We start from the raw sequence: 57,251 nt of genomic DNA on the forward strand, positions 1-57,251 counted from the left end.
AGGAGAATTAAAACCTCCTTTTGCTCCGCAGCTCGAAGATTCTTGTTGTTTTTTAATATACATGTTGTTGATTATCAATGTATTGTACCGACAAGGCTTAAGCTGGTGAGAAAAACGTCCTGTTTCTGTGAATAACTTGTGAACAAGTCGTCCGCTGATCTTAAGTGGATCTGGGAGAAAGTGTGCGGGGAGATGCAAGAAATCGCCTCCCGGGAAGCGGTGGAACGCTGGTTTTTGCCGCTTCGGATCCTGACCGTCTCCGAGGAGGCGATCGCCTTGGAGGCGCCCGATTCGATCTATCGGTATTGGATCGAGGAGAACTATCTTCCCCAGCTCACGAGCGTCTTGGCTAGGGTCCTCGGGAGGCAGGTTCGCGTCACCTTCCCGGCGACTCCACCCGGTGTCACGGCAGCCGATCGGGAAACCTCCAAAAAACGGGAGGAGCCCGAGCCGCGCCTCAACGGCTCGCCCGAGGGACTCGCCACCAATGGCCTAAATCCTCGGTACACCTTCGAAAACTTCATCGTCGGAGCCAACAGCGAATTTGCCTATGCGGCCGCCCGCGCTGTTGCCAACGCTCCCGCCCGGGCCTACAACCCTGTATTTTTTTACGGTAAGGTCGGGCTCGGAAAGACCCATCTCATGCAGGCGATCGGGAATGCGATCTGTCGTCTCCAGCGATCTCTTCACGTGCAATACGTGACCTGCGAGCAGTTCACCAATGAGTTCATCGACGCCATTCAAAAAGGCTCCCTGCTCCGCTTCCGCAGAAAATACCGAGAGGTCGACGTTCTTCTTCTCGACGACGTCCAATTCCTGGCGGGAAAGGAACGCTCGCAGGAAGAATTCTTTCATACCTTCAACTGCCTTTTCGACGGAAGCAAGCAGATCGTCTTGACCAGCGATACGGTTCCGAGCGCGATGCAGACGCTCGAAAAACGTCTTACCTCTCGATTCGAATGGGGCCTCACGGCCGAAATTCTTCCTCCTCAGCTCGAGACCCGGCTCGCAATTCTACGCCACAAGATGCGGAGCTTATCGATTGTGATTCCCGATGAAATCCTTTCCACCATTGCGGAACGGATCCAAAACAACGTCCGCCAGCTCGAGGGCGCCCTGAACCGCGTGGCCGCTTTTGCCGCCCTCCGTCCCGAGAAGCTAACCGCCGGACAAGTCCAGCATCTGCTCAAGGATCTTTTCCGGAACGATTCTGTCCACGGAATCACCATCGAAGCGATTCAAAAGGAGGTCGCCCAGGCTTTCGACATTCGCCTCGCCGACATGACGAGCAAACGCCGCTTGGCCCATATCGCGCTGCCGCGCATGGTCGCCATGTACCTTAGTCGTAAGCTAACAACTTACTCCCTCGCAGAAATCGGCGAATGCTTCGGCGGCCGGGACCACGGCACCGTTCTTCACGCCCAGCGTGTAATCGCCGAAAAGCTTCAGTCCGATCCGCGATTCGAGGCGACTGTCCGCGAGTTGATTGAAAAACTGGAAAACCCGGGCTAAGGAAAGGGTGGGGAACAGTGAACAACCCGCCGAATTTTTCGTCAACCGATAGAACCGCGCCGCTTTCGTACCGAGCCCGGCCGGTTATTCACAAAGCAATTCACATCGTAAGTTGTTTTTCACCAACATACTGCATTCATTCTTCACAATTTCGCTGCCTTTAAGAAGAAGACGGTGAGTGTTTATCGTTTCCTCCATTAACCTCCTATCCCAGGCTTGCCCATGCAGTGCGAAATTATTCGGACCTCCTTCCTAGAAGCTCTTAACCTAGCGCAAAGTGTCTCCGGCAGCCGAACTACGGTCCCGATCTTGAACAATGTTCTTCTGGAGGCCGATCCGGCGGGCCACCTTTCGCTCTTTGCCAGCGATCTGCAGACGACCCTCCAGCTCCGTATCGATGCCGAGGTTAGGGAATCCGGCCGGACGACGCTGCCGGCGCGCCGTCTTTTCGCCATCGCCAAGGAAGCGTCCTCCAAGGAGTTGACATTGAGCTCCAACGAGAAGGAGGAGAGCACCATCATCGCCGGCCGCTCCTCGTTCCGGCTTTTCGGGTTGCCGGCCGCCGATTATCCGCCGCCACCGGCGTTGAGCGATTCTTCTTCCTTTGCGATCTCCCAGGATTCGTTCGTTCGGCTGCTCCGTCGAACGGCGTATGCCATGTCGAACGACGAGACGCGTTACGTCCTCAACGGGGCGCTCTTCGCTTGGAAAGGGGAGAGCCTCACCGTTGTGGCAACGGATGGAAAGCGGCTGGCTCTCATGGAAGCCCCGGTTTCCGGGAAGGCGGAGGAGGAAACCCAGGGGATCGTTCCCGCACGGGCGGTTTCCGAGCTGTTGCGGATTCTCGCGTGCGGTGAGAAGATCCAACTAACCGTTTGGCTTGAGTCGAATCGACTCCTTCTGCAATCCGGAAACCTCGTATTTTCTTCGAAGCTCGTTGACGGAAAATATCCTAACTATCGCGCGGCCATTCCTGAAGCCGCTCGGGAACGGATGCATCTGTCTCGTGAAGCGCTTTTGTCCGCACTGAGGCGCGTTTCCATTGTCGCAGGCGAAAGGCTCGTACCGGTGAGGCTACACTTCCAAAAGGATGAGGTTGAACTCTGCTGCAGTTCGGCGGAAGTCGGGGAAGCCAAAGAGACGATTCCGATCCGCTATGCGGGTAGGGAAATTCGAGCGGCGTTCAACGTGACCTATCTGATGGATCCTCTGCGGGAGAGCACGGCCGACGAAGTCGTACTTCAGGTCGGGGAAACGTCCGGACCGTGCCTGATCCAGGACGAGGAATGCTTCCTGTACGTGGTCATGCCGATGCGCAATGCCTGAAAGAGTCGGATTCATTGCCTTGTGCGAAGAACCGATCGACCGAGACGCGGTCGAGGAGATCGTTATGCACTGGATCGCCCGATTCGAAAAGGTCGAGCAGGCTCTTCCCGGGGGTGGAAGCGGGGGAGCGGCAACGATCGAAATCCGCGAGGCTTCGGATATTTTCTGGGAAGAGTATCCCCAGTTCCGAATCGTTGAAGGTGACGCTTTTGCCTGGGTGTATCTTTCGCTGCGCCGCAGAAGCATCGAGACCACGGGATTTTCGACCCCGAGCATTCCTTTAGCTCTGGAGGTCCTTCTCGAGCTCCCCCATGTTTCCGAAATCATCGACGAGAGGAACGAGGCCCGCCTAACCCAACTGGAGGAGGAAGGCGTTCTATGATGGACGTTCTCCGCTCGCACAGTGCTGCGTCCGGAGCCGATGTCCCGGGAGAACGAGAGGGCGGGAGGATCGGGCAAGTTCCTCGGGCCGCATTGCGGCGATCCCCCGGACCCGTTTTCTGGGGGCTTTTCGTTGTCTTGCTTCTCTTCGATCAGGCTTCGAAGTGGTGGATCCTTGCGCACGCAGCCGACCTTCCCGTCTCCCTCATTCCCGGGCTGCTGAATCTTGTCTCGGTCCGGAATACCGGGATCGTCTTCGGCCTCTTCTCGGGATATAACTGGTTATGGATCGTGGTGGGTGCCGCCTTCCTGTTCGCCGGCCTCCTGGTCGGACGCCGTCTCGACTGGGGACGTCCGGAGATCGGCTCGATCGCCGCTCTTCTGGCCGCGGGTGCGGCCGGAAATATCGGCGATCGGGTGTTCCACGGATTTGTCGTAGACTTCATAGACGTTCACATCGGCTCGTGGCACTGGCCGAGCTTCAATGTCGCCGACAGTTGCCTTTGTCTTGCTTCTCTTTGGATGATTCTCCGAATCGGTGCGAATTCCGAAGGTAGGGCTTGATCCCTCCACGCCTCGGAGAGAAGGGGCGGAATAGCTCGCCCTTCCTTCAGCCGGCGTTGGGGACGCGGAGGCATCCATGCGGATACTGGTTGTCGAGGACGAGGAGAAGATCGCGGCATTCGTGCGAAAGGGTCTGCAAGAGCAAGGATTTGTCGTCGACACGCTCTCTCGAGGCGATGAAGCCCTCCTTGCCTTAACGGCCATTTCTCACAAATTTCGTAGCCGAGGCGCCGCAAACGGGCTTGAGTGCGAGGCGGGCGCAGGTTTTCCCACCGGAGCTGTATGAAGACATACTGCGAGGATGGGAAACCAAGCCCAACGAAGCAGACGAGCCCGTTTTGCAAGCCGTAGGAGAAAGCTTGTGAGAAATGGCCGTTAATCAGTCATCCTTACGATGCGGCGATCCTCGACATTTTTTTGCCGGGTCGCGATGGTCTCAGCGTGCTTCGAGCCATCCGGCGGCGTGGCGTCCATCTCCCCGTGCCCTTGTTGACGGCAAGAGGGGAACTCTACGAACGGGGCGAAGGGCTCGAGAGCGGAGCCGATGATTACCTTCCCAAGCCGTTCGCAATGGAAAAGCTTGTCGCGCGGTTGCGCGCCCTAGTCCGCAGGGCGGCCGGAATCGGGCTTTCGCTCTACCAGGTGGGCGACCTTAGCTTGAACTTGGTAACTCGAGTGGCCATGAGGGGAGGGCGGAGGATCGACTTGACACGCAGGGAGTTTTCCCTCTTGGAGCTGCTGATGCGCTCTCCCAGCAAGGTCTTCACAAGAACCGAGATCTGCGAGCATGTGTGGAACTTCCATTTCGACCCGGGCACCAATCTCGTCGATGTCTACATCCAGAAGCTGCGAAAGAAGATCGACGAGGGAGAGAGCCGGAAGCTTATTCAAACGGTTCGAGGAATCGGGTACAAGATCGAGGAGTCTCGGTGAGAAGGATTCCCCTCCGTTGGAAGCTTGCTCTTCTGTCCGGGGTCACGGTAGGACTCGCGCTTGCGCTTGCGGGGGCGGTCGGCGGGGAGGCTCTCTACCGGAGGCTGGTTCAGGAGGCTGACTTCCAAATAGATTCGGACGCCCAAGAAATACTTTCGGCCCTGCGGAGAGACGAATCGAGAGCACCCGGCAAACTTCCCGAAGGCTTGGAGAGCGAGGAGAGCAGCATCTGGGAGGTTGCAAGCCCCGGGGGGGCGTCCTGTATCGGGCCGCCTTCTTCGGATCTCGAATGCCGGAGCGAATAAGCAAAGAGGGATTCCTTGACTATTCCCTGGGAAGGAAAACATTCCGCGTCCTGGTTAAAAGCCGGGGCGGCTATCGGCTGGTTCTCGCCCGGGACACCCGAAAGCTAAGAGAGATTCTCTGGCGGGCGCAGGAAGCCTTCCTGCTGGCCTTCCCGCTCGCATTGGCGGTTGCGAGCGTGGGTGGGTGGCTTGTTTCCGGATACGCCCTGCGGCCGGTTCGGGCTATCGCAGCGGCTGCCGAGAAAATCAGTCCCCATGCCCTCCATGGTCGGGTCGAAGTTCCTTCCGATGACCCGGATTTGGCGCGCCTGGCGCAAATCCTCAACGAGATGTGGGAAAGAATCGAGAAAGCATTTGTCCAAGAGCAACGACTGACCGCCGATGCTTCTCATGAGCTTCGGACCCCGCTCACGATCCTCCGAAACCAGTTGGAGGCGGCCCTCGCCGAGGCCGGAGGCCGGCAATCCTCGGAGGAGGAAGTCTTTCTCTGCCTCTTGGAGCAAGTCAAGCGGTTGAGCACAATCACCGACAATCTTCTTTTCCTTTCTCAGGCGGAATGCGGCCAGATTCGTATTCGGAGGGAACGGATCGCCTGGAGCGTGATGGTGGCGGAAGTAGCGGAGGATGCTCGGCTTCTGGCGGGGCCCGCGGGCCTTTCGGTCGCGGCGTCGGTCGCTCCGGGCTTATGTGTTTATGGAGACGGCGATCTGCTGATGCGCATGCTGTGGAACCTCACGGATAATGCGGTGAAATATAATGCGGACGGAGGTTTTGCCTGGATAACCCTTTCCGAGGACGGTCCTTGGATCGTCTTGAGCATCGCCAATACCGGGCCGACCATCGAGGCCGGGGATCAGGCGGAAATCTTTCGCCGCTTCTACCGCACCCAAGCCGCTAGGGAAGGCCGTGCCAGGGGTAGCGGGCTCGGCTTGAGCCTCTGTCGGGAGATCGTCGCAGCCCACCAGGGAGAGATTCGGTATGACAGTCCGAGCGAGGGCTGGAACCGCTTTACGGTCTGGCTCCCGAAGGGTGGAAGCGAAGAGTTCGCTTCTCCATCCATCCGGCAAGCCGTCGCATGCTCTTCCGCCGCCGCTCGGCCAGGAGCATAGCGGCTCGGCCAAGCGGGTGGAAGACGGCTCCTCCTGCCGGGCGGCAGGCGGGTGGAGCCGAATACGGCCGCAGGCTTCGGGCGTGCTCTCCGACGGCATCCGAGCTCATTGGCGGAGGCCCGGGTGCAAACTTTGTGGATCGGGAGCGGGGATCCGCAGAGCGATCTCTCGGCAGAGCTCGTCCTCCGCCCTCTTAAGAGTAATATCGAGGAGGAACCCGGCAGCCATAAGCGATGCGATCGCGATATCGACGGAGAAGATTGCGGGAAGAAGCGTCGAGTCCTGCCGGTTTCCCTTCACCTCGATGAGGGAGCGTCCGGTCCTGCCGGATATGATCCTCAGGCGCAGCCCGACCCGCCAAGCGGAGTAGAAGAAAGGCGTAGATCGCCATCGAGTCTTGGACTTCTCCATAGACCAGGGCGTCGACACCCAGCCAGTCGGCCACCCGCTCTGCTTTCTCACGGAACATGTCTGCGGCGGTCCGCCAGCCCATCTGCTGCAGGATGGTATCCGTGAGGCCGGGGCTCTGCACGTAGAAGTCGCGTTGAGCCAGATACGTTGCCATTCCCCGCCGGAGACGGTTCGCGGTCGTCCACCGCCACTCTTGGCGCTCTATTTGCGAACGCGGCACCGTCGGCAGTCCGTCGAGCAGAAAGCGCCCTCCCGTGGCCTTGTCGACGAAAGGGAGGACAGCCAGTTGGAATGGGCGTTCGCTCGCAAGGTCGGGCGAGGCGACGGTCTGGAATCGGGAAGGATCCAAATCGATAAGATAATCGAGAGAATTCTTTTTCCCATGGGTTGTTCCCTCCCGTTCGGGAAGGAAGAAGCGTTGCGGCCCATGTTTGGGGGAAGGTCTTGTAAGTCGTTGCGAGACAGTACCCGTCATTTCCAATTGGCACTACAGGGGCTATTTTTGCCCTTTGCGGTCGGCTACGGCTCGCGGGCAGAGATGCGTAAGGCGGAGAGGATTTGCCGGGCCTGATGATTCCCGGCGGTGACCCCGCGACGTTTTTCGCTTCCGAAGGAGAAATCCACCAGATGGATGGTTCGGAGGGCAACCCAAGCTTGCTCGCTGGAGAAGGGTAGATTGGCCGCCTTGAGCTTCTTCTCCAGGAGCCGGTCGAGCAGGAAGGCCAAGGCGGCGACGAAGACGTGCGCCCGCACCCGTTTGGGATTGTGGTGGTAGATCGGACGAAGCTCCAGGACGTCCTTGAGCTTCCGGAAGGCTCTTTCCACCTCGGAGAGCTCCTTGTAGGCCCGGACCGCCTCGAGCGGGGAGAGATCCTTTTCCTCGGTGAGGATCACGTACTTCCCCTCCAGAAGCTTTTCGGTCTCCACCGGCTCTTCGGACACTTGGAGCTTGCCTGCCCGCAGACTCCAGCGGAAGTAGCGGTGGCTGCGATGGAGAGAGAGGATTCGGGCGACGGAGCTGCCGATCTCTTCCCGATTCCGAAGCTCTCCTTTTTCGATACGCTTGGCGAGTTTGCCCAACTCTTCCCGGGTCTTCGTGACATCCCTCTCCCGCATGGCCTGCTCGTAGGCCAGCCGCTCGGCGCTTTCGACCACGAAGATCCGCTGCCCGGGAAGCGCTCCCTCGACTTCGCAGACCCGATCCTTTTCCTCCGGAGAGCAGGGCTGCCAGGAACCGCTCTGGGCCTTGCGGACATACTCCAAGACCTCCGGGCTCCTTCGTCGGCGTAAGCCGAACAAAAACCCATGCCCCTGGCTCCACAGGAAGCCCAAGTTGGCCGTGCTCACCATCCCCCGGTCCCCGACGAAGACGATCCGACGCAACCCGAAGCGTTTCTCCAAATCGGCGACGATCGGCAGAACTGTTTCGAATCGTGCCGATTGCCCCGGAAGACATGGTGGGCAATCGGCCAGCCATTGGCCATGACGACCCCCAAGAGGATCTGCCGGTTTCCCTCCCGCTGATCCCGGCTGTAGCCGTATTGAGCCAAACCCTCGGGGCCTTCCCCCTTCGAAATAGGAGGAAGTCAAATCATAGAAGACCATCTCGGGCTTAAGAGAAAAGAGATCCCGCAGCCGGGCAAAGAGCCCTTCCTCGATCCGCTCCTTCTGCCCTATGAGCTCGTCAAGGGTCCGGTACCACGGCCAAAGGAAGCGGGGGTCGACCCGAACTCGGCCATTCTGCTTCCAGACCGGCCGGATCCGCTCTCCTCTCCCGTCGGGAACGTAGTCGGTCTCCAGCCACTGGGCCAAGGCGTGTTCGCTCCCCCGGGGACAAGAGCCGGTTGACCACAAGGACGAACGCCCGTTCCGCAAGGGACAGTCCTTTGCCTTTTCCCCTCTTCTCCTCCAAGAGCTCTTCCATACCCAGCTCCTTCCAGAGATGTCTGGCGACAAGCGTTGGACCCCAAACTGTGGATTCCTGAGGCTCAAGCGCTCTCCGAGAAGCCGGCGCGCTCCGCCCGAGCAACTCCGCGAGCCGATCCAAGTGGGGTGCCAAGAGATCCTTGCGGCCAAGAGTCGCGACAATCCGCTGCTTGACCTTTCCCTTTTCCCGGTAGCTTTCCACCAAGCGGACATACTCCGCCTCGCTCCCGTCCTTCCGACGCAACCGCAGGGTGCGCAGAAACATGAAATAGCATTACCGGTCGTCACCGTGAATCGCAAGCACAAAAGGCCACTTTCATGCGGCCAAGTTGTTCACAGTGTGGCACTACATTTTTGCAAAATTTCCTTCCCCAACCCTGGAGCCGTCGTCAAAAAGGCCGCTTTTCACCAAACATGGGGCGGGGGAAGGCTCGGCGCGGAGGCGGGCTTTCCTGACCGTAAAGAAACAGTGGAGACGAAGGGCCTCATCCCCCCCGTTCCGGAGGAAGAGCCATGGCGGTAGCGACGGGGAGCGCCTTCGGAATCGGACCGGAGGCAGCGCGTGCGGCTCGGGGGGCCCGCGGCACGCGGATGACGAGCTCGCGGCAGGCTTCGTCTTCTCCCCGTCGCAGTGTCACGTCACGCAAATGGACCAGATTGCTGATAGAGGCGAGCGCAAGATCGATCGGGTTGGTTGCGATCCGAAGGCCGATGATGTTCCGGGTGGACGTGCCCGCGAAGATCTCCCGGCCGGTGATCGCCGAGAGGATCCGGATCGTAAGCTTCACTCTCCAGCCTGCTGCCAGGAAGAGATAATAGCTCCGATAGACCGAGAGACTTCCGTAAACTAGGGTATCCGCATCCAGGATGCGGCCCAGAACCGATGGTTCGGCAGCCTCTAGGAGGCGGTCCGAGGAGATTTTATGCGCCGCAAGAAGCGAATCGACCAGCGCTATGGGGATGAGGTCGAACTCCCGCGCCGCGAGATAGCCATGGATCATCCGGCGCAACCGCTGGGAGTGCGTCCATCTCCATACGGCCAGCGCTTCTCCTTTTCGCCCCGGCCACGGGATCTCATCGAGAACATAATTCCCGCTTCCTTCGTCGAGGAACGGGAGAACGGCGATGCGGCTGGGAGCCGGATCGGAAAAGCTTGGGCTGATCCGGACACGGCAGGAGCCCGGATCGGTATCCATGACATAGTCATACCAGCGCTTGCGGCTGTGGGAATCGGCCGCTTTCTCGGTAAGGAAAAGACGTTGATCGTCCGTGTTTTCCGCAGCTACAGGAAGAATCACGAGCAACAAAAACCCTAGCGCAACGGAGAAGGGGAAGCCGAGCGGCTCCGCGTAGAGGGAGGTCGCCCGCCTTCGCCGCATGGTCGATGGAAGGTTTTGCTCCACCCGCCTAGTCGCCCTCAGGCTCTCCCGCAGGGATGGGCTGCAGTGGATGAACCTTTCGAAGGGCCTCACGCAGGCTGCCGGCAAACCGGTGGAGCTCTTCGGGAGTTCCGATGGTTACTCGGAGCCAGCCGGGCAGTCCCCAGCTATGGAGGCTGCGCACGAGTACGCCTCTCCGGACTAATGCCTTCCAGACTTCTTCCGCCCGGGGCGGCCGGATCATCACGAAGTTGGCGCAGGAGGGCACCCAGCAGAGACCGAGCTGTCGGAAAAGCCGTTCCAGGTATAGCCGGCCGTCCCGGACGGTCTTCTTCGATTTCCGCTGATGTCTCTTGTCCTTCAAGGCGGCCATGGCGGCGGCCTGAGCGATGCCGCTCGTATTGGTGGGAAGGGAAGCTTTTTGGCGCGCGCGGGCGATTTCCTCCGAGGCTAGAGCGTACCCGATCCGCAAACTTGCCAGGCCGTGCAGCTTGGAAAAGGTGCGCAGGACCGTAACGGGGATCCCCTGCTGAATGATCTCTCGGAGGGGCGGAGGATCGTCGATGAAGTCGGCATATGCCTCGTCGAGCGCCAAGAGCACATGGGGCGGAAGGCCTTTTGCGAAGGCGACCAGAGCGCCGTTGTCGACGCGGGTTCCCGTCGGATTGTTCGGATTGGCGAGAAGCACGAGCCGGGTTCGGGGCGTGATCGCTTCACGGAGCATCTCCAGGTCCGCGGTGAAGTTCCGGTCGGGAACGACGCGCGCGCGGCATCCGAAGCGCTGCGCCAGGATCTCGTATAAGGGGAACGAGTGCCGCGGCAGGACGACCTCCTCGTGCCGATTCCGAAGAGAGACGTGAAAGAGCAGCTCGAGAAGCTCGGTCGAGCCGTTCCCGAAGACAATCTGTTCCGGGCGGACCCCAAGCTCCGACGCCACGAAGTCCCGCAGCCCTTCCCCGGCAATCTCGGGATAGCGGTGGGATTCGGCCGCCGCCTTTCGGATCGCTTTCCGGGCGAGCGGGGAGGGTCCGAGAGCGTTCTCGTTAGCATCGAGCCGGATAAGAGGGAGGCGGCGCGGCAGTAGATCCTGGATCGGACAGAGCTCCCGGTATGACGAAAGGTGGAGTTTGAGAATCCGAGGATTCGGTGAAAGTCGGCCGGGCAGCCTCTTCGGGCGCGGCGTCTTCGGCGAGTCAGAAGAGAGAGCCATGACGATCGATCTCCCATTGGGTGATCTCGACATTGAATTCTTCCCATTCGGCGAATTTGCATTGAAGGAACTCCTCCCGGAGCGCGGCGCCCAATGCGCTTTCCACAAGCGCGTCGGAGGCGAATTCGAGCAGCGCCTCGCCCAGCGAACGGGGGAGCAGCGCCTCCTGCGGCAGCCAGTTCTCCCGGCGTTCCGGCCACGCATGGACGCTTTCCCGCTCCGGGATCCCGGGATCGAGGCGTTGCCGAACGCCTTCGAGACCGGCTTCGAGGGCGAGCGCTGCCGCCAGGTAGGGATTGCAAGAGGCGTCCGGAATCCGGATTTCGCATCGGCCGCCGCCAAGGGGGATGCGGAAGGCGTGCGTACGATTGTTTCGGCCGACGGAGTTGAAAACAGGGGCCCAGGAATAGAACTTCATCGCCCCTTTCTTGATCAAGCGCTTATAGCTGTTGACCGTCGGCGCAAACGCCGCGCAGAGCGCACGGGCATGGCGAACCAGGCCGCCGAGGAAGGAGCTTCCGAGAGGGGAGAGGCCCAGCTCCCGCGGGTCTTCGCCCGGCTGCGGCAGGAAAAGATTGGCTCCGGTGCGGGAATCGGCCAGCGATAGGTGAAAGTGGGCGGCGTTCCCCGGCTGGTCGGCGAACGGCTTCGGCATGAAGACGGCGGCCAGGCCTTCCTGGGCTGCAGTTCGTGCGGCGAGGCAGCGGAAAAAAACGAAGCGATCCGCCATGTCGAGGGCGTCGCAATGATCAAAGACGAATTCGAATTGGGACCGGCCGTCCTCATGCTGGACGGAGAAGACCTCCCAGCCGAGCCTCTCGAGCGCCTCCAAGATGGTGTCGACGAGCTTGGATCCATCGAAGAGCCTCCCGGCATCATAGCTACCCTTGACCAACGTCTCACGCGGATTGGGGAGGGCGAAGCCGGAAGCGGTTCGTCGAAGAAAATAGAGTTCACATTCGATCGCCAGCCGGAGCTGGAAGCCTTGTTCTCGCGCTTTCTCTAAAGATCGCTTCAAGGCCGCCCGCGTGCAGGCCGGGAAGGGAGCGTCCGCGAAGGTGAGGTGGGAAGGGATCCAAGCCAGCTCCGGGTTCCAGGGCAAAGGAAAGGCATGCTCCCAGTCGGGAGCCACAGCTACCTCGCCGTCTTCCGGGTGAGAGCCCAAGCCATCGAGGGCGTGCCCTGAAAAAAGCTCCCGCCGCCAAGGGCTTCGTTCTTGCCTTTGCGGTTTCCCGAGGCGGGGAGCCGAACGGGCTTTCCTGGAGCGAAAATCGAGGATATTCTAAGGAGGTCGGCGCTGTCGCACTCGATGCATGCAAAAGAACTCCAGGATCGGATCCGCCGCCTGAAAAGGGAGAGGAACGCCGTTATCCTGGCGCACAACTACCAGATCCGGGAAGTACAGGAAGTCGCCGACTTCGTGGGCGATTCCCTCGGGCTGGCGTACCAAGCCCGCGGCACCGCGGCGGACTGGATTGTCTTTTGCGGCGTCCACTTCATGGCCGAGACCGCAAAGATTCTCAATCCGGAGAAGAAGGTTCTGCTCCCCGATTTGGAGGCCGGCTGCTCCCTTGCTGATTCCTGCAGCGCCGAGGAATTAGCCGACGCGCGCCGGGGCTCGGACCGGCTTTTCGTGGTGACCTACGTGAACTCGACGGCAGAGGTGAAAGCGCTGAGCGACGTGGTCTGCACCTCAGGAAATGCGGTGACCATTGTCAACCAGATTCCTCCCGAGTACGAAATCCTCTTCGTTCCGGATCAAAACCTAGGGGAATGGGTCATGCAGCGGACCGGACGGAAGATGCGCCTATGGCAGGGGCATTGTTACGTTCACGTGGAATTTACCCATGCGAGCCTGGCGCAGATGCGGCGCCTGCATCCGGGAGCGCCGATCGTCGCCCATCCAGAATGTGATGCCGCCGTCCGGATGCTTGCCGATGAGATTTGCTCCACCGAAAAGATGGTGGAGTTCTGCCGGAAGAGTCCGGCCAAGAGGTTCATCATCGCCACCGAGTCCGGAATGATCCATCGCTTATCTCGCGAAATTCCGGACAAAGTGTTTCTGCCCGCCCCCACGGAGCGCTGCGCCTGCGCCAACTGTCTTTTCATGAAGAAGATTACGCTGGAAAAGGTCTACCGAAGCCTGCAATCTGGCGAGCCGGAAATCGTCGTGCCTCGGGAGATTGCGGAGCGCGCTCGGGTCCCGATCGAGCGGATGCTCGATTGGAGTGCGAAATAACGGACCGAGAAGGGCTGTTCCGTTGGGTTTGATCTCAGAGGTGGGACGAACGCTTTCGGCATGAAGCCGCCTCCCGAGGGCCGCCGTGGCCGGGAGGTCGGCGCCGAAGCCAGCCCGAGCCGTAAGTATGGGATGAGATGTAACCAGAGAAGATAGGCTCGTCCCGGGAGCGGGCTCTCCCTCGCGTCCCGGGCGGCCTCTTGGAGACTATCGCTTCGCGCCATGAAAATTGCGATCATTGGTTCCGGGTATGTCGGCCTTACGACAGGGGCGTGTTTCGCTGAAGTCGGCCATGAGGTTCTTTGTGTCGACAATGATCAGGGGAAGGTGAAGAGCCTGCGCGAAGGCCTCGTCCCCTTCTATGAGCCGGGGTTGGAAGCCATGATCGCACGGAATGTGGCGGCCGGCCGGCTTCGGTTCGGGGAGTCGATCGCCGAAGCAGTCGAAAGCAGCTTGGCGCTCTTTATTGCCGTGCCGACCCCCCCTCGGGAGGACGGGAGCGTCGATCTGCATTATGTCGAGAAAGTGGCGCGGGAGATCGCGGGGGTCCTGCACGAGTATCGGGTCGTCGTCGACAAGAGCACGGTTCCTGTGAGAACCGGAGAGAAGGTGGCGCAGACCATCGAGCGCTACAGCAAGCAAAAGGCGGACTTCGACGTCGTGAGCAACCCGGAGTTCCTCCGGGAAGGGTCGGCGATCAGCGATCTGATGAATCCCGACAGGATTGTGATCGGCGCCTCCTCCGAGCGAGCGATCGCGATCATGAAGGAGATTTACCAGCCCTTTCGGACGCCGGTGCTGATCACCGATGTGAACTCCGCCGAGCTCATCAAGCATGCCTCCAACAGCTTCCTAGCGGTGAAAATCTCCTACATCAACATGATCTCGCAGATTTGCGAGGCTTCGAAGGCCGACGTGCTTCTCGTGGCGGAAGGAATGGGTTTGGACCGGCGGATCGGCCGCTCCTTTCTGCAGGCGGGGTTAGGTTGGGGCGGGTCCTGCTTTCCCAAGGACGTCTCCGCATTCATTCGGATCGCAGAGGAGCTCGGCTGCGACTTCCGGCTCCTCAAGGAGGCCGCTTCGATCAACCGGCAACAGAGGGAGCGCTTCTTGAAGAAGATTCGAGAAGAGATCTGGCTCCTTCGGGATAAGACGATCGGCCTTCTGGGCCTCGCATTCAAGAACAATACCGATGACACGCGCCAAAGTGTGGCCATGGCATTGGCGGAGAACTTTATTCAAGAAGGAGCGGTCGTTCGCGCCTATGATCCCAAGGCGATGGCGAAGGCGAAGCAGGCTCTCCCCGAGCTGCATCTCTGCTCGAGGGGAGAGGAGGTGGCTCAGGGAGCGGATTGTGTCGTCGTGGCCACGGAGTGGGAGGAGTTTCGCGAGCTTGATTGGCTTTCCATGAAAAAGCGGATGGTGACCCCGCTGGTTTTCGATGGACGCAACCTTTTGGATCGAGAAAAGATGGCAGCCTGGGGCTTTACCTATCGCGGTATCGGTCGCTGAGAAGGTCGGTGAACGGAGTGAACACGGTTGTCGTCGGAGCGCAGTGGGGAGACGAAGGGAAAGGAAAGGTCATCGATTTCCTTACCGAGGATGCAAACGTGGTCGTCCGCTGCCAAGGGGGAGACAACGCCGGCCACACGGTCGAGGTCGACGGCGAGAGATTCGTCGTCCATCTGATTCCTTCCGGGATCCTCCGGCCGGAAAAGCAGTGCGTTTTGGGCAACGGAATGGTTATCGACCCGACTTCGCTCGTACGCGAAATCAAAGGCTTGACTGCCAGGGGGATCGCCCCCAAGGGCCGGCTCTTCATTTCGGAGGCGGCCCACTTGGTGCTTCCTTATCACCGGCAGATGGATGAGCAGCTGGAAAGTCTGCGCGGGAAGGGAAAGCTGGGAACGACCGGACGTGGGGTCGGTCCCGCGTACGTGGATAAGGCGAACCGCACCGGGCTTCGCGTTCACGACCTGTTGGAACCGAAGGAGCTTCGCCATAAGCTCGAGGAGAGAATCGAAGAGAAGAATCGCCTGCTTTCCTTTCTCGGCGGAAAGCCGGTCGATTCCGAAGAGGTGGTTCGCAGCTGCTGCGAGGCCGCAGAGTTCCTGCGGGAGATGATCGTGAACACGGCCATTTGGCTCTCCGAGGCGATCCGTGAAGGCAAAGACATGCTCTTCGAGAGCGCTCAAGGCACCTTTTTGGATATCGATTTCGGAACCTATCCCTACGTCACGTCCTCGAATACGACCGCGGGGGGAGCCGTGACCGGAACGGGAGTGCCTCCGCATCGGATCGATCGGGTTATCGGCTGCCTCAAGGCGTATACGACGCGGGTCGGCGCGGGGCCGATGCCGGTCGAATCGGCTGAGCTCTCGGATCTGCTGCATCGGAACGGACGGGAATTCGGCGCTACGACAGGACGCGCCCGGAGATGCGGTTGGTTCGACGGAGTGATGAGCCGCTACGCCTGCTTGATCAATGGCTTTGACGAGCTTGCCATCACGAATCTGGACGGGTTGGACACGCTCGCCACAATCCCGGTCTGCGTCGCCTACGAGTGGCGGGGCCGGCGCCTGTCCCACCCACCGACCGCTGCCGAGCACTGGCAGGAGTGCGTGCCGATTTACAAGGAGTATCCGGGATGGCTCCGACCGACATCCGGCGTCCGTCGCTTCGGCGACTTGCCGGACCTCGCCAAAAGATATCTGGACGCGCTCTCCGAGTTGACCGGATCTCCGGTCGGGCTGATCTCGGTGGGCGCAGGAAGGGAGCAGACATTCCTCGTCGAATAGGAAGCCGAGGTAGGGCGCGCCGTTGAAACCGCCGACCCATGTGGCCATCATCATGGACGGAAACGGCCGATGGGCCCGTGCGCGGAGCCTGCCCCGGGTCGAAGGGCATCGAGCCGGATTCGAGGCGGCCCGTGAAGTGGTACGCACGGCGGCCGAAGTCGGGGTCGCCTTCCTGACTCTCTACGCGTTTTCCGTGGAGAACTGGAAGCGGCCGCCCAAGGAAGTCTCGGCTCTGATGGCTCTTCTTGAGAACTTCCTCGCAGAGGCGGAGCCCGAACTGATCGCCAACGACGTGCGCCTAAAGGCGATCGGCCGTCTCGTCGACCTGCCCGCCGGGTTGCGGAAGAAGATCGAAGCGGTGAGCCTCCGGACCGCTCGGGGCCGCAAGCTGACTCTTTCGCTCGCCCTCAGCTATAGCGGCCGGATCGAGATCGTGACGGCCGCCCGACAGATGGCGGACGAGGTGCTGCGGGGAGTCCTGCGGCCGGCGGAGATCGACGAGGCCTCCTTTCGCCGGCACCTCTACACGGGCGAGGATCCCGATCCCGATCTGCTGATCCGCACCAGCGGAGAGATGAGGCTCAGCAACTTTCTCTTATGGCAGGTCTCCTATTCCGAGATCTATTTCACCGATGTCCTTTGGCCGGATTTTCGCCGGGACGCATTCCTGCGGGCTCTGGAAGAATACGGTCGAAGGCGGCGGCGGTTCGGCCGTTTGGAGAGGGAGGAACTGGAATGAATAAGAGGCCCGGATGGCTCGCAAGAAGCGGCTCATCGGCGGTACTCTGGAGTGTCGTGCTCGGCGTGGTCCTGCTCGGATGGCGCACGGGAGAGATCCTCATCGTGGCGATCTTCTCGACGGTCGCTCAGTGGGAATTTTACTCCATGCAGGAGCAGAAGGGCGCGACCGTCTTCAAATATCTAGGCATCGGGTTCGGCCTTTTGTTTTTTGTGCTTCTCTGGTATTTCCGGGTCGCCCATCCGGGCGCCGCCAACCTCTTCCCGGCCTGGGAAGAGTCGCTCTTCGTCCTGGCGGTCGTCGTGCTGCTCCTTCGTGTTGTTTGGGGCTCCCGGGGGAATCTTTTGCCTTTGGAAACCGCGGGCCTCACCCTCCTCGGGGTGGTCTACGTGCCCTTTCTTTTCAGCTTCTTGTGCAGGATTGCCTTGGAGCCGAATAACTACTCTGAACCACGCCTGGCCGCGCTCTTCGTGGTGCTGGTCACAAAGCTCGGAGACACAGGCGCCTTCATTGCCGGTTCCCTCCTGGGCAGGCACCGGCTGCTGCCCCGGATCAGCCCGAAGAAAACCTGGGAGGGGTTGGCGGGCGGCCTCGCCGCCGCGCTTTTGGCCAGCTTGGTCATCGTCTTCCTTTGCGGGCGGGGCCTGATGCGCTTTCGGCTCCTCGATACGATATTGTTGGGATTGGGTCTCGGCTTCCTCGGTGTTTGGGGGGATCTGGCGAAGAGCGCGGCCAAACGTGACGCGCACGTGAAGGATTCCGGCCATTGGATTCCTGGGATCGGAGGGGCGCTCGACCTTGTCGACAGCCTGCTCTTTACAGCGCCTGCGTTCTACTTTTACGGGTTGGCCCGATTCGGCGGAACCGGCGCGGCATGGATGCCCGTTCCCCGGTAGGCCATCGGAAGACGGGCGGCGTGAACAACGGACCGACGACATGCTTCCTCCTGCTCTGCGAGACGCACTACCTCTTCTGGGAATCGTCGGTGCGCTCGCGCTTTTCTTTCTCCTTCTCCCGTTCGGCTGGAGCCGCCTTTTTGGAACCCTGCTTCTTCTCCTGTTCGGATTCATGCTCTTCTTCTTTCGGGATCCCGACCGGCAGGGAACCCTGGATCCGGACGCGATACTGGCTCCGGCCGACGGGAAAGTGGTGGTGGTGGACGTCGTCCCGCAAAGCCCATTTTCCACCCGTCCCATGCGCCGAATCGCGATCTTTCTCTCGATCTTCGATGTGCATGTGAACCGGGCCCCGGTGGCGGGAAAAGTGGTAAAGATCGCATATGAACGGGGAAGCTTTTTGGATGCGCGTCGCACGGAAGCGGCGGAACGGAATGAGCGGCAGGATTGGTGGATCGCCACTCCGCGCGGAACGGTCGGAGTACGGCAGATCGCGGGCTTGGTCGCCCGGCGGATCGTCCGCTGGGCCGGAGAGGGAGATTCGGTCCGCAGAGGGGAGAGGATCGGAATGATCCGGTTCGGCTCCCGGACCGAACTCTACCTGCCCGAGGAGTGCCGCGTTCTCGTCGAGCGGGGTGGTGTCGTTCATGCGGGGGAGACCGTGGTGGGCCGGTGGCCGTGAAAGCACACGAAAACGAGGGCAAGGTCTACCTGCTGCCGAGCCTGATGACCGCGGGGAACCTGCTCTGCGGCTTTCTTGCCATCCTCAAGATCCTGGAAGCGAGTATCCTGCGCGACAGCGAGCTGTCCGGATGGATCCATGCGTACAAGACGAGCCTGGACTTTATCCTGGCCGCCTTCGTCTTCGATCTGCTCGACGGACGGGTCGCCCGCCTCGGCGGCAAAGAGAGCGCTTTCGGGCGTGAGTTCGACTCGCTGGCCGATCTGATTTCCTTCGGGGTCGCCCCCGCACTCCTGGTCTTTGAGATCGTCCTTTACCAGTTCCCCCATCGGCTCGGATGGATCGTAGCGGCCACCTACCTTGTCTGCGGCGCCCTTCGCCTGGCCCGTTTCAACGTGTATGCCGCGAGATCCGAGGAGAACAAGGAGGTCTTCACCGGCTTTCCGATTCCCGCTGCGGCAGGGTTGGTCTCTTCCCTCACTCTCTTTTTGCTTTCCCTCTACGAAACCGATCGGGATCTCAAGCAGGGATGGGGCCGGTATGTGCTGGCGGTCCTTCTCCTGCTCCTTTCCTTCATGATGTTCAGCAAGCTGCGCTACCCTAGCTTTAAAGGGGTGGGCCTGCGGACCCAGCGTTCGCTACCGAAATTCCTGTTGGTGTTCGCCACCGTCGCCCTGACGGTGATTTACTATAAGTGGATGCTGGCCGTGGACTTCTTGGCTTACTTCCTCTTCGGCATCATTCGGCCGCTTCTTTCCCCGCACTGGCGGCAAGCTTTGGAGCGGGAGACCGAGGAAGAAGGGGAGGTGGCTTCGGAGTGAACGAGCATTGTTTTGGGCAGAGCTGGATTCGAACCAGCGAAGGTGTTACCCAGCAGATTTACAGTCTGCCCCGTTTGGCCGCTTCGGTATCTGCCCGTCCTGCCGAGGGAGAAAGGAATGCGGCGAATTTCCTTCCTTTCACCCGGAGCGCATCAAAAAAGCACAACGGTTGGAGCTTCGCAAGGAGGAACAAGAGGCGCAGCCAACTGCGTCCTCGGCCCGCCGGCGCGAGCTTTTCTTCTTCGGCAGCCTCCCCCGAACCGCATCCCGGCGGCCTGCGACGCACGCCCGTGCCTCGTTTATGGGTTTTTTTTTGGCGGCCAGGCGGCTCCCTTTTGGGCCGGCTCGGCGGTTGACAAGGATGCCAAAAGACTTAGCTTTGATTTCTGTGCTGGGAAGGGCCTTCTCTTGAGCTGCCGCGATTGCGACTTTTGTTCGGCGGGGAAAGGTTTCTGGGCCGACGTTCCGGATGAGCAGTGGAACGATTGGCGGTGGCAGCTTCGCCACCGACTCACTTCGCTCGAGGAGATCGACGGACGCCTCAAGCTGACAGACAGCGAAAGGCGGGGCATCCTGCTCGCCTCTTCGCGGAAGCTGGCCTTGGCCATCACCCCCTATTTCTTTACGCTGCTAGCTCCGGAAGATCCCGACTGTCCCGTCCGGCGCCAGGTCATTCCGCGGGCCGAAGAGCTTCTCCGCGCCCCCTACGAGATGAGCGACCCCTGCGGTGAGGACAAGGACATGGTCGCTCCGGGGCTCGTCCATCGCTATCCCGATCGGGTTCTCTTTCTGGTGACCGATCGGTGCGCCAGCTACTGCCGCTATTGCACTCGATCGCGGATTGTGAGCGGGGTAGGCGAGCAGCATCTGTCGGTCGACATCGAACAGGCGCTGGCCTACCTTTGGGAGCATCGGGAGGTGAGGGACGTCCTGCTCTCTGGGGGGGATCCGCTCCTGCTCTCCGACGTGCGGCTCCGAGAGCTGCTCGGCCGCCTGCGGGAGATTCCTCACATCGAGATCGTGCGAATCGGTACCCGGGTCCCGATATTTCTCCCGCAACGCGTGACTCCGGACCTTTGCGGTCTGCTGCGGGAGTTTCACCCGCTTTGGATCAACATCCACGCCAATCACGCGGCCGAGTTGACCGCGGAGGTTCGCGATGCGCTCGGGCGCTTGGCCGATGCGGGGATTCCGCTCGGCAACCAGTCGGTTCTCTTACGCGGCGTCAATGATTCGGCCGATGCCGTGCGCGATCTGGTTCATAAGCTGGTTCGCGCGCGGGTCCGTCCCTACTACCTCTATCAGTGCGATCTGATCGAGGGGACCGATCACCTCCGGGTCCCGATCGAAGAGGGGATCCGGATCATGCGGCGCCTTCGGGGATATACCACCGGCTTCGCCGTTCCTCAGTACGTCGTGGACGGGCCGGGCGGCGGGGGAAAGATCCCCCTCAATCCTGAATACCTGATCGGGGAGGAGGGAGGGCAGATCCTCCTTCGGAATTTCCTCGGAAAAGAGTATCGTTATCCTTCTTGCCGCCCGTTGCAGCGCAACCCCGGCAACACTCCTCATCCGGCTTCCTGAAGCGCCCGCCTCTCGGTCTGCATAGGAAGCAAGAAGATTCGTGCCTGTGGACCCGACGCCGATCCGGCATCCCCTTCCTCCGGGGATTTCCGGACGACTCCAGCTCCAGCGGCAGGGAATGCATCGATGCCTACATGGGCACCCCTGGATCTATCGAAGCGAGCTGGCGCAAATCGAAGGCGACCCCGCCGACGGCGACTGCGTGGAGGTAAGGGACGCCCGGGGCGAAAGGATCGGCTGCGGCATCTGGAGCAGCCGCTCGCAGATCTCGGTTCGACTCTACTCGCGGCGGGAAGAACCCCTGGACGGACCTCTCCTCGCCCGGCGGCTCGACGCCGCCCTCGCTTACCGGAATTCCCTCGGCCTCTGGAGACCGGAGAGCACGGAGGCGTTGCGACTCGTCTGGTCGGAATCGGACGGGCTTCCCGGGCTGGTGGTCGATCGCTACCAGGATTGGCTGGTCGCTCAGTTTCTCACCGCCGGCATGGAGAGGAGGGCGGCCGAAGTCGTCTCCCTGCTCCGGGAAAGGACAGGACTCTCTCGGATCATCCTGCGCAATGATGCGCTTGTGCGGCTTCAGGAAAACCTTCCTCTCGAGAAGAAGGTCCTCTCGGGCGTCTATGGGGATCCTCTCTGGATTCGGCAAAACGGAGTTTGGCTGCCGGCACGGCTGCTGGATGGGCAAAAGACAGGGCTCTATCTGGATCAGAAGGAGAACTATCTCGAAGTCGCCGCGTGGGCTGCGGGGCGGCGGGTGCTCGACCTTTTCTGCTATCAGGGGACCTTCTCCCTTTTCTGCGCGGCGGCCGGCGCCGCCTCCTGCACGGCGGTCGATCAGTCGGGTGCGGCCCTCGAGGCCGGCCGGGCTGCGGCGGAAAAGGCGGGTGCGGCGATCGATTGGGTGCAGGAGAATGTCTTCGACTGGCTGCGAAGAGCGCAAGAGGAGAAGCGGCAGTACGATCTGATCGTCCTCGATCCCCCGTCGTTTACGAAGACCAAGGCCCAACGCCCCTCCGCCGTCCGGGGCTATCACGAGCTCCACCTGCGGGCGCTGCGGTTGCTCTCCCCAGGCGGAATCCTGGCCAGTTTCTGCTGCTCTCACCACTTCGGCCTCAGCGAGTGGAAGGAGCTGATCGGGCGAGCTTCTTGGGAGGCCAATGCGCCGCTTCGGCTTCGGAAGATCCTCAGCCAGTCCTCGGACCATCCGATCCTGCCCACGGTCCCCGAGACCGAATACCTCAAGGGGTGCCTGCTGGAGAGGGAGTAGGCCACGGTTCGTTCTCCAAACGGAAGGCGGCGGTGGGCCCGGAAGCGGCGGAGGGGCCGATCCGAAGCTCGAAATCACCCGCTTCCCACCGGAGTTCCCCATCCGGCCCGATGAACGCGAGCGTTTCGGAAGGGAGGGAGAACCGGATCCGGCGTTCTTCGCCCGGTTCAAGAGAGACGCGCTGAAAGGCTTTGAGCTCGGCGACGGGGCGGGTCCGGCTCGCCACCCGGTCCCGGAGGTAAAGCTGGACGGTTTCCGCTCCGGCCCGTAGGCCGGCGTTGGCCACGATCACGCTCGCTTCCAGCGATTGCCCGCGCCTGACGACCGGGGGGGCCACCCGGATCTCCCGGTAAGCGAAGCGGGTATAGGCGAGCCCGTAGCCGAACGGGAAGAGCGGGCTTTCCGGCAGGTCGATGTATCCCGAAACATCCCGACCGCTTCCCGGAGGCCGGCCCGTGTTCGTGCGGCCGTAGTAGATCGGGATTTGGCCGACGGAACGGGGAACAGTCACAGGAAGACGGCCCACCGGACCGGAAATCCCGAAGAGGATATCGGCGAGGGCGTTTCCCGATTCCACGCCGAGGAACCAGGCGGCCAGCACCGCCGGAAGATGCTCGGCGATCCACGGCAGGGCCAGCGGCCGCCCGCTGCAGAGGATTGCCACCACCGGCCGGCCGGTCTCGACAAGCGCGCGGACGAGCTCTTCCTGCGGCCGCGGCAGCCCGAGATCGGCTCGCGAGGCGGCTTCCCCGCTCATTCGCGCCGGCTCGCCGACCACCGCTACGACGATCTCCGCCGACTTCGCGAGGGAGACGGCCTCCGCGAAACCGGCGGTTGACGGGTCGTCGACGGCGCAGCCGGGGGCGAAGAGAACGCGCGTGCCCGCGGGGGCGCGGCTCCGGATGCCTTCTAGGACCGTGACGACATCCTCTTCGCGCCCGGCACCCGGCCAGGGGCCCAAGGGGTTCTTTCGGTCGTCGGCGAGGGGACCGACGACGGCGATCGACCGGAGCCGGGGAGGAAGCGGGAGGAGCTCGTCTTGATTCCGGAGAAGGATGATTGCCTCCCGAGCCGCCCGCAGGGCGAGGCCGCGGGAGGCGGCCGGGAGCGGGCCGGTTCGCGAAGCCGCCTGGGGCTCCGGCGGGCTGCTCCAAAGGCCGAGCTGGGCCTTGAGCTCCAGGACGCGCAGGGCCGCCTGGTCGAGGAGCGATACCGGCACTTTGCCCGCCCGGATCAGCCCGGGCAGCTTCTCGGCAAAGAGGCCGCTCGCCATGTCGACATCCACCCCCGCCTCCAGCGCGAGCCGGGCCGCCTCCTCCACGTCCGCGGCGACCCCGTGGACCGGCAGCTCGCCGACGGCGTTCCAGTCGCTCACGACCACGCCCCGGAAGCCGAGCTTTCGCCGCAGGAGAGTTTGGAGAAGGAATGGGTTGGCCGCCGCCGGCAGCCCGTTGATGCTGGGAAACGCCGCCATAACCGAAGCCGCCCCGGCGCGGACCGCGGCGGCGAACGGCGGAAGATAGACCTCCAGGAGCTTGCCGAGGGAGAGGTCGACGGCGGCATAATCCCGCCCTCCCTCGCCTGCGCCGTAGCCGACGAAGTGCTTCGCGCAGGCGGCCACCCGTTCTCTCGAGGCCAGATCCTCTCCTTGGAATCCGCGGACCCAAGCCGAGGCGAGCTCCGAGGCCAGGAACGGATCTTCCCCCGGTCCTTCGGCGATTCGACCCCAACGGGGGTCCCGGCAGACGTCGACCATGGGCGCGAAGGTCCAATGGATGCCGGCGGCCCGCCCCTCCCGGGCAGAGAGTCGGGCGACCTCCTCCACTAGGGGGGGATTCCAGGTGGCGGCGAGCGCCAAGGGGATGGGGAAGACTGTATGGAAGCCATGCAGGATATCGAAGGCGAAAAGCAGGGGGATGCCGAGGCGGGATTCTTCCCGGGCCAGCCGCTGAGCCTCCGCCATCCCCGCCGGATGGCGCCAGTTGAGAAAACTACCTACCCTTCCTTCCCGGACCCGGCGCTTCTCTTCGGAGGAGAGCCGGCCGGCCGCTCGGCTCGGCGCCATCTGCACAAGCTGGCCCACCTTCTCTTCGATCGTCATGCGGGAAAGAAGCTCCCGCGGATCGGGGGGCGAGGGTCGGGCATTCATGGCGAAGCAAGCAAGGCAGGAGAGGATAGGCGGGACAAATAGGCCTCGGCTTGACCATTTTCTTCTTGCCGGCGCTTTCTTTCCAACCATCTCTTTCTTATCCTCTCCATGGTAGAGCAGCCCGTTGGAGACTTGCCCCCGTCCGATGGCACTCCTTTCCCGAAAGACGTTAAAGATCCATCTGGTTTTCGGGACCGCGGCGCTGCTTCTCTTTCTCTTCATCGTGCGGGAGACCCGCTATCGTCCGCCGCTGCGCTTCGAGAATGTCATCGAGGAGGCCCGGAGAAAGGCCTCCGAACCCTACGCCGCGCCGACCGTGCCCGCTTTTTTGGCAAAATTGACCTATGACCAGTACCGACGGATCCGCTGGCGCGACGAAGATCTTCTGTGGCGCGACGCGGCTCTTCCGTTCCAGATCGGCTTTTTTCATCCGGGCTACCTCTTCAACCAGCCGATCCGCTGCTTCCAGGTCGATCGGAAGGGTGTGCAGCCGATCCCCTATCTGCCGCGCTTCTTTGATTTCGGAGGAGCGATTCCTATCCAGAAACTGCCCCCCAATCTGGGATACGCCGGCTTTCGCATCTACTATCCCCTGGAGAGGCGGGATCGGCTGGCCGAAGTCGCTTCTTTTCTGGGGGCGAGCTACTTCCGGGTGGTCGGAAAAAACATGACCTTCGGCCTTTCGGCACGAGGGCTGGCGATCGACACGACGGCCGAGCGCCCCGAGGAATTTCCTTCCTTTACTCGCTTCTGGTTCCGCGAGCCTTCGTCGAGCGCCCGCACCCTGCTCTTCTACGCTCTGCTGGACGGACCCTCGGTCGCCGGAGCCTACCGATTCGAGCTCGAGCCGGGGGCCGAAACCCTCCTTCGGGTCCGGGCGGTGATCTTCCTCCGGCGCGAGCGGCAAGAGATCGGGCTGGCTCCCTTGACGAGCATGTTCTGGTACGGAGAGAATACCGATATCCCTGCCGGCAACCGGCACCCCGAGGTTCACGATTCCGACGGGCTGCTCCTTCGGCTCGGGGAGGAGGATTGGTTCTGGTGCCCGCTCGAGGCGGGCAAGGAACGGCGGGTGAGCGACTTTCCGGCCGGCGACCTCCGGGGGTTCGGACTTCTCCAGCGGGACCGGGATTTCTCCCATTACGACGACTTCGACATGATGTATGAACGCAGGCCGAGTTGCTGGGTGGAGCCCGTAGGGAGCTGGGCGGCGGGAACGATTCGTCTCGTCGAGCTGGCGACCGTCGACGCGAACCTGGACAACGTCGTCGCCTACTTGGTGCCCGGCAAGCGGCCCAAGCCCGGCGAGCCTTTCACCGTGGAATACACCCTTCGCTGGTTCCTGGACAATCCCCAGCTTCCCCCTCTCGGCCGTTGCCTGGCGACCCGTGTCGAAAGGATACCCGGAGAAGCCCTCCGCCGTTTCATCCTTGAGTTCGGGGGAAACCGGCTCCGGTCCCTGGGAGAGGGTGCTCCGCTGCAAGCTCTGGTGGACAGCGATCCTCCGGCGGCCATCGGAGAGATCCATGTCTTGAAAAATCCCGTAGAGGGCTCCTGGAGAGTAACTTTTACGGCTGCGCCTCCTTCTGCATCCTCGGCGCCGACGCGGCTCCGCTGCCGGCTCGAGCTTGAGCAGGAGGCGCTCACCGAAACGTGGATCTATCCTTTCTATCCCTGACGGCCGAAGCGGCGGATTTGGCGAAGCTTCCGGCCGAATCCCTCGCCGATTGGCGGGAAGCGGCGGCGAGGCTCGATGCCTACCTAGCGCGCTGGAAGCTTGCGGATCCGCTGTATCAGCGGCTGCTCGGAACGAGCCTCTTGGCGCTCGCTCTCCGGGAGCGGAAGGGGAATCCGGACTGCCCGCCGGTCGAGCTCACCCTGAAGCTGGCGCTGGAGAAGGTGACCGAGTGGCTCGCAGAGCTCCCCTCGGGCGGCCCGGCAGCGGGAAGCTCGGAGCGTGCGGCCGTCGCCGCCGTGAGCCTGGCGCGGATCGGCGGCTTAGACCGGTGGCCGCGGGCCTTCCTTTCCAAGGAGGTTCCTCCGGAGCTGGCCGAACGGTTGCGGGCGTGCGCCTTCGAGGCGGGCCCGGCTCTCCGGATTTCCCACATGGTTTCCCGGCCGATCGACTACGGTCCCTTCGCGCGGCTGGCCCGGGAAGCCTGGGAGCAGGTGGGTTGGAAGGAGGTGGGTGCGATCCTCGTTTTTTGGATAGGCGTTTTCGGCGCAGCCTGCGCGGTCTACTTCCTCTTCTTTTCTCCATGACGCTCCCTTCCGCCGATCTTCCTCCCCAAGCCGTGCTCCTTCCGCGGGACGTGCTCCCGCTGCGGCGCTCTCTCTTCTTCGGGCTCTTCCTCCTGCTAGTCGGCGTCGGCTCCCGGCTCATGGTCGAAGCCCTGGGAGCGCCCCTATTCGGAGTTCGGCATCTCCTCCTCTTGGGGATCTTTGTCTTCCTCTTTTCGCAGATCGCATTCGGCGGCTGCCTGGCCCTCTTCGGGTTTTTCGAGTGGACGAGAGGCGGGGACCCCTACGAGGTCTTCCGGCTCTTCAAGGCAAAAGTGGATGGAGGCCAGCCCGCCTTGCCGCCCACCGCGATCGTGATGCCGATCTGCGACGAGCCGGTCGCCCGTGTCTTCGGCGCCGTCCGCAACATGTGGCGGTCTCTCGCGGCGACCGGGCGCAGCGCCGGCTTCGACTTCTTCGTGCTGAGCGATTCGAGGAGTCCGGCCGTCTGGGCCGCCGAGGAAGCGGCTTGGTTCGGCCTCTGCAAGGAAGAGAACGCCTTCGGGAGGATATTCTACCGGAAGAGGCGGCTTTCAACGCACGGAAAGAGCGGAAACATCGCCGACTTCTGCCGGAGATGGGGAAGCCGCTACCGGTACATGGTCGTCCTCGATGCGGACAGCGTTCTTTCCGGGAAGCTCTTGGTCTGGATGGTCGCGGCCATGGAAGCTAATCCGAAAGCCGGGATCATCCAGACGATGCCCAGGTTAGTCCGGGGGCGGACCCTCTTCCGGAGGATCCAGCAGTTTTCCGCCGCCTTGTCGGGGCCGCTCTTCGCGGCGGGTTCCCACTACTGGCATTTCGCGGGCGGCCCCTACTGGGGCCACAACGCCATCCTCCGCCTGGCCCCTTTCATTGCCTCGTGCGCTCTTCCCGACCTTCCGGGCCCCGGGAGGCTGCGGCTGCACATCATGAGCCATGACACCGTGGAGGCCGCCCTGATGCGAAAGGCGGGCTATCAGTGCTGGCTGGCGTATGCGCAAGAGGGGTCGTACGAGGAGGGGCCTCCGAATCTGACGGAAAGTCTCGGGCGCGATCGACGCTGGTGCCAAGGGAATCTGCAGCACTTCTGGTTCCTCTTTGCCCCGGGACTCCGCTTCTCGAGCCGGATCCACCTCTACGCGGGACTCCTAACCTACCTTAGCTCTCCGCTTTGGCTGCTCTTTCTCGGGCTCACAACCTGGGAAGCCTACGACGTGGAGCGCTTCGCCGCGCTAGGCGCGCTGGTGCGCCGCGCCGGCGGCCTGGCGGATCGAGCGGCCGCCGAGCTGCTGGGGCTTACCCTGATTCTTTTGTTCTTGCCCAAGCTCTTCGGCCTCGTCTGCGGACTCTTCCGGCGAAGAAGCTTCGGCGGGGCCCTCCGTTTGACCGCAAGCGCCCTCCTGGAGCTCTGCTTCTCGGCGCTCCTCGCTCCGGTCCTGATGCTCTTCTACACCCGGTTCGCGCTCCTCGCGAGCCTCGGGCGGCAGATCCCGTGGCGGACTCAGAGACGCGGGGAGGCAGAGGCTCCGCCGTTCCGATCGGTCCTGCGAGACTATGGCCCGATCAGCCTGGCGGGAGGCCTCGGGCTCGCGCTCGCCGGCTGGGGCATGCCCTTCTTCTTCTGGCCGCTCTTTCCTATTCTTTTCGCTTGGCTCTCCGCGCTCCCCCTGGCGTGGCTCACCGGCGGCGCCCGCCTCGGCGATCGTGCCCGTAGGGCGGGACTCTTCCTCACGCCGGAGGAAACCGATCCGCCCCCGGAGCTCGCCGGACTCGATCTGCCGGAGGACGAGGAGAGGAAGCGGAGCGCCCAGGCTCTTCTCGCTCTGATCGCCGATCCCATTGCCAATGCCCTCCACTTAGCGCTGCTGGGAAGGAGAGGGAAGCGTTCCGGGCACGCGAGGGCCGCCCTGCGGCCCTTAGAGGCACGGCTGTGGGAAGGGGGGCCGGACGCCCTGAGCCCGCGGGAGCTTATGACCTTGCTTTCCGATCCGGCCTCGGTCGGTGCCTTGCATCTCCAACTCTGGACGCGGCCCCGAAGCGGACTTCACCCCTTCTGGGCATCGGCCTTCACGCCGCCCAACGAATGAGCGGACGGGCCGATCCGCGCCTCCGACGGCGGCTTTGGAAAAGAGGCGGCTTTACGAGCGCGAATTCCCTCCCGTAGAGTAGTGGGCCTGGTGACGGCACGAGCATCGGGGCCGGGCAACCCAGAGGGCCGGGACTTCCGAAAGCTCTTGGGCAGCGCATCCGCAAAATTGTTGTTGACGACGCGTGCAGAAAATAGGAATTTGACCGTCGAATCGCACGGAGGCTAGAGAGCTGACCGATGCGGAGCCGCGGGCTCAACGGCCGGCGGCCGGACTGAAGGATGAGGGAAAGAAGGAGGAAAGAAGGAGGAAAGCAATGAAGCGACGAACATGGAAAGCGACGGCCTTGCTCGCCGGGGTCAGTTGCCTGCTGACGCTTGGAGCTCTGCCGTTGCGCGCGGGCACGACCGCCGCCCAAGACAGTGAGGAAGACGGGGTGACCGTGCCCCAGGGCCACAAGGAAGCCTACGAGGCGGCCAAGGAGCAGATGAAGGAGGCTCCGAAGGAGGAGCACAAGTCCGGAGCGTGGTTCATGGCCGGCGCCGCGGGCATGGGCTGGGGCTGGTTTGACAACGGGTCGGTGGTCAACAATGCGACCGGATTTGGCACCCAGCTGAACGGAAACTGGAATCAGGTCTTTACCGGCGGTTTGCTCGGCGGCTACTACTGGCATGATCCCGACAAGTGGGGCAACCTGAGCTTCACGGCCGAAGCGCTCGGCCTCTTCACCGGCGCGACGATGGGTTCCAGCGCTATGGGCATTGCCGCCACGCAGCAAGCGGTCAACGTCGGTCTGCTCGGCCTGGGCGGAACGATCGGCTACCGGATTGCGAAGTCGTTCGAGCCTTTCGTGGGATTCTACGGCGGCGGTGCGATCGGCAACATGGGCTTGGATGGTGTCAACCTGGGGACTGTCTGGGGCTACTTTTTCACGCCCGCCCTCGGTTTGCGCTACTTCATCCCGAACAGCCACTGGTTCATCGGCGCGGAGGCCCTGTTCCTCTTCATCGGCGATCTGAACGGCTACAACAAGATGAGCGGCGTTACGGTGAACACCACGACCGGCAACTCGTACATCTACGAGCCGGTGGTGATGATGACGATCGGCTACGCCTTCTAAGGACGTAAACGACGGTCAGAGTTGCCGTTCCGGCAAGGAGCGGCGATGGAAAAAGGGCGGCGGGCCGGCCAGGCTGGCCGCCCTTCTTTCATGGCTTGATCGCCCTCGGCGCTTGCGCTTCCGAAAGGCTGCGTTAAGCTTAACGCCATGCGCGGCCAACGGCGGACCCTCCTCGGGGCGCTCAGGCGGCGTTCCGGCGACCGGCAGCCGCTGAGGAAGCTCCTTCCTCCTCTTTGCGGAGCGCTTGCGGGCGCTTGCCTGCTTCTTTCCTCGGCAAGGGCGATCGGCGGCATCCCGCCGCGGATCAACCCGCCGATAACGGCGCGGGATGCCTTCGGCCGGGAAGTGGTGCTCAACGCGCCCGGCTACGTGACGGTCGTTCTGAGCTCGAGCGAAAAGACGCAGCAGGCGACGCGGCGGGCGGCCGGAGCGCTTGAGCACTTCCAGACGACGCCCGGTTTTCGGCTGATCGTGCTGGTCGACCTGCACGGGTCGGTCGCCGCCTGGATGCCGGGCTACGTATCCCGGCGGATGCAGGAGGATCTCCGGCGGGAAACCATCCGATTGCAGATGCTCTCCGGAAGGGATAGGAGCCGCCCCGGCTGGCGTCCGTTCGTCTGTGCCATTCCCGATTTCAGCGGACAAACGGTCCGCAGCCTGGGATGGCGGGCCGACCGGGGGCGCCTCCGGGCCACGGTCTATGACCGTCACGGCATGGAGCTGGCGAAATGGAACAACCTGGAGCCCAAGGAGTATAGCGTGGTTGAGGCGCTAGTGGATCGCGCGCTGCGCCGGGAAGGCTGAAAGGGGAGCTCGCCGCCCGCTGTCGGCAGCGCTGGGGCCGGCGGTCGGAAGAGGGAGCGCGGTGCGAGGCTTGCTTCGCGGGAGAACTAGCCGATAGAATGGCCGCCGACGCAGGGAAGGCTCCTTGCGACATCCTCGAAGCCATACCGCGCATCCGAAAAGCCGATGCCCATGAAAACCGCCGCCCCCTCCACCGAACCCTCGGCCCCCCCGGGGTCCTTCATCCGCTGGTTCTCGGAAATCGGCATCGAGGACGTTCCGAGCGTCGGCGGAAAGAACGCTTCCCTCGGGGAGATGTTCCGCGAGCTTTCGGCCCAGGGGATCCAGGTGCCCAACGGCTTTGCGACCACGGCGGCGGCTTATCGTTACTTCTTGCGGAAGGCGGGGCTCGACCGGCAGATCCAGGAGATCCTGCAGGGGGTGACCAGCCGCAACCTGGAGGATTTGCGTCGGCGCGGCAAGCAGGCGCGGCAGGCGATCCTTTCGGCCGAAATTCCGCCGGAGCTTGCCGCGGAGATCCGCGAGGCCTACCGGAAGCTCGACGGCGAAGGCGGGCAGCCGGCGGACGTCGCCGTCCGGAGCAGCGCGACCGCCGAGGATCTTCCGACGGCGAGCTTCGCCGGCCAGCAAGAGACCTATCTCAACATCCAGGGGGAGGACCAGCTTTTGGTCGCCTGCAAGCGGTGCTTTGCCTCTCTCTTTACCGACCGGGCGATCTCGTACCGGATCGACAAAGGGTTCGACCACCTTCGGATCGCTCTTTCGATCGGAATCCAAAAGATGGTCCGCTCCGATCTTGGAGCCTCCGGGATCATGTTTTCGATCGACACCGAGAGCGGCTTTTCCCACGCGGTGCTCATCAACGCGTCCTACGGGCTCGGCGAGAACGTGGTCCAAGGCGCGATCAATCCCGACGAGTACTATGTCTTCAAGCCGACTCTACGGGAGGGATACCGGCCCATCCTTCAAAAGACGCTAGGCTCCAAGGAATTCAAGCTGGTTTACGACCTCGGGGGCTCGAAGTTCGTCAAGAACGTGCCGGTCCCTCCCGAAGACCGGCGGCGCTATGCGATCTCCGACGAAGAGATCCTGCAGCTCGCCCGTTGGGCGTGCGTGATCGAGGACCATTACACGCGAAAGCGCGGAAAGCCCACTCCGATGGACATGGAGTGGGCGAAGGACGGGTTGACGGGCGAGCTCTTCATCCTGCAGGCCCGGCCGGAAACGGTGCAATCCCAGAAGAATCGGAACGTTCTGGAGGTCTACCGCCTGCAAGAACCGGGCAAGCCGCTCGTCCGCGGCCGAAGCGTGGGCGAGAAGATCGCCGCCGGCACGGCCCGGGTGATCCAGAGCGTCCAGCTTCTCCACGAGTTTCGGGACGGGGAGATTCTGGTTACCGAGAAGACCGATCCCGACTGGGAGCCGGTGATGAAGCGGGCCGCCGCGATCGTGACGAACCGAGGGGGGCGTACTTGCCATGCGGCCATCGTGAGCCGGGAGCTCGGAGTGCCCGCGGTCGTCGGCACGGGCAACGGCACCGAGATCCTGCGCGACGGCCAGTCGGTGACGGTTTCCTGCGCCGAAGGAGAGGTCGGAACGATCTACGAGGGGAAGCTCCCCTTCACGGTCGACCGCGTCGACCTCCAGGAGCTGCCCCGGCCCAAGACCAAGATCCTGATGAACGTGGGGAATCCCGAGCAGGCTTTTTCCCTTTCGATGATCCCGAACGACGGTGTCGGGCTGGCGAGGATGGAATTCATCCTAACGACCTATGTCCGGATCCATCCCTTGGCGCTGATTCACTTCGACCGGCTGGAGGATCGGGAGGCAAAGGCCGAGATCGCTCGGCTGACCGCGGGCTACGCGGACAAGCGGGAGTTTTTCATCGAAAAGCTGGCCCAGGGAATCGGGATGATCACGGCGGCCTTCTATCCCAAGGACGTCATCTTCCGGCTTTCGGATTTCAAAACCAACGAATATGCCAACCTGATCGGCGGCAAGCAGTTCGAGCCCGTGGAAAGGAACCCGATGGTCGGCTTTCGCGGCGCCTCCCGATACTACAATCCCCGCTACCGGGAAGGTTTCGCCCTCGAATGCGCCGCCGCCAAGCGGGTCCGTGAGGAGATGGGGCTGTTCAACCTCAAGCTCATGGTGCCGGTCGTGCGAACGGTCGAAGAGGCGCGGCGCGTTCTCTCGGAGATGGAGAAGAACGGTTTGGCGCGGGGAGAGCGGGGGCTCGAGGTCTACATGATGTGCGAGGTGCCCAGCAACGTGGTCTTGGCTGAGGAATTCAGCGAGATCTTCGACGGCTTCTCCATCGGTTCCAACGATCTGACCCAGCTGGTGCTCGGGGTGGATCGGGATTCGGAGATCGTCGCGCCGATCTTCGATGAGCGGAACGAGGCGGTGAAGCGAATGATCGCGCAGGTCATTCGCACCGCCAAGGCAAAGGGCCGGAAGATCGGAATCTGCGGGCAAGCGCCGAGCGACTATCCCGAATTCGCGGAGTTTCTGGTCGAGCAGGGGATCGATAGCATCTCCTTGAACCCCGATACGGTCGTCAAGACCACACTTCTGGTTCTCCGGAAAGAGAAGGAGCTTCAGTCGAGGCGCGCTTAGGCCGCCTTTTTCGCGCGTGGCGGGGCGCCGAAAAAGCCGAGGGCATGGAGGAGGGAAGCCAAGCAAGCAGCGGAAGAGCGGACGTCGCGGCCGAGACGTCCGCGCCCGACTTCTTTTCGGGCGCCTACGGCCTGGCTGCCTTTCTGCCGCCGCGGAGCGTGGCGGTGATCGGAGCGAGCGAGCGGCCCGGGAGCGTCGGTCGGGCTGTTCTGGAAAATCTCCGGGAAGGGAGCGCGAAGGTCTTTCCGATCAATCCCCGGCACTCCCGGATTCTGGGTTCCCCCTCCTACCCGAGCGTCCGCGATCTTTCGCCTGCCCCCGACCTAGCCGTGATCGCCACCCCGGCCTCCACCGTCCCCGGGATCGTCCTGGAGTGCGCGGAATCCGGGGTGAAGGCGGCCCTGATCCTTTCTGCGGGCTTCAAGGAAATCGGGCCGGCCGGAAAAGAGCTCGAAAGGCGGATCGCCGCCACCGCCCATGCTAAGGGGATGCGGCTGATCGGACCGAACTGCTTGGGAATCATGCTCCCTCATGCCCGCTTCAACGCGACCTTCGCGGCGAAGCCGGCCCTGCCCGGAAGCATCGCCTTCTTGAGCCAGAGCGGGGCGATGGGGACGGCCATTCTCGACTGGAGCCTCCGGGAGCGGATCGGCTTCAGCGCCTTCTTTTCCCTCGGCTCCATGGCCGACGTGGATTGGGGAGACGTCCTCTTTTTCCTGGCCGACGACCCGAGAACCCGCAGCATTGTCATCTACATGGAGTCGATCGGCAATCCGGCTTCCTTCCTTTCGGCCGCCCGGGCGATCGGCTCGCAGAAGCCGATCGTCGTTCTCAAGGTAGGCAGGACGAAGGCGGCGGCCCGGGCGGCTCTCTCGCACACCGGATCGCTCGCCGGGAGCGACGAGGCTCTCGACGCCGCCTTCCGTCGGGTCGGCGTGATCCGGGTGCAGACGGTCGAAGAGCTTTTCTCCTTGGCCGAAGCGCTCGGCGGGGACGCCCGGCCCGCCGGCCCTCGTCTCTCCATCCTTACGAATGCGGGCGGAGCAGGTGTGCTCGCGACCGATGCCCTGATACTTTCCGGCGGGGAACTCGCCCCGCTCTCCGAGGAGACCGCGCGGGAGCTCGATCGGATTCTGCCTCCTTCCTGGAGCCGCAACGATCCGGTGGACATCCTTGGCGACGCGGACGGCGACCGTTACCGGAAAGCGGCGGAGCTGTTGATGCGGGAACCGCAGAGCGACGGAATGCTCGTTGTCCTCTGTCCCCAAGCGATGACGGAGCCTACCCGGACCGCACGCCTCCTCTGCGAAGCGATCAAGGGTTACCCGAAGCCGGTTCTTGCCGCTTGGATGGGGGGGGAGGCGGTGGAGGAGGGAAGGGCGATCTTTCACGAAGGCGGGGTCCCCTGCTTCGGTTATCCCGAGGCCCCCGCACAGGCCTTTTCGCTTATCTGGCAACACCGTCGCAATCTGGAGCTTCTCTACGAAACTCCTACCCTGTCGGTAGATCCGGAGGCCTTGGGCGCGGCGACCCGCCGCTGCCGGGAGATCCTCGGCCGGGCGGAACAGGAGGATCGCATCCTTCTGGACGAGTGGGAGTCGAAGGAGATTCTCCGTGCCTTCGGAATCCCTGTCGTGGCGACCCGTCTGGCGGCGACCGAGGAGGAGGCGGTCGAGCAAGCCCGGTCGCTCGGTTTCCCGGTGGCCGTCAAGCTTCGTTCCCATAAGCTCTCCCACAAGAGCGACGTGGGCGGAGTGCGCCTCGGACTGCGGGAGGAGGCGGCTGTGCGCTCCGCCTTCCATGAGATCCGCGCCGCCGCCGTCGAACACTCCGGACCCGATGCGTTTCTCGGGGTTACGGTCCAGGCGATGGTCATGGACCGGGGGGTCGAGCTGCTTCTGGGCAGCGTCGCCGACGAGCAGCTCGGACCTCTTCTGGTGTTCGGCGCCGGGGGAATTTTCGTCGACATCCTCCAAGATCGGGCGATGGGCTTGCCGCCGCTCAACACCACCTCGGCCCGCCGAATGATCGAGAGGACGAGGATTGCGCGCGCCCTGAGCGGCATGCGGGGAATCCCTCCGGTGGATCAAGCAGCGCTCGAGGAGATCCTGATCCGGTTCAGCGCGCTCGCCCTCGCCCTTCCTCGCATCCGGGAAATCGACATCAACCCGCTCTCGGCTTCCGGCGGAGGACGGATCCTGGCCCTAGACGCGCGGATGGTGCTCTTCCCCCGCACCGTCCCGGTATCGGGCCTGCCGCGTCCCGCGATTCGGCCCTATCCCATCGAACAGGTCGAAACAGTCCGATTGCCGGATGGAACCTCTCTGCGGTTCCGCCCGATCCGAGGCGAGGACGAGCCGCGGATGATCGCGTTTCATCGCGGCCTCTCCGAAGAGACGGTATTCTGTCGCTATTTCGAGCATCTGAAGCTTGAGCAAAGGATCGCTCACGAGCGCCTCGCGCGTATCTGCCTGGCGGATTATAATATCGAAACGGTGCTTGTGGCAGAGGTTCTTCCGCCCCATGAGGAAGCGGGGCAGATCGTCGCGGTGGGAAGGCTGGGGAAGCTGCACGGGTTCGCGGCTGCCGAGTTTGCTCTTCTGGTCACGGATCGCTGGCAAGGAAAGGGGATCGGGCGGATGCTCCTCGAGCGCCTGACTGCGATCGGCCGGCAGGAAAACCTCAGGTGGATCGTCGGCCGGTTCCTGCCGGAGAACGAGCGGATGAGGCGGATCTGCCTGGCGTTGGGTTTTCGGGTCCGGAGCCGCCCGGAAACCGGAGAGGACGAAGCGATTCTTTCTTTGCCGCCGCTGCACGGAGACAGACGACCGGCGGAGGAGTAACCGTTCCCGGCAACGCGCAGGAGTGCGGGGTTACGTCCGGCTGCCTCTCCCTGCGCGGTATAGGGTTCGAACCTATGACCTCTCGCGTGTGAAGCGAGCGCTCTACCACTAAGCTAACCGCGCCTTTCTTCTCTTGATGCCATAGCTGCGGGAAGTCGGCAAGGCGAATGCTTGCCAGGAAAAGGATTCGCGCGCACACTTTCGGTCCAGAGGCGGGGAGACGCCGGAGAATATGGCGCAGAGACGGCTCGGCCGTGGGTTGGAGGTGCTGCTAGGACGCGGAATCACGGCTCCGCAACCGGATCTCAAGGGCGGGGAGCGCGTGGAAAAGCTACCTGTCGAGCGGCTGGTCAGCAGTCCCTTTCAGCCCAGGAAGACCTTCAGCGAAGAAGCGCTCGAAGAGCTGGCCGACTCGATCCGCGAGCGAGGGATCCTGCAGCCGCTCATCGTCCGTCGGGTGGAGGAAAGGTACGAAATCATCGCCGGCGAGCGCCGCTGGCGCGCGGCGGTGCGTGCGGGGCTTGCCGAGGTTCCGGCCATCGTTCGCTCGGCGAGCGACCAGGAGATGCTCGAGGTCGCGCTTGTGGAAAATCTCCAGCGGAGCGATCTGCCGATCCTCGAGGAGGCTCGAGGGTACGCCCTCCTCCAGGAAAAATTCGGACTTACCCAGGAAGTGATCGCCCGAAAGGTCGGAAAGAACCGGAGCACCGTGGCCAACGCGCTTCGTCTCCTTTCCTTGGAAAAGGAGGTGCAGGAACTCTTGGCGAGCGGCAAGCTGGCGGGCGGCCATGGGAAGGCGATCCTGGGACTGGCGGTTTCCTCGGATCGGATTCGGGTCGCCCGGTTGATTGCGCGCCGGGGGCTGAGCGTCCGCCAGGCGGAGGATCTGGTCGAGAGAGTCCGCCGGAAGAAAGCTCGACAACCGGACGATCGGGAGCGGGGGCGGGATGCGGCCGCGGCTTGGCGGGAGGTGGAAAGGAAGCTGCGGGAGCGGCTGGGCACCCGCGTGCGGGTGCTCGGCGAGGCGGAGCGGGGCAGAATCGAGATCAGCTACTCCTCCGGAGAGGAGCTCGACCGGCTGCTACGCCTGCTCGGACTCGGCTGAGCCGATGCCGGCTATTCCGTTCGGCGAGAGAAAGGAAGGTGTTTCCAAAAATCTTTCCAAGCCTTCGGCCGCTTGCCGCCGGCGCCATTGAATACGACGTAATGGGTGCGGTCCTCCGCCGTCGCCGTTCCGAGGCCTGCGAACCGGATGGCGGGATTCAATAGGTTCTTTTTGTGCAGAGGGCTCTTCTCCCAATCCGCGAGGATTCGTTCCGGATCGGGAGGCGAAGTGCTGTAGTAGAGGTTTTCGTTAATCGTCTCCCAGCCTCCTGAGTCCGAGAGGGAAGAGAGCGAGTCATCCGAGCGGTGCTGCAGGCGCCGGATGGTCGCGAGGTGGTCTGCCCACTCCTGGCTTGCGGCCTCGAGCCGGGAATCGGCTTCCAGCGGCGGCCGGCCGTACCGCGCGCGAAGTTGATTGATCCGGTCCAGCAGTCGCTCGCGAAACGCGCCACGATCGACGGAAGGGTCGGCTCCGGGTGCGCCGGCGGGCAAAAGGAGCAACGAGGCGGTCGTTGCAAGCAGAATCAGCCGGCCGGGATGGTAGGACACGGGAGAAAGAGAAACGAAAAAAAACGGATCGCACAAGCCCGCGGCGCGCGCGATCTTCGCGGTGAGCAAATGGGGACGAGAAAAATTCGGATTTTGCCCGAGGCCTTGGCCTCTCAGATCGCCGCCGGCGAGGTGGTCGAGCGGCCCGCGTCGGTCGTCAAGGAGCTGTTGGAAAATGCGCTGGATGCGGGAGCGACCGAAATCGAGCTGATTACTCAGGGCGGCGGCTGCGCTCTGATCCGGGTCGCCGACAACGGCTGCGGAATGGGAAAGGAGGATGCGCTTCTCTGCCTGGAACGCTACGCGACGAGCAAGCTGGCCTCCCTGGAGGATTTGAGCCGGCTCCATTCGTACGGTTTCCGCGGAGAGGCGATTCCCACGATCGCCTCGGTGAGCTTTTTCCTCCTTCAGACGCGGAACGAGGAGGAACCGGTCGGAACCGAGGTAACGGTCGAGGCCGGAAAGCTGCTCTCGGTTCGAGAGATCGGCAGGGACCGGGGGACCACCGTCGAGGTTCGCTCTCTGTTTTCCCGTTTCCCTGCGCGGCGCCGCTTTCTGCGCTCCCCCGCTCGGGAGCAGGCCCATCTGCAACGGCAGCTTGTCCTCGCGGCGATCGCGGAGCCGTCGACGACCTTTCGCTTCCGGCATGGGAGCCAAGCCGGGTGGACGGTCTGGCCCGCTACCGGCGTCCGCGAAGACCGGTTGGCGGCGATCTTCGGAACGGGATGGGTTGGAGCGCTTCTGCCGCTGCAGGGGCGACGGGCGGGTCTCTCCGTTTCCGGCTTTCTTAGCCGTCCGGGCATCGGGCGGCCGAGCCGCGAGGAGCAGTTCTTCTTCGTCAACCGGAGGCCGGTGGAGAGCCGCATGCTCTCGGCGGCCTTGCAAGAAGGATACCGCCACTCCCTTTTGCGCGGTCTCTATCCGACGGCTGTCCTCTGGATCGAGATCGACCCGGCCCGGATCGACCCCAACGTCCATCCGGCTAAGAGGGAGGTCCGCTTCCGTGAGGAAAGGGAAGTGTGGAGCCTGGTCGTCGATGCGGTCCGCGAGAGCCTGGAACAGAGATCTTCGGTCGCGTTTCCGGAAGGCGTGCATCCGCGCGGAGTGGCGGAGCCGGCCGCGGCCGGGTACGGGCCGGACGGCGGAGATGCGGCGCCGGCAGGAGAGGGGAGAATCGAAGCCTCTTTTGCGCCGGTGGTCCAGGATGAGCTCCCGGCGCCGATCGAAGCGCGCGCAGCGCCGACAGGCGGGAACCGGGGGCGTCTCCTCGGCGTCTTGGGGTCTCTCTATCTCCTGGTGGAAACGGAAAAAGGTTTGCTTCTAGTCGATCAGCATGCCGCGCATGAGCGGGTGCTCTTCGAAAGGCTGCTGGCCGGCTGGGAGGGCGCGGCGGGTGGAGCGCAGCCCCTTCTGCAGCCGGTCGTGGTCACGCTGCCGGCGCGCGACGCGGCGGCGCTGGGCGAAGAGCTGCCGGCCCTGCACCGGTTGGGATTGGAGCTACGCGAGATGGGGGGAGGGGCGTTTTCGGTCGAGTCGGTCCCGGCGCGGCTAGCGTCCTTGGACCTTGCCCTCTTCGTGCAGAAGCTGGGAGCCGATCTCGCCGACCGGAAGGGGAGCGGTGCGATCGGGAAGGCGGAGGCGGAACGGCTGGCCGGGATCGTCTGCCGACGGGCGGTGAAGGCCCATGACCGGCTCTCCTCTGTCGAAGCCGAACGGCTGCTCGTGGAGCTCTTTGCCTGCCGCAATCCCGACACCTGTCCTCACGGGCGCCCGACCTGGATCTCCCTCTCCTACGGAGAACTCGAGCGCCGTTTCGGGCGATCCGGATCTCCCGGAGGGTGCGGCTTCTTCTGATTCGGCTTACTCCACCACCATGACCGGAGTGCCGTCCTGGACGAGCTCGAAGATCTCCGACGCGAAGCTTTTCGGCAAGCGGATGCAGCCGTGCGAGGCCGCGAATCCGGGAAGATAGCCGCCGTGAAGCCCGATGCCGTCCGCGGTGATGCGCAGGAAGTGGGGCATTTCCGCGGCTTCGTAGTGGGTTCCCGGAGGCGGGCGTTGTCCGATCACGGCGTTAGCGTCCACGATTCGGCCCGTGGCGTTGTCAACAAAGCAGCCGTAGCGGTTCGAAAGGTGGTTTCGGTCTTTCTGGATCACGGTGAAGCGGCCCAAGGGAGTTGGATGCCTCGCATCCCCGGTGCAGATCGGAGCGATCGCCGCCAGCGTCTTCCCTTGATAGACATAGAGCTTCTGCTCCCGTACATGGATGACCAGCGCGGAGATCTTCCGGGAGGGAACCAGCTGAGACCAGATCGCCGCGAGGACTCGGGGCGGCGCCTGCCGCCCGACCGGGATCGCCGCGCGAACCGGCGGCTGGATGGAGGCGGATCTCTTCGATTGTCGACGCATCTCCTTTTCCGCTTCCTGGCGTTCCTTCTCCAAGCGCTTCCGCTCAAGCTCCGCAGCTTTTCGCGCCTCCTTCTCCCGCCGAGCCTCTTCTCGCTCGGCCTGCTTGTCGAGCTTGCGAAGCGTCGCGGCATCCACCGCGCTGTTCTCCGCCGGGTCCGCTGACGGGAGCGGAGGATCGGCAAGGAGGGGACGGCAGAGAATCGGGAAGAAAAACGCCAAAAAAAGGGCGAGTGCCGACCCACGTCGGCGAGGGATAGGCAAAACGGACATCGGGCGCCTAGACGTTGAAACGAAACTCAAGGACGTCGCCGTCCTCGACGACGTAGTCCTTGCCTTCCACGCGGAGCTTTCCCGCTTCCCGGAGCCGGGGAAAAGAACCGAAGCGCTCCATGTCCTCGAACGAGGCGCACTCGGCCGCGATGAATCCGCGCTCGAAGTCGGAATGGATCACCCCCGCCGCTTGGGGCGCTCGATCGCCGGCTCGGATCGTCCAGGCCCTGGTCTCCTTTTCCCCCGTCGTGAAGTAGGTGCGAAGTCCCAGCAGACGATACGTCGCGCGGATCAGGCTTTCCACGCCGCTTTCGGAGACGCCGAGCGCCTCGAGGTAGGCTCGCCGCTCTTCCGGAAGAAGGTTGGGCAGCTCGGCCTCTAATTGCGAGGAAAGAACCACAATCTCTGTTTCGGCCCGGCCCTCCAGGAAGCGGAGGACAGCCTCGACCCTCGGGTTCTTCGTGCCCCGGGCCAACTCCTCTTCCGCCACGTTGCACGCGTAGAGAGTGGGCTTCATCGTGAGAAGGTTCAACGGCCGCAGGGCTTCTCGTTCTTCCGGCGTCCAGCTTTCGGAAAAGAGCGGGGTCCCGCGATCGAGGATCCGCGCCGCCTTATCGAGCAGCTCATTCCGCAGCGGGGCGCGGGAATCCGCGCGCAGCTGCCCTTTCCGGCTTTTTTCGCGCTGCCGCTCGACGGTGGCCAGATCGGCCAGAGCGAGCTCGGTGTGGATGATTTCGATGTCGCGAACCGGATCGATCGAACCCGCTACATGGTGGACCTCCGCTCCCTCGAAGCAGCGAACCAGATGGATGACCGCGTCGACCTCCCGGATGTGCGCAAGGAACTGATTCCCTAATCCCTCTCCTTTGCTGGCGCCCGCCACCAGACCGGCGATATCGACGATCTCGATCGCCGCGGGGACTACTTTCCGCGAGCGGGAGAGCTCGGCAAGCCGGCTAAGGCGACGATCGGGCACCTCGACAACGCCGACGTTGGGCGCGATGGTGCAAAACGGGTAGTTGGCTGCTTCCGCCTTGCGGCTCTGCGTGAGGGCGTTGAACAGCGTACTCTTCCCTACGTTCGGCAGTCCGACGATTCCCGCACGCAACATGTCTTCTTCTTTTCTAGCACATACAATGAATTTGACTAGAGGAAGTAGTTCCTTCCTTGCGCGACGGCGGCTTGCGTGGGCAGACTCTCTAGGAGAGAATGGTCCGCCCGGGTGGCGGAGCCGAAAGGCTTGACGAAGGATCAGCAAAGGATCAGAGGGCGCATTGGAAAAGATTGCACTTCTCGGCGGTTCCGGGTACGTGGGAAGCGCTTTCCGGCGGTACTTCCTCCGCCGGGAGATTCCGTGTGCGGCGCCGTCCCGGAAGGAAGTTGACCTTCTCCATCCGGAATCCGTCGCCCGCTTTCTCGATGAAGTCAAGCCGACCTTCCTCATCAACGCCGTCGGTTACACGGGTCGACCCAATGTCGATGCCTGCGAAGACCACAAGGCCGAATGCCTGCTGGGAAACGCGGTGCTTCCCGGAATCCTGGCCAAGATCTGCGCGGAACGCGGGCTCCCCTGGGGCCACGTCTCCTCCGGATGCATCTACACCGGCGATCGAGGCGAGGGCCCCGACGGGGAGCGGCTTGGTTTTCGGGAAGAGGACCCGCCCAACTTCTGCTTCCGGACCAACAACAGCAGCTTCTACAGCGGGACCAAGGCCCTCGGCGAAGAGATCCTGGCCGGCGCCTGTAGCTGTTATCTCTGGAGGCTTCGGATTCCCTTCAACGAGATCGACTCGTCCAAGAACTACCTGAGCAAGCTCTTGCGCTACGAACGCCTCCTCGATGCGCGGAACTCCCTCTCGCAGCTGGACGACTTTGTCCGCGCAGCCTTCGAATGCTGGGAACGGCGCGCCCCCTTTGGAATCTACAACGTTGTCAATCCAGGGTCCGTAACCACCCGCGAGGTGATCGAGCTCCTCCATCGCTCTTCCTTCGGGCGGCGGCTCGCTGCGTCGGGCAAGCGGTTCGCGTTCTTCCCGGGAGAGGATGCGTTCCGGAAGGTGACACGTGCCCCGCGCTCCAATTGCGTCCTCGACAGCTCGAAGCTTCTCGCTCTCGGAATCCGCCTGGAGGAGGTGCATGAGGCGGTGGAGCGCGCATGGAGCCGGTGGCAGCCGGAAGCGGCGTAGAAAAGAAGGGCGGTCGATGGCGGGAACGGGTCGTTGGCTGGTTACGGGCGGGGCCGGATTCATCGGCTCGAACTTCCTCCATCTCCTTTTCCGGGAAGGACCCCGGCCCGAGCGGGTGGTGACCATCGACAAGCTTTCCTATGCGGGCCGGAGGGAAAACTTGATCGGCCTCCCGGATGATGGCAGCCACCGGTTCGTGCGGGGCGACATCGGCGATGCGGCGTTGGTGGGCCGCCTCTTGCGCGAAAACCGGATCGAGGCCGTTGTCCATTTCGCGGCCGAAACCCATGTCGATCGGTCGATCGAGAGCGCGGAACCCTTCGTCTACACCAATGTCGTCGGCTCCTGGCGCCTGTTGGAATCGGCCTGCTCCTACTGGCGGGAGCTCCCGGAAGCCGAGCGCGAGAAGTTCCGCTTTCTTCACGTTTCCACCGACGAGGTCTACGGGTCGCTCGGGGCGAAGGAAGCGCCGACTCGAGAGGGAGCTCCGTACGCCCCGTCGAGTCCCTATGCCGCCTCGAAGGCGGCGTCGGATCATTTCGTCCGCTCCTACGTCAAGACCTTCGGCTTTCCGGCCATCGTGACCCACTGTTCGAACAACTACGGGCCCAGGCAGTTTCCGGAGAAGATGATTCCCCTCATGATCCTCAATCTCCTGGAGGGGAAGCCTCTCCCGGTCTACGGGGACGGCCGCCATCGGCGGGATTGGCTCTATGTCGAGGACCATTGCCGGGCTCTGCGCGAGGTGCTCTTCCGAGGCAAGCCGGGGGAGACCTACCATATCGGCAGCGGCGACGGATGCTCGAACCGCGAGCTGGTGGAACGGCTCTGCGATCTGATGGGTGAAATCCGGCCCCTCCGTCCGGGGCGCTCGTACCGGGACCAGATCACCTACGTGGCCGACCGGCCCGGACACGACTTCCGCTATGAGGTCGATTCGAGCAAGCTCCGGCAGGAGCTAGGCTGGAGGCCTCGGGAAACTCTGGAAGGCGGCCTTCGGAAAACCATCGACTGGTACTGCGGGAACGGAGCATGGTGCGAAGCGGTGCGACGGGACGGGTTTGCACGGGAGCGGCTGGGGCTTCTGCGAGGCTGATATGGGAGAGCGAAGAGGGATCGTGCTCGCCGGGGGTCTCGGGACGCGCCTGTATCCGGCCACCCTCTCGGTGAGCAAGCAGCTCTTGACGATCTACGACAAGCCGATGATCCATTATGCGCTTTCCGTTCTCCTGCTCGCCGACATCCGGGAAATCTTGATCATCTCGACTCCGCACGACCGTCCTCTCTTCGAGCGGCTGCTGGGCGACGGGAGCGCACTCGGCGTTCGCTTCTCCTACGCGGAGCAGCCCCGCCCGGAAGGCCTGGCGCAGGCCTTCGTGATCGGGGAGGATTTCTTGGCCGGAAGGCCCTCCTGCCTCGTGCTCGGGGATAACCTTCTCTACGGGCACAGCTTGAGCCGGACCCTTAGCCGCGTCTCTGCGGCCACCGAAGGGGCGACGATCTTCGCCTATCGCGTTTCGGATCCGACCTCCTACGGTGTCGTCGAGTTCGACGCGAGCGGAAGGGTGATCTCGCTCGAGGAAAAGCCTAAGCGGCCGAAGTCGCCGTACGCGATTCCCGGTCTCTATTTTTATGACAAAAGAGCTCCGGAGTTCGCCCGCTCTCTTGTTCCTTCGGCCCGGGGGGAGCTCGAGATCACGGATCTCAACCGATGCTACCTGCAGGAAGGGACCCTCCGGGTAGAGACCCTCGGCCGCGGGATCGCTTGGCTTGATACGGGTACCCACGATGCGCTTGCGGATGCCAGCGCCTTCGTCCGGGCGATCGAGCACCGGCAGGGATTGAAGATCGCCTGTCTGGAGGAAATTGCCTGGAGCAAAGGATGGATCGATCGGGAAACCGTCCTCGCGCAAGCCCGGCGGATGGGGAGCTCGGCCTACGGCGACTATCTCCGGAAGCTCGTGGAGGAGGATCGGACGCCTCCGGTGTGGGGATGACGAAGATTCCTTTGCTTGATTTCAGCCGGCTTGCTCCCGAGGAAAGGACGCGGCTGAAGGAAGCCTTCGACCGGGTGCTGGCCAGCGGGCGGTTCATCCTGGGGGAAGAGGTGGCCGCTTTCGAGAGGGAGTGCGCCGATTTCTTGGGCGTAACCCATGCAATCGGCGTCTCCTCCGGAACCGATGCCCTCCTCCTCTCCCTCGTGGCCTTAGGCGTCGGGCCCGGCGACGAAGTGATCTGTCCGGCCTATACCTTTTTCGCCACGGCGGGCTCGATCGCCCGGACCGGAGCGAAGCCTGTCTTCGCCGACTCCTGTCCCGGCTGCTGGAATCTCTCTCCGCGGGAGGTCGTCCGGAAGAGGACGCCAAGGACCCGGGCGTTGATTCCCGTCCACCTCTTCGGCCAGCCGGCGGCCATGAGTCGGCTGCTTGGCCTGAGCCGCGAGTCCGGCATGGCCCTGATCGAGGATGCGGCGCAAGCCTTCGGGGCTCGCTCCGAGGGCAAGGCGGCGGGCGGACGGGGGACCCTGGGCTGCTTCTCGTTTTTTCCGACCAAGAATCTGGGGGCGCTCGGCGATGCCGGCCTTGTGACGACAGAGGACGGAGCGCTTGCCGAAAAGGTCCGCGCCCTCCGGGTTCACGGCTCCCGCATCAAGTATCGGCACGAGTGGGTCGGAGGCAACTTTCGCATCGATGCGCTGCAAGCCGCCTTTCTCCGGGCGCGGCTGCCGGGCGTCGAAGCCGCTCTGGAGGCGCGACGGGGCAACGCTGCCCTTTATGAAGAAGCCTTCCTGGCCAGCGGTGCGGCTGCTCTCTGTCCGGAGCCCTGCCGGTGCTGCGGGGAGGAGGCGGAGGTCCCCCTGGGCCCACCGCCGGCTCCGATTCTTTTGCCGCGGGACGTGCGCGGCGAGCACACCTGGAACCAGTATGTGATCCGCTATCCGGCGGATCGGGACGGGCTTCGCCGGTTTCTCGCGGAAGAGGGGGTGCAAACCGAAGTCTATTACCCTTTACCCCTCCATCGGCAGCCCTGTTTTCTTGACAAGGAGGGGGAAGCCGAAGAGCTTCCCGTAGCCGAGCGTCTCGCCCGGGAGTCGCTCGCCCTTCCGATCTTTCCGGGCTTGACACCTGAGGAGATCCGCCGAGTAGTCGATCTCACCGTGCGTTTTGCTTCCCGTCCGGTTAGTCGGATGTAGGAACGGGCGCCTTCGTTTTCGGCGTGCCGCGAGAGGGAAAACCAATGGCAGCCATACGAGCCCAAACGCGAGGAAGCCGGGTCCGGCGCCTCTGGATGCGGCTTGTGCTCGTTCTGTCGTCCGTTTTTGGGAATCCCTCCGTCTCCTTTCCCGCGCTCTCGGCGAACGATCCGGATCGTCCGCCGGGCCAGGTGCCGGTCGAGATCAACGCCGAGGAGACCCACTTTGTGGGCGGGATCGCCACCGCGGAAGGGAACGTTGTCGTCCATTACGGAGAAACGACCCTGTACGCCGACCGGGTCAGCTTCGACAACCGGACGCGCAACATCTTCGCCGACGGAAACGTTCGCGTCTACACCGGCGAGAAGATCTTCCGCGCCGCCCACATGGTTTTCAACATCGACACCAAGGCGATTACGGCGAGCGACTGGGGCATGGTAGACCTCCCGCTCCTGGCGAGCGGCGAAAAGCTCACGACACCGGAGACCGATCATTATCATGTAGATCACGGCATGTACACGGTGCAGAATCGAGAGAATCCCTCCCTCCGGGTGAAGTCTCGGACGATGGACATCTATTCCGGAGACCGGGTCGTCATGCGCGACGTCGTCATTTATATAAGCAACATTCCGGTGCTCTGGCTTCCTGCGATCAGCCAATCGCTCGACAGCGATTCGAACACCGTCTTCTTTACGGCAGGGGACAACGCCTACTGGGGATGGTTCGGCACCATCCTCTATAATTGGAAATTCAACCCGAGCCTCTCCGCCCGGTTCAACCTGACCTATTACCAAGACCGGGGCCTTGCGTTGGGCGGCCTCTTTCGCTATCGGCCGCAGAATGGCTTTGCGGATCTACGTATCTTCGGTTTGCCGAATGACTTCGGCTATACGCTGAACTACTCCTCTCTCCCCCGCTACGACGTGGGCCCGCAACGGTTGATGGCAAGCCTGCAGCAGCGATACGAGCTTGGGCCCGATCTCACGCTGACTACGGATCTCAACTATTGGACCGATCCTTACATCATGGAGGACTTCTTTTACGGGCTCTATCCCTATAATCGGCAGCCGAACAATGTGGCCTGGCTCAATTACTACCATACCGGCTTCACGCTCGACCTGCTCGTGCAGGACAACTTGATGCCTTTTTTCAACGGGCTCAACCGCCTGCCGGAGCTCGACTTTGAAACCAACCGCTCGAAGATCTTCCATAGCCCGATCGCTTACGAAAGCCGCTGGAGCGTGGTCAACTTCGAGCAGCAGTTCTCCAACCTCAATCCGCTGACGGGCAATCTGTTTGGTCTGTACTATCCATGGTTTCCCCTGAATCGGTTCTACCAGCAGCATGGGTTGGATAATGCGTACCTCTTGAGCAACTACGGCGGCTGGCGCTGGGATACCTTGCAACAGATCTCCTACCCCAAGGAATATTTTCATTGGCTTTCCCTCACCCCGCGTCTGGGCGTCGAAGGTACCTACTGGTCGGATCAGAACGTTTACGGCAATGCGTTCTATGCTCCGATGCCGTTGCGGCAGCCGTCGCAGCTTACCTTCGATCGCGGTCTGCTCATCGCCGGATTGGACACTTCTTTCAAGCTGTCGAAGACCTGGAACGACGTGGAGAGCGAGGTTCTGGGGATCCACGGGCTGCGCCACGTGGTGCAACCTTTCGCTACCTTCCAGTACATTCCGAACCCCTACGGCAACCCTTACAACATCTTGGGCTTCGACAGTCTCTTTCCGACGATTACCCCTTCGCTCATCAACCCGATCGATTATCCCTCGATCGACTCCTTCTTCGGCATGACCTTCCTGCGCGCCGGGATGACTCAGCGGCTCCAGACCAAGCGCAACGGGCAGAACTACGATCTGGCGGAGCTAACGCTCTTCACCGATGCCAACTGGGATCGGAAATATAATACGCTTCTTATGCCGACGACTGACACGGTCAACGAGGTCTACGGCACATTCGACTTTATGCCCGTGCCCTGGCTGACCTACCACATCGATCTGGCTTTACCTACGTACGACCAGGGGTTCACCAACTTCAACAACAGCATATCCTGGCAGTTTCACCGGTCGAACCAGCTCACGGTCGGATACCAGTATTTGGATCACGTGACGATCCCCAGCAGCTTTCTTCCGGTTGCGATGATCGGCGGCGGGTATCTGCCGATCAACAATATGGTGCCGATCATCGCGCAAATCTCCCCCAACGTGCAGAGCAGCATCTATCTGTCCGACTTTTGGCGGCTCAACGAGAATTGGCAGGTGAGCGGGAGCCTATTGTACATGAGCGAGGTCGGTGCCATCATCATGAAGACGATCTCGGTCTACCGGGATCTGGGGGACTGGATGATCTCGTTCAACTTCCAGGACTACAGCTATCCGGGGGCCCAGTCGATCATCATGGGCTCGATCGGCGCGACCTTGAAGGCCTTCCCGTCGCTCAAGCCGAGCTACAGCTTCGGCAGCCAGTAGGCCTGCGGGTCGGCTTTTCTGGCGGGAGAGGGGGTCCCGGCCGCCAAGCGGCAGAGCGCTCTCCCGGTCCGTTAAAAAAGGATGAGCGGCTTGAGGACGCCTTCGAGCTTTTTGGCCATGATCTCGAACGCGCGCTCGATCTCCTCGAAGCGAAAACGGTGGGTCGTCAGGCGCGTGGGATCGAGCCGCCCGCTTTGCAAGATCCGGAGGAGCCGCTCCATCCGCAGACGACCGCCGGGGCAGAGCCCCGTCCGGATCGTCTTCTCCGCCATGCCAACTCCCCAAGCGTCGCGAGGAATATGGACGAACTCGCCGGATCCATGGTAGCCGACATTCGAAATCGTTCCGCCCGGCTTGGTGACTCGGACGGCGTTTTGAAAAGCGGTGTCCATCCCGACCGCCTCGATCGCGGCATCCACTCCTTCGCCGCCGGTGATCTCCAGGATTCGGGCCACCGGGTCATCTTGGCTCATGTCGACGACGATGTCCGCCCCATAGTGTTTCGCCAGTTCGAGGCGTCTTGGCACGGAATCGACTCCGATCACAAGGCCCGCCCCACGCAGTCGGGCTCCGGCCACGGCCATCAACCCTACCGGCCCAAGGGCAAAGACCGCAACGGTCCCCCCAATCGGGAGGTCGGCATTTTCAGCTGCCATGAAGCCCGTGCTCATCATGTCGGCGCAATAGACCGCCTTCTCGTCGCTGACTCCATCCGGGATGTGAGCCAGATTCCCGTCGGCGTCATTGACATGAAAATATTCCGCAAAGACCCCATCTTTCACGTTGGAGAACTTCCAACCGCCGAGTGCGCCGCCGGACTGGGAAGAATGTCCCGCCTGTGCCGCCCGGTCGCTCCAGTCCGGAGTGATGGCGCCGGCCAGGACCCGCTCGCCCGGGCGGAACTCCTTGACCAGGCTTCCCACCTCCTGAACGACTCCGACCGCCTCATGGCCCAAGGTCAAATCCTGTCGCGGGCCGATGGCGCCATGCAGGGTGTGAACGTCCGAGGTGCAGATCAAGGCGGCCGTGGTGCGGATCACTGCGTCCAACGGTCCCGGCTTCGGAATCGGCTTGTCCAGGAAACCGACTTCGCCGATCCTGCGCATGACAAATGCTTTCACGAGTAGCCTCCGGTTGCGGGGTTCGCGGGCTGGTCGCCCGAGTGGACCGAGGGATAATCGACAAAATAGATGCTAGCAATTCTGCGCAAGCGGCGTCAAATCAATCCTATTGCGGGGCCGATCTCTGCGCTCGCCTCCGCTCGGCGGGTGGAAATTGGGCTTGCGGGAACGGTCCCCAAGGGGAGAGGCGCTTGTAAGCGCAGGGTCTGGTGGCGGGCTGGTGTATGGGTTGACGGAATGATTTCGATTTCCCAGGAACGCTCCCGCCTTCTTCTCGATAGGCGGCAAGCGATGTCTGCGCGCGCAAGATCCTTGCGGCGGTTCCTGGTTGCCGCAGCCGTGATCGGCGCTCTTTGGGCGGCGTCGGAAGCGAAGGCCGAAGAACCGGTCCCGGCACCGGAAAGACGGATCGTGCGTTTCGAGGATCTCCCCGGGCTCGAAAAGCGGGAAGGGCCTCACCCAAGAAACGTCTGGGTCTACGGTAGGTTTACCGCTCGCATGCCGGTATCCGGCGGAGTCTTTCTCGCCTCGGTAAACGAAGGCGTCAATCTGCCGGATTGGGAAGAAAACTTCAGCTTTCTAAACAACCCCGGAGATTTTGTGTTTCGGCGGGTGGTTTTCCGAACCAACCAGCCGTTGCCGGAGATTCGGAAGGGGACCAAGCTCGCGGTATCCCGGGACCGGCCGGCGAAGCTTTTGGAGGTCGCGCGAGTCGACGGCATCATCGCCCGCCTCGCCCTCGAGAGCGCCCCGACGATCGAGTCCCAGGACGGTGCGGGCCGAGCGGGCGCTTGGCCGCCGAAATCGAGGGCGGGGAACGGGGCAGGAGGCTATCCTCCCCGGAGAATCGTCCCGTTCCGGGAGCTTGGCGCGATCGCCAAGGCGGAAGGCGTCCATCCGGAAAATGTATGGACCTGGGGGAGGTTCAGCGCGCGCTCGAACCTACGCGAGGGGATCGTATCCGCCACGCCGGCGGGAATGGAAACCCGGCGCGCGCTGGAAACGGGGATCAGCGCGGCGTTGACCTTCTATTTGCCGTACTTGGCATACTTGGTGGTCGGCGCGGAAGAGCCGGTCCACCGGGTAATCTTCCGTGTGTATCAACCGAAGACGATACAATACGGCGACTTGATCGAAGTTACGAAGGAAAGTCCGGCCCGCGTGAAGCGGATCTTCACGGCCGGAGGAATCCTCGCCTGGCTCGACCTCGATCCGCCGGTCCCGGTCGCGATCCCGGTCGAATTGGGAAATAGGGGGCGGGAATCCGCGTCACCCGCTGCTCTGCTGCGGGGAGGATCTCCCGAGCGGGTCGCGGCGGAATAACCGCGGTACGCCGGCGCGGCCTCCTGCGCGCAAGAGGGGGGGCGGGGTCAAAAGGGCCCGCTTCCGAGCCCGCCCTTGTTCCGAGCCGGGGCGGGCGGTTAGACTGGTCCACATGGAGGTCGTCTACTACGGACATTCGTGCTTTGTCCTGGAAATCGGCGGGGCGCACCTGCTCTTCGATCCCTTTCTCAGCGGCAACCCGCTCGCGGCCGGCCTAGACGCCCGGGAGATCCCGGCGGACTACGTTCTCCTCTCGCATGGCCATGCGGATCATATCGGCGATGCCCCCGAGATCGCCAAGAGGACCGGAGCGCTCGTCATATCGAGCTTCGAAGTGGCCGAATGGCTAGTCAAGCAGGGGGTCGAGCGCGTCTACGCGATGAACCTGGGCGGGAAAAAGCGGTGGCCCTTTGGCTTGGTCCACTACGTTCCGGCTTTCCATTCGAGCAGCCTTCCGGACGGCAGCTACGGGGGACCGGCGGGGGGATTCGTGATCCGCGCGGCCGAAGGAACAATCTACTATGCCGGCGACACCGCCCTTTTCGGGGACATGAAGTTGCTCCGGGAGATGCATCATCCGATCGCCCTTGCCATCCTTCCGATCGGTGACACCTTCACGATGGGAGTGGAGGAGGCGATCCGGGCGGCGGAGCTCCTCGAGTGCCGGAGTGTCCTTGGAGTGCACTACGATACCTTCGAGGGCATTCGTATCGATAAGCAGGCCGCTCAGGAAGCCTTCGCCGCTGCGGATCTCGACCTGCATCTGCTGCCGATCGGCGGGAAGCTGACCGTTCCGCAGGCGAAGAGGACTTTGGAGGCCGGATGAATCGATTGGCGACCGCCAGAAGCCCTTACCTCCGGCAGCACGCCGGGAACCCGGTCGACTGGTATCCATGGGGGAGCGAGGCCTTCGCCAAGGCGAAGGCCGAAGGGAAGCCGATCTTTCTCTCCGTCGGCTATGCCACCTGCCACTGGTGCCATGTGATGGCCCACGAATCCTTCGAGGACGCGGAGGTCGCCGAAAGGCTCAATCGGGCCTTCGTGCCGGTCAAGGTCGATCGCGAGGAGCGGCCCGACGTGGACCAGGCGTACATGACCTTCGTCCAGGCGACCACGGGGCAGGGGGGCTGGCCGATGAGCGTCTGGCTCACCCCGGACCTCGAGCCGTTTTACGGAGGGACCTACTTTCCGAAGAACGACCGCTGGGGACTGCCGGGGTTCCTGTCCGTTCTCGACCGGATTGCGGATCTCTGGTCCCGCCATCGGGAGGAGCTTGTGCGCCGGGGAGAGGAGGTCGCAGCGCGGCTCCGGGAGGCCTTGGCGGCGGGCGGCTCCGGGCCGGTGGATGGAGAGCGGGCGGTGGAGCGCGCCTTGGAGGAGTTTTCGCGGACGTTTGATTCCGAATGGGGCGGCTTCGGGCCCAAGCCCAAGTTTCCCCGGCCGGCCGCCCTCCACTTCCTTTTGCGTTACGCAGCGGCCCGTGCCGGCCGGCCGGAGGGCAGACGCGCCTGGTCGATGGCCGAGCGGACGTTGGAGATGATGGCCCGCGGGGGCATTCGCGACCGGATCGGGGGGGGCTTTCACCGGTATTCGGTGGACCGTTTCTGGCAAGTGCCCCATTTCGAGAAGATGCTCTACGACCAGGCGCAGCTGGCTTGCTCCTACTTGGAGTGTTTTTGCGGCAACGGGGATCCGCGCTTCGCGTCGGTCGTCCGGGAGATTCTCGACTATCTGTTGCGCGACCTCGAGCTCCCCGACGGAGGATTCGCCTCCGCGGAGGATGCGGACAGCGTCCCTCCGGAAGGGGGGCCGGCTCGGGAAGGTGCCTTTTATCTTTGGACCGGAACGGAGATTGCGGAGCTGCTCGATCCGGCGGAAGCGCGCCTAGCCGGCGACCTGTGGGGTGTGCGGCCCGAAGGAAACATCCCGGCGGATGCGGATCCGCACCGCGAGCTGGCCGGAAAAAACATTCTCTTCGAGCGGGAGCCGATCGAGGAGGTCGGGCAGCGGCTCGGTCTGTCCCCAGAGGAAGCGGAGCGGAAAGCGCGGGCGGCGGCCGCCAAGCTCTTTGCCGCTCGCGAGCGGCGGCCCCGGCCTACGAAGGATGACAAGGTCGTGCTCGGGTGGAACGCCCTTGCCGTTTCGGCTCTGGCCCGAGCAGGGCTATGCCTGGATGAGGAGCGCTACCAGGTCGCTGCGGAGCGGACGGCACGGTTTCTCCTCAGCCAGCTCTTCGATGCCGCGACCGGAAAGCTCTTCCGTCTCTATCGGGAGGGGCGGGGCGAGGTCGAGGCCTTTGCGGGGGATTATGCGATGCTGGTGCAAGCGCTCCTCGATCTTTTCGAGCTGACGCAGGAGGCCGAGTGGGTCGAAAGGGCATGCTTTTTTCAAGATCGGATGGAAGCCCTGTTCCGGGATCCCGCATCGGGCGGCTACTGGACGAGCGAAGAGAAGAGAAGCGAGATTCCGTTCCGGATTCGGGAGGAGCACGACGGAGCCGAGCCCGCCGCCATTTCGCTGGCGGCGGCGAACCTACTGCGCTTTTCCGCCCTGCTGCCCGAAGAAAGGTGGCCGGGACGGCTCGACGAACTCTTCCGGGCCGAAGCCGGCCTGCTCACCCAGGCGCCTGGGTCCCTCCCGCAGCTTCTGGCGGCCTATCTCGACTCGACCCGGCCTCCGGTATCGGTGGTCATCGTCGGCGCTCGCAGCGATCCGCGAACCCGAGCCCTTCTGGCGTCCGGAGCCGGCATTCCCACCTCCCGCAGGCTTCTTCTGGCCGTCGAGCCGGGAAGGCGCTACCCTTTCCTGGGGGAAAAAGAGGAGTTTTATCTCTCCCTCTCTCTGCGGGCGGGGGCTCCGGTCGCCTATCTCTGCCGATCCTTTTCCTGTTCGGAGCCGATTTCCGATCCCGATGCTCTCCGGGAGCGCTTACGGGAGGCTCCGGCCCTGTAGGAGTCCGCGGCCGATCTCGCGGGCGAAGAGCGGCCCCCGAAAGACAAAGCCCGTATAGGCTTCGAGCAGGCACGCCCCTGCGTCGAGCTTTTCGCGCGCATCACCTGCCTCGAAGATTCCGCCGACGGCCACGACGGGCAGTCGGCCCCCGCTCTCCCGAACCAGAAACCGGATTACCTCGGTGGATCGCTTGGCCAACGGTCTGCCGCTCAGCCCGCCGATAAGCCCCCGAGGACCCGGGGCCGGCAGGGTGTTCGTCGCGACCAGGCCGTCGCAGGGCGCCGACAGCACCGCTTCCAGGACGCCTCCGAGCTCCTTTTCTCCCAGATCCGGAGCGATCTTCACCAGAACGGGCTTGGCGGGCGGAGGGGTGTTGGCGGCGGCCACCGCCTCCAGCAGCATCCGCAGATGGGACTCCTGCTGGAGGGAGCGAAGCCCCGGGGTGTTCGGCGAGCTCAGGTTAAGAACGAAAAAGTCGCCGTAGGGACGGAGGAGGGCGAAGGCCCGCGCGTAGTCGGCGGCGGCCTGATCGAGCTCCGTCCGCCGCGATTTTCCGACGTTAATCCCCACCGGAAAGCTCGGCCATCTCCCGGCGTTGCGAAGTCCGGCGAGCCGGCGGGCGACTCGCTCCGCGCCCTCGCTTGGGAATCCGAGCCGGTTCCAGAGCGCCTCCGAGCGGGAAAGGCGCCGGAGGCGGGGCGGAGGGTTCGGTTTTTGCGGATCTGGGGTGACCGTGCCGATCTCGCAGAAACCGAAGCCCAATGCTTCCCATGCCCCGAGGGCCACACCGTTCTTGTCGAACCCGGCTGCGAGTCCGAGCGGGGTTGAGAAACGAAGCCCCCAGACCGTCCGCTCCAGACCGGAGGGGAGCGGAGAGAGGGCCCGCTGCAGCATCGATTGCACCCGGACATCGGCGCAGAAAGCCAGTGCGAGATGGTGGGCTCTTTCGGGTGGAAGAAGAAAGAGGAGGCGGCGCAGGAGCGAGCTGTAGAGCATTCGGACAGTCTCGGGAAGCTCAAGGCCGTTGGCAATCCGCAACCCGTGGAAGCGGAAATACCAACAAACGGCTGGATCGCCGCCGCCCGGCATCCTAGTCTTGCGCGCTGGTGGGGCCCATGTACCGGTTCGTCCTGGATACGAGCATCTTCACCAATCCGGACGTCGCCTCCCAGTTCGGAGAGGACGAGGCGGCGGTGGGGGGCTTCCTCGATCTGGCTCGCAAAGTGCCTGCGGACTTCTTCATGCCGCTCTCCGTCTACGAGGAGCTGCGGAAGATGCGGGACCTCGATCCGCTGATCGGCTACTTCGAGTCGGTGGTGCGGATCCGTTCGCCACGGAGATCGGATCTGCAGATTCCCGGGGATTTCCTTTACGACTTCATCGATGAGGTCCGGAAACGGATCGACCATGGTCTGCGCATCGCCGAGGAGCACGCCAAGCTGGCGGGAGCAGCCGCCGAAATGGGACAGCTCCTCCACCAGCTCCGGGAGCGCTACCGGGAAGCTCTGCGGCGGGGAATTCTCGACAGCCGAGGAGACGTCGATGTGGTTCTTCTCGCCTTCGAAATCGACGGGAGCCTGGTCGCGGCCGACCATGGGTTGCGGAAGTGGGCGGATCGGATCGGGGTCGCCGTGGTCGACGCACGCCACTTTCGCGACCTGCTCCGCCATCTAGTCGAAACGAAGGGAGCCGCCGAGGGCGTTGTGGAGAAATCCGGTGGTTGAACGGTAGAGCTTTTCGAAACGCAGAACCCAGAATCCCGCTTCTTTTTCGAGCGAGACCATGCGCGTGTCTCCTTCATGGCCGGGGATCCGCGCCATGTTCTCGAGAAGCCGGAGAGCGTTTTCGCGGTCATGGAAGCGGCAGACGAACGATCCCACACAGCGGCCTCGCCGAGCCGAGCCGATTCGCTCGTGAAGGGCGGAAAGAAAGGCCTCCCCTAGGCGTCGGTTCCACTCTTCCCGATCGGGCGCTTCGATGTCCTCGAGAAAGAGCGCCAACCGCAAGACCCGTTCCGTGAAATACTCCGGGGGGACATCGAGATAGCGACGGGACATGGAAGAGATATCCGCCAGCTCGGCGCTGCCCGTCACGTATTTGGCGCGGAATCCTCGAAGAGAATCCTCCTTGAGGACGACTCCTTCCCGGCCCTCCGCGTCGAGCCGGAGGAGGATATCCCGCAAGGATCCGAGCTCCCCGGCTTCCAGCCGACCGTGGCCGGGCACCTCGGGGAGGCGGAAAGATCGGGCGATCGCCTGTTTCTCGCGCACCGGGAAAAATCCTTCCGTGCCTTGCTGCATCAGATCGAAGAGGAAGAAGCCGACTCCTTCGGGCACCAGAGGGGAGCTGCCTTCGACATAAGGGGTCTCGGGCCCGGTCACTTCGCCGCAGAGAATCCATTCCGGATGTGCGGAGAAAACGGCGGGATCGATCAAATCGGCGATCCGATCGGTCGTGAACGGGCAGATCAGTCCGCCCCGAGTGGCGGCGTAAAGCGCATCGCCGGCGCGGAAGATACGGACGTTGTAGCCGTCGACCTTCTCTTCTACCCAGAATGGGCCGTGAAAGAGGGAACGGATGCCCGCCAGAGTCTGTACCCGCCCGATCTTCGGATAGCCGGGAACGACGACTCCGTCCGCCAGCAGAGTGCCGCGCGGCCATCCGTGCCAATCATGGAGCAGCCGGGTATACGTCCAATCGCCGAAAGACTCGCGCTTCGCCTTTTTTTCCGCGACGGCCGCATGTATCTCGGACTCGGGGATCATTTTCGGCCTTCGGTCTGCTTGGAGCATTATGAAGCGCCGGCGGCCGCAGGCAAACTCCCGCTGGCCTCCCGCTCCGCGGCAGATCTGCAGGGAGGGATTACTTCCCGATGCAAAACCGCCGGAAGACCTCGTCGAGAATCTCCTCGCTTGTCACCGCGCCCGTGATCTCTCCCACCTCCTGGAGAGCCGTGCGCAACTCCAGGCACCAGAGCTCGCAGGCGAGGCCGGCCCGAAAGGCATCGGCGGCTTGGTCCAGCGCCGCGATCGCACGTCGCAAAGCGGCTTCCTGCCGCGCGTTGACCGCCCCTCCCGCAGCAGCGTCGGGCCCTAGGGCCGCGATTTCCCGGGCTAGGAGCTGATCGAGCTCGGGCATCCCTTCGCGAGTCAGCGCGGAGACGCAGAGATGGTAGCGGTGCTCCGGGTGAACGCCCAAGTCCGATTTGTTGGCTATCCGCAAAAGCCGCTGATGGGGAAGAAGGGGGATGGGGGCGGAGACATCGGCATCCGGCGGCTCCGAAGCGATCGAGACGTGGAGCACGATATCGGCGGAGCGGACCGCCTCCTCCGCCCGGAGCACCCCTTCCGCCTCTACCGGGTGTTCGGCCGTCCGCCGGCCCGCCGTGTCGATGAGCCGGACGGGATATCCCGCGACCTGGCAGAGGGATTCGATCGTGTCGCGGGTCGTGCCCGGATGCGGAGAGACGATTGCTCGGTTCTGCCGCAGGATCGCGTTGAAGAGGCTCGATTTGCCGACGTTCGGAGGGCCTTCCAAGACGACGGTGATTCCCTCGCGAAGGAGACGGCCCATGGGCGCGGTTCCCGCCAGAGCGGCCAGCTCGCTCCGCAGCCTGTCGATACGGCGGAGCATTTCCTCCCCGACCTCCGGATCAATGTCCTCGTCCGGAAAGTCGAGGAAGGCTTCCGCGTGCGCAA

Annotated in this window: 47 protein-coding genes and 2 tRNA genes (1 of these 49 running past the window's edge); 33 read left to right on the plus strand and 16 right to left on the minus strand. The window is 63.1% G+C overall.

The genetic code is table 11. The features are described 5' to 3' along the window. The first annotated feature begins 180 nt into the window (after positions 1-180). The 6 genes from dnaA (at position 181) to MTHMO_RS00030 (ending at position 6,130) form a co-directional block, all read left to right on the plus strand. Positions 181-1,512, plus strand: coding sequence for a chromosomal replication initiator protein DnaA (dnaA, locus tag MTHMO_RS00005; protein ID WP_255535431.1), 1,332 nt, complete (start codon positions 181-183; stop codon positions 1,510-1,512). Positions 1,513-1,734: 222 nt separating this feature from the next. Continuing rightward, positions 1,735-2,838 carry a DNA polymerase III subunit beta gene (gene dnaN, locus MTHMO_RS00010; RefSeq protein WP_202212962.1) on the plus strand — a complete coding sequence of 368 codons (1,104 nt, stop codon included), beginning with the start codon at positions 1,735-1,737 and terminating at the stop codon, positions 2,836-2,838. Continuing rightward, positions 2,831-3,220 carry a hypothetical protein gene (locus MTHMO_RS00015; RefSeq protein ID WP_202212963.1) on the plus strand — a complete coding sequence of 130 codons (390 nt, stop codon included), beginning with the start codon at positions 2,831-2,833 and terminating at the stop codon, positions 3,218-3,220. The genes dnaN and MTHMO_RS00015 overlap by 8 nt, the downstream gene beginning before the upstream one ends. Continuing rightward, a complete protein-coding gene (gene lspA, locus MTHMO_RS00020) occupies positions 3,217-3,783 on the plus strand; it encodes a signal peptidase II (RefSeq protein ID WP_202212964.1) in 567 nt (188 codons plus the stop codon). The genes MTHMO_RS00015 and lspA overlap by 4 nt, the downstream gene beginning before the upstream one ends. Before the next feature lie 441 nt (positions 3,784-4,224). Further along, positions 4,225-4,716 (plus strand): response regulator transcription factor, encoded by a 492-nt coding sequence (locus MTHMO_RS00025; protein WP_237394653.1) that lies wholly within the window; start codon positions 4,225-4,227, stop codon positions 4,714-4,716. 289 nt (positions 4,717-5,005) lie between these two features. After that, a complete protein-coding gene (locus MTHMO_RS00030) occupies positions 5,006-6,130 on the plus strand; it encodes a cell wall metabolism sensor histidine kinase WalK (RefSeq protein ID WP_202212965.1) in 1,125 nt (374 codons plus the stop codon). Between the two features lie 193 nt (positions 6,131-6,323). On the opposite strand, the gene MTHMO_RS00035 is transcribed toward MTHMO_RS00030, so the two are convergent. From MTHMO_RS00035 to MTHMO_RS00055, 6 genes are all read right to left on the minus strand, one after another. Then, positions 6,324-7,016: a hypothetical protein gene (locus MTHMO_RS00035; protein ID WP_202212966.1), complete on the minus strand. Its 693-nt coding sequence runs from the start codon at positions 7,014-7,016 to the stop codon at positions 6,324-6,326. Positions 7,017-7,060: 44 nt separating this feature from the next. After that, positions 7,061-8,146, minus strand: coding sequence for an IS1634 family transposase (locus MTHMO_RS11160; protein WP_370568352.1), 1,086 nt, complete (start codon positions 8,144-8,146; stop codon positions 7,061-7,063). A 79-nt stretch (positions 8,147-8,225) separates the two neighbouring features. Next, on the minus strand, positions 8,226-8,732 hold the full coding sequence (locus MTHMO_RS11165; RefSeq protein WP_370568149.1) for a hypothetical protein: 507 nt from the start codon (positions 8,730-8,732) through the stop codon (positions 8,226-8,228). A 220-nt stretch (positions 8,733-8,952) separates the two neighbouring features. Beyond that, entirely contained in the window at positions 8,953-9,846 is an 894-nt protein-coding gene (locus MTHMO_RS00045) for a hypothetical protein (RefSeq protein ID WP_202212967.1), read from the minus strand. A gap of 28 nt (positions 9,847-9,874) precedes the next feature. Then, positions 9,875-11,056 (minus strand): histidinol-phosphate transaminase, encoded by a 1,182-nt coding sequence (locus MTHMO_RS00050; protein WP_202212968.1) that lies wholly within the window; start codon positions 11,054-11,056, stop codon positions 9,875-9,877. Then, on the minus strand, positions 11,040-12,188 hold the full coding sequence (locus MTHMO_RS00055; protein WP_237394654.1) for a type III glutamate--ammonia ligase: 1,149 nt from the start codon (positions 12,186-12,188) through the stop codon (positions 11,040-11,042). The genes MTHMO_RS00050 and MTHMO_RS00055 overlap by 17 nt, the downstream gene beginning before the upstream one ends. 165 nt (positions 12,189-12,353) lie before the next feature. Here MTHMO_RS00055 and nadA point away from each other — a divergent pair, with 165 nt between their 5' ends. From nadA to pssA, 7 genes are all read left to right on the plus strand, one after another. Further along, complete coding sequence (gene nadA / locus MTHMO_RS00060; RefSeq protein ID WP_255535432.1) at positions 12,354-13,295, plus strand: quinolinate synthase NadA; 942 nt, start codon at positions 12,354-12,356, stop codon at positions 13,293-13,295. Between the two features lie 222 nt (positions 13,296-13,517). Continuing rightward, positions 13,518-14,807 (plus strand): UDP-glucose/GDP-mannose dehydrogenase family protein, encoded by a 1,290-nt coding sequence (locus MTHMO_RS00065; RefSeq protein ID WP_202212970.1) that lies wholly within the window; start codon positions 13,518-13,520, stop codon positions 14,805-14,807. A gap of 8 nt (positions 14,808-14,815) precedes the next feature. After that, complete coding sequence (locus tag MTHMO_RS00070) at positions 14,816-16,093, plus strand: adenylosuccinate synthase (protein WP_370568150.1); 1,278 nt, start codon at positions 14,816-14,818, stop codon at positions 16,091-16,093. A gap of 22 nt (positions 16,094-16,115) precedes the next feature. Beyond that, on the plus strand, positions 16,116-16,832 hold the full coding sequence (locus tag MTHMO_RS00075) for an isoprenyl transferase (protein ID WP_237394655.1): 717 nt from the start codon (positions 16,116-16,118) through the stop codon (positions 16,830-16,832). Next, a complete protein-coding gene (locus tag MTHMO_RS00080) occupies positions 16,829-17,728 on the plus strand; it encodes a phosphatidate cytidylyltransferase (protein ID WP_202212971.1) in 900 nt (299 codons plus the stop codon). Before MTHMO_RS00075 ends, MTHMO_RS00080 begins: the two co-directional genes overlap by 4 nt. A gap of 40 nt (positions 17,729-17,768) precedes the next feature. Next, positions 17,769-18,410, plus strand: a complete 642-nt coding sequence (locus MTHMO_RS00085; RefSeq protein WP_202212972.1) for a phosphatidylserine decarboxylase family protein — start codon at positions 17,769-17,771, stop codon at positions 18,408-18,410. After that, entirely contained in the window at positions 18,401-19,231 is an 831-nt protein-coding gene (gene pssA, locus MTHMO_RS00090; RefSeq protein ID WP_237394656.1) for a CDP-diacylglycerol--serine O-phosphatidyltransferase, read from the plus strand. Before MTHMO_RS00085 ends, pssA begins: the two co-directional genes overlap by 10 nt. Positions 19,232-19,244: 13 nt before the next feature. On the opposite strand, the gene MTHMO_RS00095 is transcribed toward pssA, so the two are convergent. After that, positions 19,245-19,327, minus strand: a tRNA-Tyr gene (locus MTHMO_RS00095). Between the two features lie 312 nt (positions 19,328-19,639). Here MTHMO_RS00095 and MTHMO_RS00100 point away from each other — a divergent pair. Beyond that, the gene (locus tag MTHMO_RS00100) at positions 19,640-20,815 is read left to right on the plus strand and encodes a KamA family radical SAM protein (protein WP_202212973.1); all 1,176 of its coding nucleotides are present in this window, start codon (positions 19,640-19,642) and stop codon (positions 20,813-20,815) included. A 40-nt stretch (positions 20,816-20,855) separates the two neighbouring features. Further along, entirely contained in the window at positions 20,856-22,082 is a 1,227-nt protein-coding gene (locus MTHMO_RS00105; RefSeq protein WP_237394657.1) for a class I SAM-dependent rRNA methyltransferase, read from the plus strand. On the opposite strand, the gene bglX is transcribed toward MTHMO_RS00105, so the two are convergent. Beyond that, the gene (gene bglX, locus MTHMO_RS00110; protein ID WP_237394658.1) at positions 22,054-24,231 is read right to left on the minus strand and encodes a beta-glucosidase BglX; all 2,178 of its coding nucleotides are present in this window, start codon (positions 24,229-24,231) and stop codon (positions 22,054-22,056) included. The two genes, MTHMO_RS00105 and bglX, sit on opposite strands and share 29 nt — an antisense overlap. A 145-nt stretch (positions 24,232-24,376) precedes the next feature. Here bglX and MTHMO_RS00115 point away from each other — a divergent pair, with 145 nt between their 5' ends. From MTHMO_RS00115 to MTHMO_RS00145, 7 genes are all read left to right on the plus strand, one after another. Continuing rightward, positions 24,377-25,909: a glucan biosynthesis protein gene (locus tag MTHMO_RS00115; RefSeq protein WP_202212975.1), complete on the plus strand. Its 1,533-nt coding sequence runs from the start codon at positions 24,377-24,379 to the stop codon at positions 25,907-25,909. Next, positions 25,885-26,493, plus strand: a complete 609-nt coding sequence (locus tag MTHMO_RS00120; protein ID WP_202212976.1) for a hypothetical protein — start codon at positions 25,885-25,887, stop codon at positions 26,491-26,493. Before MTHMO_RS00115 ends, MTHMO_RS00120 begins: the two co-directional genes overlap by 25 nt. Next, positions 26,490-28,580, plus strand: coding sequence for a glucans biosynthesis glucosyltransferase MdoH (gene mdoH, locus MTHMO_RS00125; protein WP_202212977.1), 2,091 nt, complete (start codon positions 26,490-26,492; stop codon positions 28,578-28,580). Before MTHMO_RS00120 ends, mdoH begins: the two co-directional genes overlap by 4 nt. Positions 28,581-28,896: 316 nt before the next feature. Further along, entirely contained in the window at positions 28,897-29,700 is an 804-nt protein-coding gene (locus MTHMO_RS00130; protein WP_202212978.1) for a hypothetical protein, read from the plus strand. 147 nt (positions 29,701-29,847) lie between these two features. Beyond that, entirely contained in the window at positions 29,848-30,504 is a 657-nt protein-coding gene (locus MTHMO_RS00135; RefSeq protein ID WP_202212979.1) for a hypothetical protein, read from the plus strand. A 165-nt stretch (positions 30,505-30,669) separates the two neighbouring features. After that, entirely contained in the window at positions 30,670-33,123 is a 2,454-nt protein-coding gene (ppsA, locus tag MTHMO_RS00140; protein WP_370568152.1) for a phosphoenolpyruvate synthase, read from the plus strand. A 44-nt stretch (positions 33,124-33,167) separates the two neighbouring features. Then, the gene (locus tag MTHMO_RS00145; protein ID WP_202212981.1) at positions 33,168-35,966 is read left to right on the plus strand and encodes a bifunctional acetate--CoA ligase family protein/GNAT family N-acetyltransferase; all 2,799 of its coding nucleotides are present in this window, start codon (positions 33,168-33,170) and stop codon (positions 35,964-35,966) included. A 51-nt stretch (positions 35,967-36,017) separates the two neighbouring features. Here the strand turns inward: MTHMO_RS00145 and MTHMO_RS00150 are convergent. After that, a tRNA-Val gene (locus MTHMO_RS00150) sits at positions 36,018-36,089 on the minus strand. A gap of 109 nt (positions 36,090-36,198) precedes the next feature. Between MTHMO_RS00150 and MTHMO_RS00155 the strand changes: the two genes are divergently transcribed. Beyond that, on the plus strand, positions 36,199-37,071 hold the full coding sequence (locus MTHMO_RS00155) for a ParB/RepB/Spo0J family partition protein (protein WP_202212982.1): 873 nt from the start codon (positions 36,199-36,201) through the stop codon (positions 37,069-37,071). An 11-nt stretch (positions 37,072-37,082) separates the two neighbouring features. On the opposite strand, the gene MTHMO_RS00160 is transcribed toward MTHMO_RS00155, so the two are convergent. Beyond that, positions 37,083-37,619, minus strand: a complete 537-nt coding sequence (locus MTHMO_RS00160) for a CAP domain-containing protein (protein WP_202212983.1) — start codon at positions 37,617-37,619, stop codon at positions 37,083-37,085. Positions 37,620-37,712: 93 nt separating this feature from the next. On the opposite strand from MTHMO_RS00160, the gene mutL reads away from it, so the two are divergent. Then, positions 37,713-39,473, plus strand: a complete 1,761-nt coding sequence (gene mutL, locus MTHMO_RS00165; protein ID WP_202212984.1) for a DNA mismatch repair endonuclease MutL — start codon at positions 37,713-37,715, stop codon at positions 39,471-39,473. Between the two features lie 6 nt (positions 39,474-39,479). Here the strand turns inward: mutL and MTHMO_RS00170 are convergent, their stop codons facing one another. Together MTHMO_RS00170 and ychF are read right to left on the minus strand one after the other, a co-directional pair. Next, positions 39,480-40,163 (minus strand): L,D-transpeptidase family protein, encoded by a 684-nt coding sequence (locus MTHMO_RS00170; RefSeq protein WP_237394659.1) that lies wholly within the window; start codon positions 40,161-40,163, stop codon positions 39,480-39,482. Positions 40,164-40,305: 142 nt separating this feature from the next. Next, positions 40,306-41,409 carry a redox-regulated ATPase YchF gene (gene ychF / locus MTHMO_RS00175; RefSeq protein WP_202212986.1) on the minus strand — a complete coding sequence of 368 codons (1,104 nt, stop codon included), beginning with the start codon at positions 41,407-41,409 and terminating at the stop codon, positions 40,306-40,308. Between the two features lie 163 nt (positions 41,410-41,572). On the opposite strand from ychF, the gene MTHMO_RS00180 reads away from it, so the two are divergent. From MTHMO_RS00180 to MTHMO_RS00200, 5 genes are read left to right on the plus strand one after another with little or no spacing between them, the layout of a single operon-like run. Continuing rightward, complete coding sequence (locus MTHMO_RS00180) at positions 41,573-42,484, plus strand: sugar nucleotide-binding protein (RefSeq protein ID WP_202212987.1); 912 nt, start codon at positions 41,573-41,575, stop codon at positions 42,482-42,484. Between the two features lie 16 nt (positions 42,485-42,500). Beyond that, on the plus strand, positions 42,501-43,580 hold the full coding sequence (gene rfbB / locus MTHMO_RS00185; protein ID WP_237394660.1) for a dTDP-glucose 4,6-dehydratase: 1,080 nt from the start codon (positions 42,501-42,503) through the stop codon (positions 43,578-43,580). Position 43,581: 1 nt separating this feature from the next. Continuing rightward, positions 43,582-44,481 carry a glucose-1-phosphate thymidylyltransferase RfbA gene (gene rfbA / locus MTHMO_RS00190; RefSeq protein WP_202212989.1) on the plus strand — a complete coding sequence of 300 codons (900 nt, stop codon included), beginning with the start codon at positions 43,582-43,584 and terminating at the stop codon, positions 44,479-44,481. Next, on the plus strand, positions 44,478-45,677 hold the full coding sequence (locus MTHMO_RS00195; protein WP_202212990.1) for a DegT/DnrJ/EryC1/StrS aminotransferase family protein: 1,200 nt from the start codon (positions 44,478-44,480) through the stop codon (positions 45,675-45,677). The genes rfbA and MTHMO_RS00195 overlap by 4 nt, the downstream gene beginning before the upstream one ends. 44 nt (positions 45,678-45,721) lie before the next feature. Continuing rightward, positions 45,722-48,157, plus strand: a complete 2,436-nt coding sequence (locus tag MTHMO_RS00200) for an LPS-assembly protein LptD (protein ID WP_202212991.1) — start codon at positions 45,722-45,724, stop codon at positions 48,155-48,157. Positions 48,158-48,228: 71 nt separating this feature from the next. On the opposite strand, the gene MTHMO_RS00205 is transcribed toward MTHMO_RS00200, so the two are convergent. Then, positions 48,229-49,278 (minus strand): NAD(P)-dependent alcohol dehydrogenase, encoded by a 1,050-nt coding sequence (locus tag MTHMO_RS00205; RefSeq protein ID WP_202212992.1) that lies wholly within the window; start codon positions 49,276-49,278, stop codon positions 48,229-48,231. Between the two features lie 237 nt (positions 49,279-49,515). On the opposite strand from MTHMO_RS00205, the gene MTHMO_RS00210 reads away from it, so the two are divergent. From MTHMO_RS00210 to MTHMO_RS00220, 3 genes are all read left to right on the plus strand, one after another. Beyond that, positions 49,516-50,601 carry a hypothetical protein gene (locus MTHMO_RS00210; RefSeq protein WP_202212993.1) on the plus strand — a complete coding sequence of 362 codons (1,086 nt, stop codon included), beginning with the start codon at positions 49,516-49,518 and terminating at the stop codon, positions 50,599-50,601. 112 nt (positions 50,602-50,713) lie between these two features. Further along, the gene (locus MTHMO_RS00215; protein WP_202212994.1) at positions 50,714-51,427 is read left to right on the plus strand and encodes a metal-dependent hydrolase; all 714 of its coding nucleotides are present in this window, start codon (positions 50,714-50,716) and stop codon (positions 51,425-51,427) included. Further along, positions 51,424-53,553: a thioredoxin domain-containing protein gene (locus MTHMO_RS00220; protein WP_202212995.1), complete on the plus strand. Its 2,130-nt coding sequence runs from the start codon at positions 51,424-51,426 to the stop codon at positions 53,551-53,553. The genes MTHMO_RS00215 and MTHMO_RS00220 overlap by 4 nt, the downstream gene beginning before the upstream one ends. On the opposite strand, the gene MTHMO_RS00225 is transcribed toward MTHMO_RS00220, so the two are convergent. Then, on the minus strand, positions 53,530-54,549 hold the full coding sequence (locus MTHMO_RS00225) for a quinone-dependent dihydroorotate dehydrogenase (RefSeq protein WP_202212996.1): 1,020 nt from the start codon (positions 54,547-54,549) through the stop codon (positions 53,530-53,532). The genes MTHMO_RS00220 and MTHMO_RS00225 overlap by 24 nt on opposite strands. A 119-nt stretch (positions 54,550-54,668) precedes the next feature. Between MTHMO_RS00225 and MTHMO_RS00230 the strand changes: the two genes are divergently transcribed. Beyond that, a complete protein-coding gene (locus tag MTHMO_RS00230) occupies positions 54,669-55,277 on the plus strand; it encodes an RNA ligase partner protein (protein ID WP_202212997.1) in 609 nt (202 codons plus the stop codon). Here MTHMO_RS00230 and MTHMO_RS00235 read toward each other — a convergent pair. After that, positions 55,224-56,318 carry an RNA ligase gene (locus tag MTHMO_RS00235; RefSeq protein WP_202212998.1) on the minus strand — a complete coding sequence of 365 codons (1,095 nt, stop codon included), beginning with the start codon at positions 56,316-56,318 and terminating at the stop codon, positions 55,224-55,226. The genes MTHMO_RS00230 and MTHMO_RS00235 overlap by 54 nt on opposite strands. Before the next feature lie 97 nt (positions 56,319-56,415). Beyond that, on the minus strand, positions 56,416-57,251 hold the 3' portion of the coding sequence (mnmE, locus tag MTHMO_RS00240) for a tRNA uridine-5-carboxymethylaminomethyl(34) synthesis GTPase MnmE (protein ID WP_202212999.1). Its footprint extends 493 nt past the window's final position; 836 of the gene's 1,329 nt are visible here — the last part of the coding sequence; its start codon lies beyond the right edge, outside the window — the gene reads right to left on this strand; the stop codon is at positions 56,416-56,418.

Origin of the sequence: Methylacidimicrobium sp. AP8 (assembly GCF_903064525.1) — a bacterium.
Taxonomy (GTDB): domain Bacteria; phylum Verrucomicrobiota; class Verrucomicrobiia; order Methylacidiphilales; family Methylacidiphilaceae; genus Methylacidimicrobium.

What these genes read in the sequence shown, in the direction of transcription:
- dnaN (WP_202212962.1), top strand. Translation starts at nt 1,735, where the DNA reads ATGCAGTGCGAAATTATTCGGACCTCCTTCCTAGAAGCTCTTAACCTA.
- MTHMO_RS00015 (WP_202212963.1), top strand. Translation starts at nt 2,831, where the DNA reads ATGCCTGAAAGAGTCGGATTCATTGCCTTGTGCGAAGAACCGATCGAC.
- lspA (WP_202212964.1), top strand. Translation starts at nt 3,217, where the DNA reads ATGATGGACGTTCTCCGCTCGCACAGTGCTGCGTCCGGAGCCGATGTC.
- MTHMO_RS00030 (WP_202212965.1), top strand. Translation starts at nt 5,006, where the DNA reads ATGCCGGAGCGAATAAGCAAAGAGGGATTCCTTGACTATTCCCTGGGA.
- MTHMO_RS00035 (WP_202212966.1), bottom strand. Translation starts at nt 7,016, where the DNA reads ATGACGGGTACTGTCTCGCAACGACTTACAAGACCTTCCCCCAAACAT.
- MTHMO_RS11160 (WP_370568352.1), bottom strand. Translation starts at nt 8,146, where the DNA reads ATGGTCTTCTATGATTTGACTTCCTCCTATTTCGAAGGGGGAAGGCCC.
- MTHMO_RS11165 (WP_370568149.1), bottom strand. Translation starts at nt 8,732, where the DNA reads ATGTTTCTGCGCACCCTGCGGTTGCGTCGGAAGGACGGGAGCGAGGCG.
- MTHMO_RS00045 (WP_202212967.1), bottom strand. Translation starts at nt 9,846, where the DNA reads ATGCGGCGAAGGCGGGCGACCTCCCTCTACGCGGAGCCGCTCGGCTTC.
- MTHMO_RS00050 (WP_202212968.1), bottom strand. Translation starts at nt 11,056, where the DNA reads ATGGCTCTCTCTTCTGACTCGCCGAAGACGCCGCGCCCGAAGAGGCTG.
- MTHMO_RS00065 (WP_202212970.1), top strand. Translation starts at nt 13,518, where the DNA reads ATGAAAATTGCGATCATTGGTTCCGGGTATGTCGGCCTTACGACAGGG.
- MTHMO_RS00080 (WP_202212971.1), top strand. Translation starts at nt 16,829, where the DNA reads ATGAATAAGAGGCCCGGATGGCTCGCAAGAAGCGGCTCATCGGCGGTA.
- MTHMO_RS00085 (WP_202212972.1), top strand. Translation starts at nt 17,769, where the DNA reads ATGCTTCCTCCTGCTCTGCGAGACGCACTACCTCTTCTGGGAATCGTC.
- bglX (WP_237394658.1), bottom strand. Translation starts at nt 24,231, where the DNA reads ATGAATGCCCGACCCTCGCCCCCCGATCCGCGGGAGCTTCTTTCCCGC.
- MTHMO_RS00115 (WP_202212975.1), top strand. Translation starts at nt 24,377, where the DNA reads ATGGCACTCCTTTCCCGAAAGACGTTAAAGATCCATCTGGTTTTCGGG.
- mdoH (WP_202212977.1), top strand. Translation starts at nt 26,490, where the DNA reads ATGACGCTCCCTTCCGCCGATCTTCCTCCCCAAGCCGTGCTCCTTCCG.
- MTHMO_RS00130 (WP_202212978.1), top strand. Translation starts at nt 28,897, where the DNA reads ATGAAGCGACGAACATGGAAAGCGACGGCCTTGCTCGCCGGGGTCAGT.
- MTHMO_RS00135 (WP_202212979.1), top strand. Translation starts at nt 29,848, where the DNA reads ATGCGCGGCCAACGGCGGACCCTCCTCGGGGCGCTCAGGCGGCGTTCC.
- ppsA (WP_370568152.1), top strand. Translation starts at nt 30,670, where the DNA reads ATGCCCATGAAAACCGCCGCCCCCTCCACCGAACCCTCGGCCCCCCCG.
- MTHMO_RS00145 (WP_202212981.1), top strand. Translation starts at nt 33,168, where the DNA reads ATGGAGGAGGGAAGCCAAGCAAGCAGCGGAAGAGCGGACGTCGCGGCC.
- MTHMO_RS00155 (WP_202212982.1), top strand. Translation starts at nt 36,199, where the DNA reads ATGGCGCAGAGACGGCTCGGCCGTGGGTTGGAGGTGCTGCTAGGACGC.
- ychF (WP_202212986.1), bottom strand. Translation starts at nt 41,409, where the DNA reads ATGTTGCGTGCGGGAATCGTCGGACTGCCGAACGTAGGGAAGAGTACG.
- rfbB (WP_237394660.1), top strand. Translation starts at nt 42,501, where the DNA reads ATGGCGGGAACGGGTCGTTGGCTGGTTACGGGCGGGGCCGGATTCATC.
- rfbA (WP_202212989.1), top strand. Translation starts at nt 43,582, where the DNA reads ATGGGAGAGCGAAGAGGGATCGTGCTCGCCGGGGGTCTCGGGACGCGC.
- MTHMO_RS00195 (WP_202212990.1), top strand. Translation starts at nt 44,478, where the DNA reads ATGACGAAGATTCCTTTGCTTGATTTCAGCCGGCTTGCTCCCGAGGAA.
- MTHMO_RS00200 (WP_202212991.1), top strand. Translation starts at nt 45,722, where the DNA reads ATGGCAGCCATACGAGCCCAAACGCGAGGAAGCCGGGTCCGGCGCCTC.
- MTHMO_RS00210 (WP_202212993.1), top strand. Translation starts at nt 49,516, where the DNA reads ATGATTTCGATTTCCCAGGAACGCTCCCGCCTTCTTCTCGATAGGCGG.
- MTHMO_RS00215 (WP_202212994.1), top strand. Translation starts at nt 50,714, where the DNA reads ATGGAGGTCGTCTACTACGGACATTCGTGCTTTGTCCTGGAAATCGGC.
- MTHMO_RS00220 (WP_202212995.1), top strand. Translation starts at nt 51,424, where the DNA reads ATGAATCGATTGGCGACCGCCAGAAGCCCTTACCTCCGGCAGCACGCC.
- MTHMO_RS00225 (WP_202212996.1), bottom strand. Translation starts at nt 54,549, where the DNA reads ATGCTCTACAGCTCGCTCCTGCGCCGCCTCCTCTTTCTTCTTCCACCC.
- MTHMO_RS00230 (WP_202212997.1), top strand. Translation starts at nt 54,669, where the DNA reads ATGTACCGGTTCGTCCTGGATACGAGCATCTTCACCAATCCGGACGTC.
- MTHMO_RS00235 (WP_202212998.1), bottom strand. Translation starts at nt 56,318, where the DNA reads ATGATCCCCGAGTCCGAGATACATGCGGCCGTCGCGGAAAAAAAGGCG.